General features: G+C 63.0%; 46 protein-coding genes (2 of these 46 running past the window's edge). 14 read left to right on the top strand and 32 right to left on the bottom strand.

Annotated elements, in window-relative coordinates; translation table 11 throughout:
• Together SINAR_RS0113225 and SINAR_RS0113220 are read left to right on the top strand one after the other, a co-directional pair.
• On the top strand, window positions 1-1,081 hold the end of the coding sequence (locus SINAR_RS0113225) for a PAS domain S-box protein (RefSeq protein WP_027999539.1). The gene continues 2,321 nt to the left of window position 1, outside the view; 1,081 of the gene's 3,402 nt are visible here — the last part of the coding sequence; its start codon lies off the left edge, out of view; it ends in the stop codon at window positions 1,079-1,081.
• A gap of 120 nt (window positions 1,082-1,201) precedes the next feature.
• On the top strand, window positions 1,202-2,884 hold the full coding sequence (locus tag SINAR_RS0113220; protein WP_027999538.1) for an ABC transporter permease: 1,683 nt from the start codon (window positions 1,202-1,204) through the stop codon (window positions 2,882-2,884).
• Between the two features lie 84 nt (window positions 2,885-2,968).
• On the opposite strand, the gene SINAR_RS0113215 is transcribed toward SINAR_RS0113220, so the two are convergent.
• Complete coding sequence (locus tag SINAR_RS0113215; RefSeq protein WP_027999537.1) at window positions 2,969-4,921, bottom strand: acetoacetate--CoA ligase; 1,953 nt, start codon at window positions 4,919-4,921, stop codon at window positions 2,969-2,971.
• Window positions 4,922-5,094: 173 nt separating this feature from the next.
• Between SINAR_RS0113215 and SINAR_RS0113210 the strand changes: the two genes are divergently transcribed.
• Window positions 5,095-6,921, top strand: a complete 1,827-nt coding sequence (locus tag SINAR_RS0113210) for an AsmA family protein (RefSeq protein WP_027999536.1) — start codon at window positions 5,095-5,097, stop codon at window positions 6,919-6,921.
• 70 nt (window positions 6,922-6,991) lie between these two features.
• Here the strand turns inward: SINAR_RS0113210 and SINAR_RS0113205 are convergent, their stop codons facing one another.
• The 5 genes from SINAR_RS0113205 to SINAR_RS0113180 form a co-directional block, all read right to left on the bottom strand.
• Window positions 6,992-7,813, bottom strand: a complete 822-nt coding sequence (locus SINAR_RS0113205) for an ABC transporter permease subunit (RefSeq protein ID WP_027999535.1) — start codon at window positions 7,811-7,813, stop codon at window positions 6,992-6,994.
• A 3-nt stretch (window positions 7,814-7,816) separates the two neighbouring features.
• Entirely contained in the window at window positions 7,817-8,728 is a 912-nt protein-coding gene (locus SINAR_RS0113200; protein ID WP_027999534.1) for an ABC transporter permease subunit, read from the bottom strand.
• Window positions 8,729-8,732: 4 nt separating this feature from the next.
• Window positions 8,733-9,875 (bottom strand): ABC transporter ATP-binding protein, encoded by a 1,143-nt coding sequence (locus SINAR_RS0113195; protein ID WP_027999533.1) that lies wholly within the window; start codon window positions 9,873-9,875, stop codon window positions 8,733-8,735.
• A 120-nt stretch (window positions 9,876-9,995) separates the two neighbouring features.
• Window positions 9,996-11,090 carry a polyamine ABC transporter substrate-binding protein gene (locus SINAR_RS0113190; protein ID WP_027999532.1) on the bottom strand — a complete coding sequence of 365 codons (1,095 nt, stop codon included), beginning with the start codon at window positions 11,088-11,090 and terminating at the stop codon, window positions 9,996-9,998.
• A gap of 351 nt (window positions 11,091-11,441) precedes the next feature.
• Complete coding sequence (locus tag SINAR_RS0113180) at window positions 11,442-12,854, bottom strand: helix-turn-helix domain-containing protein (RefSeq protein ID WP_027999531.1); 1,413 nt, start codon at window positions 12,852-12,854, stop codon at window positions 11,442-11,444.
• Window positions 12,855-13,082: 228 nt separating this feature from the next.
• Here SINAR_RS0113180 and aceA point away from each other — a divergent pair, with 228 nt between their 5' ends.
• Together aceA and SINAR_RS0113170 are read left to right on the top strand one after the other, a co-directional pair.
• On the top strand, window positions 13,083-14,372 hold the full coding sequence (gene aceA, locus SINAR_RS0113175; protein ID WP_027999530.1) for an isocitrate lyase: 1,290 nt from the start codon (window positions 13,083-13,085) through the stop codon (window positions 14,370-14,372).
• Window positions 14,373-14,481: 109 nt separating this feature from the next.
• A complete protein-coding gene (locus SINAR_RS0113170) occupies window positions 14,482-14,721 on the top strand; it encodes an SMc00767 family acetate metabolism repressor (protein ID WP_003527087.1) in 240 nt (79 codons plus the stop codon).
• 265 nt (window positions 14,722-14,986) lie between these two features.
• On the opposite strand, the gene SINAR_RS0113165 is transcribed toward SINAR_RS0113170, so the two are convergent.
• The 5 genes from SINAR_RS0113165 to SINAR_RS01000000133510 all read right to left on the bottom strand — a co-directional run bounded on the left by SINAR_RS0113165 (window position 14,987) and on the right by SINAR_RS01000000133510 (window position 24,728).
• Complete coding sequence (locus SINAR_RS0113165; protein WP_150823929.1) at window positions 14,987-15,388, bottom strand: hypothetical protein; 402 nt, start codon at window positions 15,386-15,388, stop codon at window positions 14,987-14,989.
• A 17-nt stretch (window positions 15,389-15,405) separates the two neighbouring features.
• Window positions 15,406-15,882: a hypothetical protein gene (locus tag SINAR_RS1000000136660; RefSeq protein ID WP_150823928.1), complete on the bottom strand. Its 477-nt coding sequence runs from the start codon at window positions 15,880-15,882 to the stop codon at window positions 15,406-15,408.
• Window positions 15,879-16,787, bottom strand: a complete 909-nt coding sequence (locus SINAR_RS0113150) for a hypothetical protein (RefSeq protein WP_027999528.1) — start codon at window positions 16,785-16,787, stop codon at window positions 15,879-15,881. The genes SINAR_RS1000000136660 and SINAR_RS0113150 overlap by 4 nt, the downstream gene beginning before the upstream one ends.
• 248 nt (window positions 16,788-17,035) lie before the next feature.
• The gene (locus SINAR_RS0113145) at window positions 17,036-17,950 is read right to left on the bottom strand and encodes a hypothetical protein (RefSeq protein ID WP_033057400.1); all 915 of its coding nucleotides are present in this window, start codon (window positions 17,948-17,950) and stop codon (window positions 17,036-17,038) included.
• A gap of 1 nt (window position 17,951) precedes the next feature.
• Window positions 17,952-24,728: a hemagglutinin repeat-containing protein gene (locus SINAR_RS01000000133510; protein ID WP_234710613.1), complete on the bottom strand. Its 6,777-nt coding sequence runs from the start codon at window positions 24,726-24,728 to the stop codon at window positions 17,952-17,954.
• On the opposite strand from SINAR_RS01000000133510, the gene SINAR_RS1000000137815 reads away from it, so the two are divergent.
• Window positions 24,709-25,122 carry a hypothetical protein gene (locus SINAR_RS1000000137815; protein WP_234710612.1) on the top strand — a complete coding sequence of 138 codons (414 nt, stop codon included), beginning with the start codon at window positions 24,709-24,711 and terminating at the stop codon, window positions 25,120-25,122. The genes SINAR_RS01000000133510 and SINAR_RS1000000137815 overlap by 20 nt on opposite strands.
• Window positions 25,123-25,349: 227 nt before the next feature.
• Here SINAR_RS1000000137815 and SINAR_RS1000000137810 read toward each other — a convergent pair whose 3' ends face one another.
• From SINAR_RS1000000137810 to SINAR_RS0113120, 5 genes are all read right to left on the bottom strand, one after another.
• Complete coding sequence (locus SINAR_RS1000000137810; protein WP_234710611.1) at window positions 25,350-26,540, bottom strand: filamentous hemagglutinin N-terminal domain-containing protein; 1,191 nt, start codon at window positions 26,538-26,540, stop codon at window positions 25,350-25,352.
• 101 nt (window positions 26,541-26,641) lie between these two features.
• Entirely contained in the window at window positions 26,642-28,345 is a 1,704-nt protein-coding gene (locus SINAR_RS1000000134700; protein WP_050577502.1) for a ShlB/FhaC/HecB family hemolysin secretion/activation protein, read from the bottom strand.
• The gene (locus SINAR_RS0113130) at window positions 28,342-28,836 is read right to left on the bottom strand and encodes an invasion associated locus B family protein (RefSeq protein WP_027999525.1); all 495 of its coding nucleotides are present in this window, start codon (window positions 28,834-28,836) and stop codon (window positions 28,342-28,344) included. The genes SINAR_RS1000000134700 and SINAR_RS0113130 overlap by 4 nt, the downstream gene beginning before the upstream one ends.
• 6 nt (window positions 28,837-28,842) lie before the next feature.
• On the bottom strand, window positions 28,843-29,655 hold the full coding sequence (locus tag SINAR_RS0113125; protein ID WP_027999524.1) for a tetratricopeptide repeat protein: 813 nt from the start codon (window positions 29,653-29,655) through the stop codon (window positions 28,843-28,845).
• Window positions 29,656-29,934: 279 nt separating this feature from the next.
• Window positions 29,935-30,807: a LysR family transcriptional regulator gene (locus SINAR_RS0113120; RefSeq protein WP_027999523.1), complete on the bottom strand. Its 873-nt coding sequence runs from the start codon at window positions 30,805-30,807 to the stop codon at window positions 29,935-29,937.
• Between the two features lie 89 nt (window positions 30,808-30,896).
• Here SINAR_RS0113120 and SINAR_RS1000000138290 point away from each other — a divergent pair, with 89 nt between their 5' ends.
• Window positions 30,897-31,097 (top strand): hypothetical protein, encoded by a 201-nt coding sequence (locus SINAR_RS1000000138290; protein WP_027999522.1) that lies wholly within the window; start codon window positions 30,897-30,899, stop codon window positions 31,095-31,097.
• Between the two features lie 51 nt (window positions 31,098-31,148).
• Here SINAR_RS1000000138290 and SINAR_RS0113110 read toward each other — a convergent pair whose 3' ends face one another.
• From SINAR_RS0113110 to SINAR_RS0113100, 3 genes are all read right to left on the bottom strand, one after another.
• Entirely contained in the window at window positions 31,149-33,674 is a 2,526-nt protein-coding gene (locus SINAR_RS0113110; protein WP_027999521.1) for a methyl-accepting chemotaxis protein, read from the bottom strand.
• A gap of 326 nt (window positions 33,675-34,000) precedes the next feature.
• The gene (locus SINAR_RS1000000135325; protein ID WP_084617388.1) at window positions 34,001-34,141 is read right to left on the bottom strand and encodes a hypothetical protein; all 141 of its coding nucleotides are present in this window, start codon (window positions 34,139-34,141) and stop codon (window positions 34,001-34,003) included.
• Window positions 34,142-34,421: 280 nt separating this feature from the next.
• Window positions 34,422-35,606: a BaiN/RdsA family NAD(P)/FAD-dependent oxidoreductase gene (locus SINAR_RS0113100; RefSeq protein ID WP_027999520.1), complete on the bottom strand. Its 1,185-nt coding sequence runs from the start codon at window positions 35,604-35,606 to the stop codon at window positions 34,422-34,424.
• A 124-nt stretch (window positions 35,607-35,730) separates the two neighbouring features.
• Between SINAR_RS0113100 and SINAR_RS0113095 the strand changes: the two genes are divergently transcribed.
• From SINAR_RS0113095 to edd, 5 genes are all read left to right on the top strand, one after another.
• The gene (locus SINAR_RS0113095) at window positions 35,731-37,167 is read left to right on the top strand and encodes a glutamine synthetase family protein (RefSeq protein ID WP_027999519.1); all 1,437 of its coding nucleotides are present in this window, start codon (window positions 35,731-35,733) and stop codon (window positions 37,165-37,167) included.
• A 12-nt stretch (window positions 37,168-37,179) separates the two neighbouring features.
• On the top strand, window positions 37,180-38,466 hold the full coding sequence (locus SINAR_RS0113090) for an NAD(P)/FAD-dependent oxidoreductase (protein WP_027999518.1): 1,287 nt from the start codon (window positions 37,180-37,182) through the stop codon (window positions 38,464-38,466).
• A 194-nt stretch (window positions 38,467-38,660) separates the two neighbouring features.
• Window positions 38,661-40,136 carry a glucose-6-phosphate dehydrogenase gene (zwf, locus tag SINAR_RS0113085; RefSeq protein WP_027999517.1) on the top strand — a complete coding sequence of 492 codons (1,476 nt, stop codon included), beginning with the start codon at window positions 38,661-38,663 and terminating at the stop codon, window positions 40,134-40,136.
• A 7-nt stretch (window positions 40,137-40,143) separates the two neighbouring features.
• The gene (gene pgl, locus SINAR_RS0113080; RefSeq protein WP_027999516.1) at window positions 40,144-40,842 is read left to right on the top strand and encodes a 6-phosphogluconolactonase; all 699 of its coding nucleotides are present in this window, start codon (window positions 40,144-40,146) and stop codon (window positions 40,840-40,842) included.
• A 102-nt stretch (window positions 40,843-40,944) separates the two neighbouring features.
• Entirely contained in the window at window positions 40,945-42,765 is a 1,821-nt protein-coding gene (edd, locus tag SINAR_RS0113075; RefSeq protein ID WP_027999515.1) for a phosphogluconate dehydratase, read from the top strand.
• A 36-nt stretch (window positions 42,766-42,801) separates the two neighbouring features.
• Here edd and SINAR_RS0113070 read toward each other — a convergent pair whose 3' ends face one another.
• The 6 genes from SINAR_RS0113070 to SINAR_RS0113045 all read right to left on the bottom strand — a co-directional run bounded on the left by SINAR_RS0113070 (window position 42,802) and on the right by SINAR_RS0113045 (window position 49,948).
• Window positions 42,802-43,212 (bottom strand): hypothetical protein, encoded by a 411-nt coding sequence (locus tag SINAR_RS0113070; RefSeq protein ID WP_027999514.1) that lies wholly within the window; start codon window positions 43,210-43,212, stop codon window positions 42,802-42,804.
• Window positions 43,213-43,450: 238 nt separating this feature from the next.
• A complete protein-coding gene (locus SINAR_RS0113065; protein ID WP_027999513.1) occupies window positions 43,451-44,539 on the bottom strand; it encodes an ABC transporter ATP-binding protein in 1,089 nt (362 codons plus the stop codon).
• A gap of 19 nt (window positions 44,540-44,558) precedes the next feature.
• Window positions 44,559-46,247 (bottom strand): beta-galactosidase BglA, encoded by a 1,689-nt coding sequence (bglA, locus tag SINAR_RS0113060; protein WP_027999512.1) that lies wholly within the window; start codon window positions 46,245-46,247, stop codon window positions 44,559-44,561.
• A gap of 29 nt (window positions 46,248-46,276) precedes the next feature.
• Window positions 46,277-47,422 (bottom strand): carbohydrate ABC transporter permease, encoded by a 1,146-nt coding sequence (locus SINAR_RS0113055; protein ID WP_027999511.1) that lies wholly within the window; start codon window positions 47,420-47,422, stop codon window positions 46,277-46,279.
• 1 nt (window position 47,423) lies between these two features.
• Complete coding sequence (locus tag SINAR_RS0113050) at window positions 47,424-48,434, bottom strand: carbohydrate ABC transporter permease (protein ID WP_027999510.1); 1,011 nt, start codon at window positions 48,432-48,434, stop codon at window positions 47,424-47,426.
• 155 nt (window positions 48,435-48,589) lie between these two features.
• Complete coding sequence (locus SINAR_RS0113045) at window positions 48,590-49,948, bottom strand: ABC transporter substrate-binding protein (RefSeq protein ID WP_027999509.1); 1,359 nt, start codon at window positions 49,946-49,948, stop codon at window positions 48,590-48,592.
• Between the two features lie 320 nt (window positions 49,949-50,268).
• Between SINAR_RS0113045 and SINAR_RS0113035 the strand changes: the two genes are divergently transcribed.
• Entirely contained in the window at window positions 50,269-51,300 is a 1,032-nt protein-coding gene (locus tag SINAR_RS0113035; protein WP_027999508.1) for a substrate-binding domain-containing protein, read from the top strand.
• A 161-nt stretch (window positions 51,301-51,461) separates the two neighbouring features.
• On the opposite strand, the gene folD is transcribed toward SINAR_RS0113035, so the two are convergent.
• Entirely contained in the window at window positions 51,462-52,361 is a 900-nt protein-coding gene (folD, locus tag SINAR_RS0113030; protein ID WP_027999507.1) for a bifunctional methylenetetrahydrofolate dehydrogenase/methenyltetrahydrofolate cyclohydrolase FolD, read from the bottom strand.
• Window positions 52,362-52,673: 312 nt separating this feature from the next.
• Between folD and SINAR_RS0113025 the strand changes: the two genes are divergently transcribed.
• Window positions 52,674-53,657, top strand: a complete 984-nt coding sequence (locus tag SINAR_RS0113025; RefSeq protein ID WP_027999506.1) for a glycosyltransferase family 2 protein — start codon at window positions 52,674-52,676, stop codon at window positions 53,655-53,657.
• 136 nt (window positions 53,658-53,793) lie between these two features.
• Here the strand turns inward: SINAR_RS0113025 and SINAR_RS0113020 are convergent, their stop codons facing one another.
• The 6 genes from SINAR_RS0113020 to flhA form a co-directional block, all read right to left on the bottom strand.
• Window positions 53,794-54,360: a hypothetical protein gene (locus tag SINAR_RS0113020; RefSeq protein WP_027999505.1), complete on the bottom strand. Its 567-nt coding sequence runs from the start codon at window positions 54,358-54,360 to the stop codon at window positions 53,794-53,796.
• Entirely contained in the window at window positions 54,360-54,728 is a 369-nt protein-coding gene (locus tag SINAR_RS0113015) for a hypothetical protein (RefSeq protein ID WP_027999504.1), read from the bottom strand. Before SINAR_RS0113015 ends, SINAR_RS0113020 begins: the two co-directional genes overlap by 1 nt.
• A 176-nt stretch (window positions 54,729-54,904) precedes the next feature.
• Complete coding sequence (locus tag SINAR_RS0113010) at window positions 54,905-55,456, bottom strand: rod-binding protein (protein ID WP_027999503.1); 552 nt, start codon at window positions 55,454-55,456, stop codon at window positions 54,905-54,907.
• A 98-nt stretch (window positions 55,457-55,554) separates the two neighbouring features.
• Window positions 55,555-55,968: a hypothetical protein gene (locus SINAR_RS0113005; protein WP_027999502.1), complete on the bottom strand. Its 414-nt coding sequence runs from the start codon at window positions 55,966-55,968 to the stop codon at window positions 55,555-55,557.
• Between the two features lie 4 nt (window positions 55,969-55,972).
• Window positions 55,973-56,725, bottom strand: a complete 753-nt coding sequence (gene fliR / locus SINAR_RS0113000) for a flagellar biosynthetic protein FliR (protein WP_027999501.1) — start codon at window positions 56,723-56,725, stop codon at window positions 55,973-55,975.
• Window positions 56,722-57,671, bottom strand: partial view of a flagellar biosynthesis protein FlhA gene (gene flhA / locus SINAR_RS0112995; protein ID WP_027999500.1) — the end only. Its footprint extends 1,138 nt past the window's final position; 950 of the gene's 2,088 nt are visible here — the last part of the coding sequence; its start codon lies off the right edge, out of view — the gene reads right to left on this strand; it ends in the stop codon at window positions 56,722-56,724. Before flhA ends, fliR begins: the two co-directional genes overlap by 4 nt.

Below are 57,671 nucleotides of genomic sequence, written 5' to 3'. Positions count from 1 at the left end.
AACCGCGACCGACGGCGTCGTGGTCCTCGGGCAGGACGGCGACATCCGGACGATGAACCGCTCCGCAAGCGCGCTCTTCGACTATGACGAAGCCGAGATGCGCGGAAAGCCGTTCGCCGCGCTCTTCGCCCATGAGAGCCAAAAGGCCGTGATCGACTACCTCCAGGGCCTTTCCGGCCACGGCGTCGCAAGCGTACTCAATGATGGCCGCGAAGTGATCGGCCGCGAAGCTGCCGGAGGGTTCATTCCGCTGTTCATGACCATCGGCCGGCTCTCCTCTTCCAACGGCTACTGCGCCGTCATCCGCGACATCACCCAGTGGAAGCGGACCGAAGAGGAACTGCGCAACGCCAAGCGTGCCGCCGAGACGGCAAATGCTCACAAGACGGAATTCCTAGCCCGGGTCAGCCACGAAATCCGCACGCCGCTCAACGCCATCATCGGCTTTTCCGACATGATGGCGAGCGAGCATTTCGGCCCGATCGGCCATCCGCGCTATATCGAATATGCCGGCGACATCGGCCGGTCCGGTCGGCACGTCCTCGACATCGTCAACGATCTGCTCGACATCTCGAAGATCGAGGCCGGCGAGATGGATCTCGACTTCGGCTCCGTGGACCTCAACGAGGCCGTCTCCGAGGCCGTGTCGCTGGTGCAGCCGCAAGCCAACAGCCAGCGCGTGATCATCCGCACCTCGCTGTCGGGTTCCGTGCCCGAGGTCGTCGCCGACGACCGATCGATCAAGCAGATCGCCCTGAACATTCTGGCAAATGCCATCCGCTTCACGCCGTCCGGCGGTCAAATCGTCGTGTCGACGTCCTATGAGGCCAATGGCAGCGTCATCCTGCGCATCCGCGACACGGGCGTCGGAATGACCCGCAACGAGCTCGACCAGGCGATGAAGCCCTTCCGTCAGGTCACGACCGGCGGCCGCAAGCGCGGCGACGGCACCGGCCTTGGCCTGCCGTTGACGAAAGCGATGACGGAAGCGAATCGCGCGCAGTTCGCCATCAGCTCGGCCCCGAACGAGGGTACGCTGGTGGAAATATCCTTTCCTCCGCAACGCGTCTTGGCCAATTGAGGACAAAGCTGTAAGGAAATGTTGACCTGCGGGAACCAGTTTGCCGGTTCTTGAAGGTCGGGGAAATGCGAGCCGTTTCCTCACTCGTCATTTCGATCGGCTTTGCTTCGGACGGATCGCTTGCACTTCACCGCCAAAAGCCTCAAGCGGCGCTACGCCAGCTCCGGAACCGGCCTTCACCATCCGCTGCTCACAGGCTGGGCCGGCCTTGCCTCCGCCGTCGTGCTCATGCCGATCGTTGCCATTGCGTGGCTCGCCGTTTCCGGCGGCAGCGCAGACTGGCCGCATCTCATCGAAAACGTGATCCCGCGCGCGACCGGACGCACGCTTCTCCTGGTTCTGTTCACGGGCATCGCCACCGCCGTGATCGGCATTCTCACAGCCTGGCTGGTGGCGACCTATGAATTTCCGTTGCGCCGTTTCCTTTCGGCCGCCCTGGTGCTGCCGCTGGCCATACCGGCCTATCTTTCGGCCTATGCCTTCGGGGAATTGCTCACTTTCACCGGCCCTGTGCAAGGGCTGACCCGAGCACTCTTCGGATTTCAGACGAGCCGCGATTACTGGTTTCCGGACGTGCGCTCGCTCGGCGGCGCCGTGCTGGTACTGAGTTCGGTCCTTTATCCTTATATATATCTCGCCTGCCGTTCCATGTTCCTGATGCAAGGGCGCGCCGCCGCGGACGTGGCGCGGACGCTCGGCGCCGGACCGCTGAAGGTCTTCTTCCGCGTCCAGCTTCCGATGGCACGGCCGGCGATCATGATCGGCCTCACCCTCGTTGCCATGGAGACGCTGAACGATATCGGCGCGGTCGAATTCCTCGGGGTTCAGACCCTGACCTTTTCCATCTTCGATACCTGGCTCAACCGCGGCAGCCTTGCCGGCGCGGCGCAGATCGCCTGCATCATGCTGGTTTTCGTCATCGGACTGATGATGGTCGAGCGGGCCGCGCGCCGCAGACAGCGCTTTGCGAGCCAGAAGACCACGGCGGCGGTTCACGATGTCGCGAGGCTGAGACTTTTCGGCTGGAAGGGATGGGCTGCGACGGCCGCCTGCCTTCTGCCGATTGGGTCGGGCTTTGCCGTTCCCTTCCTCGTTCTGGGCGATTATGCCTTGAAACGCCTCGACCAGTTCCTGGCGCCGCGCCTCCTGAGCGCGCTTCTGCACAGCATTCTCGTGTCGGGTCTGACGGCCTTCGCGACCGTGCTCCTGGGGTTCGTGCTCGCCTATGCCGCCCGTACCGGGCGCTCGCGCATCACCGACATCGCCGGGCGGCTCGCCTCCTTCGGCTATGGTGTACCCGGTACGGTACTGGCAATCGGCGTGCTCTTTCCGCTCGCGGCCCTCGACAACACCATCGACGCCGAAATGCGGGACCTTTTCGGGATTTCCACCGGCCTCCTCATGAGTGGCACCGGCTTTGCCATCATCTATGCCTGCACGGTCCGGTTCCTGACCATGGCGGAAGGGACGCTGGAGGCCGGTTTCCAGAAATTGTCGCCGCATCTGGACATGGCCGCACGCGCCCTGGGGCGTACGAGCGGGCAGACGCTGCGCACGGTGCTGCTGCCGATGATGCGCCCGGCGGTGCTGACGGCCGCGCTCCTCGTCTTCATAGAAACGATGAAAGAGCTTTCGGCGACCATCATGCTGCGTCCGTTCAATTTCAATACGCTCGCAACGCTCGTCTACGAGGATGCCTCGCGGGCGAAGGTCGAGGACGCCTCCGTCGCCGCGATGATCATCGTCCTCGCCGGGATGGTGCCCGTCATTCTGGTGTCCCGCTCGCTCGAGCGGCGGCCATAATGCACGTCGTTCCCCTGCCCTTCGCTGGGATGTGGCGGTCGGGAAGAGGAACGCGGCGCAACAGGAACGGATGCCAGCCCGAACTCAGCTCTTGAGTTCCTCCAAACCTGCAAAGAGATCGAGAGCTTCGGGGTTGGCCAGCGCTTCCTTGTTCTTGACTGGACGGCCGTGGACGACGTCGCGGACCGCGAGTTCGACGATCTTGCCGGACTTGGTGCGCGGGATGTCGGCGACGGCGATGATCTTTGCCGGCACGTGCCGCGGCGACGCGCCCGTCCGGATGCGGGCTTTGATCTCCCTGGCCAGTTCTTCGGTCAGCTCGACGCCGGGAGCCAGCCGCACGAACAGGACGACGCGGACATCGTCCTCCCAATCCTGGCCGATGCAGAGCGCTTCGGTGACCTCGTCCATCTGTTCGACCTGATTGTAGATCTCCGCCGTGCCGATGCGCACGCCGCCGGGATTCAGGGTGGCGTCGGAGCGGCCGTGGATGACGATGCCGCCATGCGGCGTCCATTCGGCAAAATCACCGTGGCACCACACATTGTCGAAGCGGTCGAAATAGGCGGCCCGATATTTCGCCCCGTCCGGATCGTTCCAGAACATGACAGGCATCGACGGAAATGCCCTGGTGCAGACGAGTTCGCCCTTTTCACCGCGCACCGGCTTGCCTTCGTCGTTCCAGACGTCGACCGCAAGGCCGAGACCGGGGCCTTGGATCTCTCCGCGCCACACGGGCTTCAGGGGATTGCCGAGCACGAAGCAGGAGACGATATCGGTGCCGCCGGAAATCGAGGCGAGCTGGACATCGGGCTTGATACCCTCGTAGACGAAGGAGAAGCCCTCGGGCGAGAGCGGCGAGCCGGTGGAGGTCATAAGCCGCAGGGGCGACAGGTCGTGCGTCTTTGCCGGGGTGAATCCACCCTTGCGCACCGCGTCGATATACTTCGCCGACGTGCCGAACACGGCGAAGCGTTCGGCGGCGGCATAATCGAAGAGGACGTTGCCGTCCGGGTAAAAGGGTGAGCCGTCATAGAGGCACAGCGTTGCACCGACCGCAAGGCCAGACGCCAGCCAGTTCCACATCATCCAGCCGCAGGTGGTGAAATAGAAGAGCCGCTCGCCGTCCCCGAGCCCGCAATGGAAGCGGTGTTCCTTGAGGTGCTGCAACAGCGTCCCGCCGGCCGAGTGGACGATGCATTTCGGTACGCCCGTCGTTCCCGAGGAGAACAGAATATAGAGCGGGTGATTGAACGGCTGGCGCTCGAAGACAAGCGGTCCGGCCTCGAAATCGGCGGTGAAATCGGCAAGCGTCACGCCACCCTCAACCGTCGGCGCGAGCGCGGCACTGTCTCCGGCATAGGGAACGATGACGGTGGGCACACCGAGCGCCTTCGCCACGGCGCGCACCTTCGCGTCCACGTCCTGCCGCTTGCCGTTATACCAGTAGCCGTCGCATGCGATGAAGAGCTTGGGGGCGATCTGGCCGAAGCGGTCGAGGACGCCCTGCTCGCCGAAGTCGGGCGAACAGGACGACCAGATCGCGCCCACGGAAGCGGTCGCGAGCATGAGGGCGACCGTTTCCGGCATGTTCGGCATCATCGCGGCGACGCGGTCGCCGACACCGATCCCCTGCGCCTTCAGCGCCAGTTGCAGGCGCGATACCAGAGCGCGCAGTTCGTCCCAGGTCAGCCGATAGCTCACCTTGTCCTCGCCGCGGAAGATCAGGGCATCGCCGCCTCCCGTCTTGCGCAACAGGTTCTCGGCGAAGTTGAGACTCGCATCCGGAAAGAAGCGGGCGTCGAGCATCCGGTCGCCGTCGACGAGCGCCCTCTCTCCGCGCTCGCCGATGACCTTGCAATGCTCCCATACGGCGGTCCAGAAATCGCCCCGCTCGCTCACGGACCAGCCATGAAAGTCATCATAGTCGCCGAAGCTGCGTCCAAAGCGCTCCCCGCACCAGGTAATGAACTCAGCCATCGGGCTGCCTTCGAGAGTCTTCCTGTCCGGAACCCATAACGGTCGATCTGCTTGCATGCTCTCCTCCACTCTTCGGCCTTTTCTATATCATGCTGCAACGCAAAACAAACAGCGCGGATGCGGCTCCGCATCGTCGCGACGGCGACATTTCCATGTCGGCGACATTTGCTTTATGCAAGCCGAAGCCCTATCCAAGCGGCTCACCCGAGGCGATGGCAAGTCCGACCGAAATGACGAGGAAGATGTTCCAGATATTGCGCGATTCGCACCTATGGGTGCGGCTTCGTCCGCGCCACCTCGTTTGGTCGGCCGCCATAGGCGTGGTGCTTGCCGCCGCCTATAATGCCGCACTGCCGCTTGTCGTCTCGACGACCGATGCGCGCGCGACGATGGAACGGATGCTCGACGACTGGTCGGGCGGAAAGAGCAGGATCAGCGGCGAACCGGAAGTCCGGTTCTGGCCGGAACCCCTGGTGACGATCCCGGCAACGACGATCGTCTCCGCCGGATCCGAACCGCGCCCGCTCGCCGAAATCGGCCGCATCACCGCTTCGTTCAGCCTGCTCTCGGCCCTTCGCGGCGAGCAGGCGCTCGACGAGATCACGCTTGTCGACCCGGTCTTCACCTTCGAGCGTGAAGCAGACGGCACCATGAACTGGCGAAAGCCGCACTGGCTGGTGCAGCCGGGCACTGTCGTGCCGCAGGACAAGGCTCGCTTCGGCGACATCACGATCGAGAATGGCCGCCTCCGCGTCGTCGACCATATGGCAACGGATGGCGCGGGCGTCGACGTCGCCGGGATCTCCGGCACGTTCAAATGGCCTTCCTTCGCCGGACGGCTGAGCGCGCAATTCTCCGCCACCATCGGCGGCGAAAAGGTCGGCTGGGCCTTCGTGTGCGAAGAGCCGCTCGCCCTTTTCGCCAGGCGCGACGCTTCCTTCAAGACGTCGCTGACGTCGAGTCCCCTGACATTTTCCTTCGAGGGCCGCGGCAATTTTTCGACGCAGCCCTTTGCCTCGGGCCATCTGCAAATGTCCGCAGCTTCGCTGGCAACGCTCGCCGCCTGGTACCGCGGAACGCCGGAGACGGGATTTCCCGCCGGCGGTTTCAGCATCGACACGAAGGTGACCACCGGTGAGCAGGCGTTGAAGCTCGAGGACCTCCAGCTGGCGATCGGCGGAGCTACGGCGACGGGCGTACTGGACGTGCAACTGAGACCCGGCGAAAGGCCGCGCGTGGAGGGGACGCTCGCCTTCGACCGCATCGACCTCAACGGTTTGCCATTGGCTACGCTGAAGCCGGCGCAGGAGGACGACCGCGCATGGCGGATCGCGCAAGCCCTTGTCGGCGGCTGGCGCCTTGATGTCAGGCTCTCGTCGCAGGAAGTGCTGGCCGGTCCGCTGCATCTGACCGATGTCGCAGCCGGGGTGATAATCGACGGCCGCCGGGTCTCGCTCGACATCGGCGACAGCAGCTACGCGAACGGCACGCTGAGCGGGCGGGCAGTGCTGTCGGAGAACGGACTGGAACAGGGTGGCAAGCTGCAGGCGAACCTGAAAGATGCCGATTTCGCCGCCGTCCTCGAGAGCTTCGGTTTGAAGGGCCCCATCCCAACGGGCAGGGGCGTTCTCAGCCTCGATCTTGCCACCGGCCGCCCGCTGTGGGCGACGGGCATCACCGACGTCTTCGGCCGTCTCGATTATTCCCTCACGAATGGCAGCCTTGCCGATTTCGACATTCACGCCTTCACCGATCTTGTCCGCAAGGGTGAATTCTTCTCCCTGTCGCAGGCAAGCGACGGCACGCTCGACTTCCGGACGGCAGACATCGAGGCGAGCTTCGTCGGCGGTACCGCGCGGCTGGATCGGGCCGCTTTCGTCGGCCCCGCCGGGAATATCTCCGTGACCGGGGTCGTCCCCTATCGCACCGGCAGCCTGGCCCTGGCGGGAACGCTCGCGGGCCCGGAGGCCGGCAAGGAGCCGCTGCAGTTCTTCATCGGCGGCTCCTGGCCGAACGCAGTAATCTCACCGCTTTCGGTTCTCCTCAGCCCAAAGTGACATCTTTGCAATAACGCACTTCCGGACGGAAAACCCTTACATACCTTTCCTGGAAGTGCTTTGCCTTCGCTCACCCGATCGCCGCGAAGGCCGCTCGCTCGTCCTTCTCGCGCTGGGCCTCGCGGCGCTTCGTGACGATCGATGCGACGATCACGCCCAGCGCGACGATGCCGATCAGGATCGTGCAGATGGCATTGATTTCCGGCGTCACCCCTAAACGAACCTGGCTATAGATCTTCATCGGCAGCGTCGTGGCGCCTGGCCCGGTCGTAAAACTTGCAATCACGAGATCGTCCAGCGACAGCGTGAACGCGAGAACCCAGCCCGAAAAGACGGCCGGCGCAATCACCGGCAGGGTGATCGCGAAGAAGGTCCCGACCGGCGTCGCGCCGAGGTCGAGCGCTGCCTCCTCGATCGACTGATCGAAACTCAGAAGACGCGACTGAACCACGACCGCGACGAAACACATGGTGAAGGTGATGTGGGCGAGCGTGATCGTCCAGAAACCGCGATCGAACCCGATCGCCACGAAGAGCAAAAGAAGCGACAGGCCGGTGATCACCTCCGGCATTACCAGAGGCGCATAGACCATGCCGGAAAAGAGAACACGGCCGCGAAAGCGGGTGTAGCGCACCAGCGCGAGCGCCGCCAGCGTTCCGAGAACCGTCGCGCAGGTCGCCGAAAGCAGCGCCACCCGGATCGTCACCCAGGCCGCGTCCAAGAGGCCCTGGTTATGCCAGAGTTGGCCGTACCATTTGGTGGAGAAACCGGCCCAGACGGTGACCAGTTTCGACTCGTTGAAGGAGAAGATCACCAGGAGCACGATCGGCAGATAGAGAAAGCCGAAGCCCAGAACGACGGAGGCGATGTTGAAACGGGACCACTTCTCCATGGCTCACCTCCCCTCCCCGTCGGCTTTGGCCTGGATGTTCTGGAAATAGACGATGGGTATCACCAGAATCATGAGCAGGATGATCGCCACCGCCGACGAAACCGGCCAGTCGCGGTTGGAATTGAATTCGCTCCACAATGTCTTGCCGATCATCAGCGTTTCCGAGCCGCCGAGGAGGTCGGGTATCACGAATTCGCCGACAGCCGGAATGAAAACGAGAAGGCAGCCCGCCACGACGCCGGGGAGCGACAGGGGGAAGGTGACACGCCAGAACGAGGCGACGGGCGTGCAGCCGAGATCCTGGGCGGCCTCCGTCAGCGAATGGTCCATCTTCTCAAGCGCCGAGTAGATCGGCAGCACCATGAAGGGAAGATAGGAATAGACGATGCCTATATAGATCGCCCAGTTGGTGTTGAGAATGATGAGGGGCTGATCGATGAGGCCGACGGTCGACAGAAGCTGGTTGAGCAGGCCCTCCGGCTTCAGGATGGCGATCCAGGCATAAACACGGATCAGAAAGCTCGTCCAGAAGGGCAGGATTACCATCATCAGCAGCGTGGGCCGCAGCGAACGCGGCGCCTTTGCCATGCCATAGGCGATAGGATAACCGATCAGGAGCGTCAGGAAGGTCGACACGGCGGCGATGACGACACTCGACACATAGGCGTTGAAATAGAGGACGTCCTCCGTCAGCCAGACGTAATTGTCGAGCGAAAAATCCCGCAGCTTTTCCAGAATGCCGGAAAGACCGCCCGCCAGATCGAAGACCGGCGTATAGGGCGGCATCGCGACGGCCGTCTGCGACAGCGAAATGCGGAAGACGATGAAGAAGGGGATGAGGAAGAAGAACAGGAGCCAGGCATAGGGAATGATTATGACCAGGCGACTGACGAAGGCTGAGGCAAGTTTCGCCATGGCTTCAATCCTTCAAGACGACGCCGGCATCTTCGCCGAAGGAGATCCAGACCTGTTGGTCGTAGCCGAGCGGATCTTCGACCGCCCGCACCGCATTCAGCGACGACGCCTTGACGACCTTGCCGTCCTTCAGCCGGATATGGAAAACCGTCATGTCGCCGAGATACCCGATGTCCCATATCTCGCCTTCAGCGGCGTTGAGCGGTGCATGCTCCGGCGGCTGCCGGCTGATTCTGATCTTCTCGGGCCGGATCGCAACGGCCGCCTTCGCTCCGCTCCCGGGTTTTTCCGGCGATGCCATGCGGACGGGGATGCCGCCCGTCGTCTCGACACGGATATAGCCGTCTTCGGCCGAGGTCACCTTACCGTCGAATATGTTCACGTCGCCGATGAAGTCGGCGACGAAGCGCGAATTCGGCGCCTCGTAGATCTCCGCCGGCGTCGCCACCTGGACGACCTTGCCGTGGCTCATGACGGCGATGCGGTCCGCCATGGTCATCGCCTCCTCCTGGTCGTGGGTGACGACGACGAAGGTGAGGCCGAGTTCCTGCTGCAGGTCCATGAGTTCGAATTGCGTTTCCTCGCGCAGCTTCTTGTCGAGCGCTCCGAGCGGCTCGTCGAGCAGCAGCACCTTCGGCCGCTTTGCCAGCGAACGGGCAAGGGCGACGCGCTGCCGCTGGCCGCCGGAAAGCTGATGCGGCTTGCGCTTGGCGAACTTCTCGAGCTTGACGAGCTTCAGCATCTGCGCGACGCGTTCGGCGATGTCCGCTTTCGGCATTGCGTCCTGCTTCAGGCCGAAGGCGACATTGTTCTCGACGGTCATGTGCGGAAACAGCGCATAGGACTGGAACATCATATTGACCGGGCGGCGGTAGGGCGGGATGCCCGCCAGGCTCTGGCCATCGAGAATTATTTCGCCCGATGTCGGCTGCTCGAAACCGGCCAGCATCCGCAGGAGGGTGGATTTGCCGCAGCCCGAAGCGCCGAGCAGGGCGAAGAATTCGCGCGTGTAGATGTTCAGCGAAAGATCGTCCACGGCGGTGAAGTCACCGAATTTCTTGGTGACGTTCTTGACGGAAATGAAAGGCTTGGAGGCGGGGTCCGCCCAGGGCGCGAAAGAACGCCGGATACTTCCGAGAGACTTCATCATCTATCCTCGAACGGCACCGCCCATACGCAATGACCAGCGCCGACACGTCGAGAGTTGAGCGCAGAAACATGCAAGAAAATTGCCCGGATTTGAGGTCCGGGCAATTCGTTTTCGCTCCTACTGACCAGTGACTATCTTGGTCCAGAGCCGGGTCAATACCCTCTGCTCCTTGGCCTCGAAGGGCGTCGTGGTGAAGAGTTTCTGCATCACGGCATCGGACGGATAGATGGCGGTGTCTTCGAGCACTTCCTTGTCGAGGAACTGCTGCGAAGCCTTGTTGCCATTGGCGTAAAACACGTAATTCGAGGCCTTGGCGATGACTTCCGGCTTCATCATGTAGTTGATGAACTCGTGCGCCTCGGCGACATGCGGCGCATCGGCGGGGATAGCCAGCATGTCGAACCACATCTGTGCGCCCTGCTCCGGGATCGAGTAGTCGACCGTCACGCCGGCCTGTGCCTCGGCCGCACGGTCGCGCGCCTGAAAGACGTCGCCGGAGAAGCCGACGGCAAGGCAGATGTCGCCGTTTGCGAGCGCGTTGATATATTCCGACGAATGGAACTTGCGGATATTGGGCCGGACCTTCATCAGCAGGTCGGCTGCCTTTTCGAGATCCGCCTGGTCGTGGCTGTCGGGATTGAGCCCCAGATAGGCAAGCGCCGAGGGCATGATGTCGGTGGGCGAATCGAGGAGATGGATGCCGCAGTCCTTGAATTTCGCCGCAATCTCGGGGTCGAAAACGACATCCCAGTTCGGCTTCTCGTCGGTGCCGAGAATCTCCTTCATCTTCTCGACATTGTAGCCGATGCCGGTCGTGCCCCACATGTAGTCGACGGCGTATTCGTTGCCGGGATCGTACTGCGCGGTACGCTCCATGACCATGTCCCACATGTTGGAAATGTTCGGCAGTTTCGACTTGTCGAGCTTCTGGAACACCCCGGCAGCGATCTGGCGCTGCAGGAAATAGGCGGTCGGAACGACGACGTCGTAACCGGAACCGCCGGCGAGCAGCTTCGTTTCCAGGATCTCGTTCGAGTCGAAGACATCATAGACGACCTTGATGCCGGTTTCCTTGGTGAAATCCTCAAGGATACTGTCGTCGATATAGTCGGACCAGTTATAGACGTTGACGACCCGCTCCTGGGCGGAAGCCAGCATGGTCGATCCCGCAAGCACCGCGGTGGTCAAGGTTGCGACGATGAGTTTGGACATACAACTCCCCTCTTGATTATCGGCTCGGGACAGTAATCTTCTTCTCAGTGCCGTTACGCCCCGTCTGTTGATCGTGCCGATGCGGAGGTTAGGCATCTTTCTCGATAAGCTCAAGGAGTTAGAGCGGCTCCAGGAAAAAAGTGGCGCGCGGTTTTCCGCCCGAAAATCCCCTCCTCTCACCTCATCCCCTGTGCTTGTCGCGGGGATCGGGCAGCGCCGCGTCTGCGGCGCGGAAGAGTTCAATCGGCCCAAGGACTTGGGCCGGCCGGATTCCTGTGACAAGCGGAGGAATGAGGGCGTTTCGGGGAGTAACGGCGTCCGCTTGCGGATGGCGCGCCATTTCGCGCCGGCTTACTGAAAGTCGAAGACGCTGAGCCCGGTGGCCATTTCGTCGAGACCGAGCGGCCGGGTGACGGGCGGTTCGGCGCGCGCCAGACATCCCTGCCGCTCGCAGAGCCGGCAGGCCGGACCGATTGCGATCGCCGGCATGACCGCGGCGGCGCCGTAGACTATCTCATTCCCGAAGGCGGCCTCGCAGCCGACGAGGATTGCGGTGCGCCGCACCCGCTCATGGAAGCCGGCCTTCGGACCGTCGACAGTGCGGGCCACGGTCAGGAAGTCGGTGCCGTCAGGCATCTCGACGCGGTCGACGAGAAGCTGGCCGGGCACGGCAAAGGCGGCCTGGACGTTGAGCTTGGGACAGCCGCCGCCGAAACGGGCATGGGGAAAGGCTTGCGCTCCGGCACGACGCAGCCGGTTGCCGGCACTGTCGATCTCCATGAGAAAGAACGGAACCCCGGCCGCACCCGGCCGCTGCAGCATCGTCAGACGATTGGCGACCTGCTCGTACGAGACCTGGAAACGCGCGGCGAGGACGGCGATATCGTACTTGATGCGCTGCGCGGCGGCGAGAAACGCCGCATAGGGCATCATCAGCGCGTGGGCGGCATAGCGCGCGAGTTCGAAGCGGCCGATGCGCCGCGCTTCGGCGGTGGAAAAGCGTAACTGTTCGAGCTCGGCGGCAATCGCCTCGTGGCAGGCGATCGAGGCCACCTCGATCGCGATCTCGCGCAGCTGATCGAAGGGCGACAGGCGTTCGGAGATGAAGAGGCGCATCGAGTGGCGGTCGAAGCGGCGGCGCAGGGTGGGCATGACATGCACCGGCAGCGTCCGCACCGCAAGTCCGTGCTCCCTTCTCAGCCAAGCCTTCATTGCGCCCGAAAGATCGTCGCCGGGCGAGAGGCTTGCATGCAGGGCCTCCGCCGCCTCCTCTATGCGGGCGAAGTGATTGGGCCGCGCCTCGAACGCCTCGCGGACTTCGTCCATCGGCAGGCGCGTATCGGCAAGTGCCGCCATGTGCCCCTCGCCCGCCAGCAGGGCGGCGAGATCCCTCAGTCGCGACGCCTGTTCGCGGTAGGCGCGATAAAGTTTGACGATGCCGCCGGAGACGTTCGGCGCCGCTTCGGCGACCTCCACCAGCTCCTGGTCCCCCGGCAGTTCGCCGGCAAGCAGCGGATCGGCAAAGACCTCGCGCAGCTGCGCAAGGCCGCTGCCCGCCTCGCCCTGGAGCTCTTCGAGGTCGACCTTGTAGACGGAGGCGAGTTTCAGAAGCAGCTGCACCGTCAGCGGCCGCTGGTTGCGCTCGATGAGGTTCAGATAGGAAGGTGATATGCCGAGCGCCTCGGCCATCGCCGTCTGCGTCAGCTGGAGGCCGTTGCGGATTCGCCTGACCCGCGGCCCGGCAAAGATCTTGTTCTCGGCCATTTGTAATTCCTTTTACAAGCCAGGCAAACGATCCGCTTTGACATCTTTTACAACTTTACTCGCGCATATTGTCAAAGGCAAGACAAGCTAACCCGTTTCCACCGGCTAGTAACGGGAATTCGGTAGCGGGTTTATGCAGCGCAATGTAAAAACTGTCACATGATCTTCCGGCCTAGAGGCGCCGCAAGACGAAAGTCGAAGATGAAGCGATTTCATGAGGAGGCAAGTATGACTGATTTTTACAAGCTCGTTCCAAATGCGCCGGAGGGGCGCTTCGACGGAATCGAGCGGCCCTATTCCGCGGAGGACGTGAAGCGGCTCAGGGGCTCGGTGGAGATCCGCTATTCGCTTGCCGAAATGGGTGCGAACCGCCTCTGGAAGCTCATTCACGAAGAAGACTTCGTCAATGCACTCGGCGCGCTCTCCGGCAACCAGGCGATGCAGATGGTGCGCGCGGGCTTGAAGGCGATCTATCTCTCCGGATGGCAGGTTGCAGCCGACGCCAACACGGCTTCCGCCATGTATCCGGACCAGTCGCTCTATCCGGCCAACGCGGCCCCGGAACTGGCAAAGCGCATCAACCGCACGCTCCAGCGCGCCGACCAGATCGAGACTGCCGAAGGCAACGGCCTCTCGGTCGAGACCTGGTTCGCTCCGATCGTGGCCGATGCGGAAGCCGGCTTCGGCGGGCCGCTCAACGCCTTCGAGATCATGAAGGCCTTCATCGAAGCGGGTGCGGCCGGTGTCCACTACGAGGACCAGCTCGCATCCGAAAAGAAGTGCGGCCATCTCGGCGGCAAGGTGCTGATCCCGACCGCGGCGCATATCCGCAATCTGAACGCGGCACGGCTTGCCGCCGACGTGATGGGCACGCCGACGCTGGTCATCGCCCGCACGGACGCGGAAGCGGCGAAGCTGCTCACCTCTGATATCGACGAGCGCGACCGCCCCTTCGTCGACTATGATGCCGGCCGCACCGTCGAGGGCTTCTACCAGGTAAAGAACGGAATCGAGCCCTGCATTGCCCGCGCGATCGCCTATGCGCCGCATTGCGACCTGATCTGGTGCGAGACCTCCAAGCCCGACCTGGAGCAGGCGCGCAAATTCGCCGAAGGCGTGCACAGGGCACATCCGGGCAAGCTGCTCGCCTATAATTGCTCGCCGTCCTTCAACTGGAAGAAGAACCTCGACGACGCGACGATCGCCAGGTTCCAGCGCGAATTGGGCGCCATGGGCTACAAGTTCCAGTTCATCACGCTCGCCGGCTTCCACCAGCTGAACTACGGCATGTTCGAACTGGCGCGCGGCTACAGGGACCGTCAGATGGCGGCCTATTCGGAGCTGCAGGAAGCGGAATTCGCAGCCGAAGCCAACGGCTATACGGCGACCAAGCACCAGCGCGAAGTGGGCACCGGCTACTTCGATGCCGTGTCGGTCGCGATCAGCGGCGGCCAGTCGTCGACCACTGCCATGAAGGAATCCACCGAGCACGATCAGTTCCGCCCGGCAGCAGAATGAACGAGCGGGACGCGCGGCACCCTGCCCCGCCGCGCGTCCCCAACCAGACCTCGAAACCGAAGCGGGATCAACGAAGTCCCCCGCGACCATCGCCCAAAGGAGCACTCCGATGACTGTACAGACACGCGTCAAGGAACGGGCCGAGGAACAATCGTCGGCCATGACACCGGAACAGCAGGCGGCCATCCGCATGGTCGCCAACGACCTGCACCGCCTCAACCAGGCGGTCATGAAGGCCGTGGACGCCGGCGTTTCCGTCGAACTGGTACGTTCGGCCCGCCATCACGGCGGCGACGGCAACTGGGGCGATCTGCTGATCCCGGTCATCGTCACGCAGGGGCGGCATTGATTGTTGTCGTGCAGCGCCGTGCGTCTTGTCAGACGTGCTGCGCTGCAAGACTTTGTGCTGCTGCATGTTTTTGTCCTTCGATCGATTACGATTGAAGGAAACATGTGGCCCGACGTCGCCGAGGCCGGGCGACCGACAGATCACTGGCGACAGCGGAGTCCGAACCACCGGCTGAGTGGCTATCACAATAGCACTTTTTATGCCGCTAATTACAGGCTACAGCATCGCCGGGCCAACTGGCTGCGGTCGATCGAAATGACATCGGTCATTGCGGAAGCCGCGAAACCCGCTCTGCTTTCTTAGTTTCGCTGGAAAGATCGCCGGGCTGCCGCTCACAGACCATCGTCACCCGGTCTGTAAGATAAACCTGGCGCACCACGACATTGCCGATCGGTGCAAGCGAATCGAAACGATTGACCGTCTCGACATCTGTGATCCTGGCAGGCCCCTCGCAGTACTTGTTCGAGAACTTGCCGATGATGTGCTGCTTGATGCGCTGCGGCAGGTTCGAATTGCGATCGTACTGCCACGTATAGATGGGCTTCCCCTTCTCGTCGCCGATCCGGGTCAGCTTGTGCATCTCGGCCGTAGTGCAGCCCGCCAAAACGGAAAGGAAAACAAAGGCCGTAGCGCGCATATAAGCCAGACCGCAGCGTTCCATGCGCATCCAGCTTGCACTCTGCATCAGTTATTCCGTTCCCGCGCCAGCGTCACATAGACACAGTCAATTCGGCAGTGCAGATCATTTTCAAAGTCGCTACAAAAATACGACAGTCCTAAATCTGGAACATCAATCCCATAGTCGTTGTAAGCGAAATTCATGTTGCGCTCTCGAATCTCATTCGCCACGATCTGCATCGTATCTGGAAGTAAATCTATATCTCCCCAGGAAAAATTTGTTCTATTCCCGTCAGAATCTCTCAAGAATACCTCCACTCCAATAACTTCTCCATTTTTATTGTAGTATACATGAATGGATTCTTTCATAATGCTGCTATTTGGAAATTTGCTTGATTTTACAAAAACTGAATGCCCATGAAAATCCCGAGCGACGTCGATGAATTTTTCGCCTTTTGCGATATCGACAAATCCTTTGTAAGGGTTGCCAGTATCGACTCCAGAAATTTTGTCGAATGGGTGGAGAATCATCTTTGAGCTCACTTAGAGATGAAATCCTGCGGATCAAGAGTACGTGCATAGTCTAACATTTCGGCGATGGCTTTATCATACTTAGAACCGGCTATGCTTCTGATGTCATCAATGTCCATCTGGATCGCTTCCATAAGCTTTCCTTCAAGCAGAAGAGCCTTCTGCCTTGCCCGAAACTCCTGCGCCTCTTCGCCGCTGCCATAGCTCCTGGTCCTCTTATGATCGTTGGCGTCCATTTTGATTGCTGGACCGTCAGCCGTGCTTATCGGAGCTCCTTCATAGCATTTCTTCGCGGGGCAGTGGTGACTGTCGAGACCGTCTCCAGCCGGCCTGCTGGTATCGCGGTGCGGGCCTTCCGGGTATTGCTCTGCTGCGCGATCAACAGCATCGATGACCTCGTCATTGCCGCTCTTGCGCAGCGCACCCATGATCTTCATGCCGATCTTGGTGCCGGGCACGAAGGCCCCTCCAGTCAGGGTCACGCCGGTCTCGAGGGCGAAGTCCTTGACCATCTGGGCGGCTTCGGCGCAGGCGGTCGTATCGCCTGCGTCGCAGGCAAGCCCCGCCTTTGTCAGCTGGTAGGCGTCGTAGCCGCTGAGCGCGTAGTCGGCCGCCGTCAGGCCGATGACGAAGACGGCGATGAGCGCTGGACGGATGTTGTTGTCGACGTCGCGCATCGCCGCGTCGACGGTGGCGTTCAGGTTGTCGGGATCCCCGCCGGAGGCGACCCAGCCGGCGACCGCAGCGATCAACGTCAGCTTGGCGCGGAACTCCTCCGGCGTCTCGGCCGTGACGCCGCTTGCCACGGCGATTTCGGTGACGAGCGTGCCGAGGGCGGCAGAGGCGCAATTGCTGCCAATTGCCTCGGCTGCCGCGCAATTGATCAGCGCCTTGGCAACGGTCTTTTCCAGTGACACCGTCAGATGCCCGCCGGCGTCGGCAACCTCCGAGATTGCCGCCCCGGCAACGGCGTTGACGGCGGCGGACAGGACCGCCTGCGAAAAGCCGGATCGCCGAGTTCAGCTCCGGCGAGCCACGGTGAGCCTTGCGCCGTTAAACCTTTGGCCTCGCGCAGTTTCGAGCCTCACCTGCTTCGGCTCGTTCAGAGGTAAGCAGCGGGCCTGCTCCGGTACCGAGCCATTTCGGTCTGCCGCGAAAGCCGGTCTTACGCCTCGAAGGGCGAGGTGTAGGGGAGAAAGTCGAATCGTCCCTCCTTGCCAAGGAGGACGTACTCGCAGTAGCGATCGAAGGCTTCAGCCGGCTCCGAAAGGATGCGCATGTCATCGATGACGTCATCCTTGATATGGTAGATGACCCCGTCCTGGATCGTGTTCTTGACGAAGAAGATGTCGCCCTCCCGCAGCTTCCGGCGGGTATCGAGGAACGCCATCAATGGGATGTCCTTCCGGTCTTCCAGTCGTTTGATCGGCAGACGCTCCTCGAACCACGGCAGGTATTTCTTATAGGCGCGCAATCCCTTGAGATAGCCCTCGAGGCTCTCCCAAGGCCGAGTGACCCCCCAAGGCAATATGCGTTGCGGATATGCAATGACGTTTTCGGGCAGGTTCAGGCCGTCGAAGCGGGTGTAATAGGCTTCGCGCAGCGGCAGCGGCAGGCTCAACTGACGCTGGTTCAACTTTCGGGGTCGTCCATCGCGCCGGCTCAGGTTGGTCTCGATGGCGGCGATCCACGAGTCATATCCTGGATCTGATAAATTCTTGTTCCAAAAGTCGCGTTCGACAACAACGGCCTTGTTTTGAACCTCAAGAACGAGATTTACGCGTAAATTCTGTCCGAGCGAACTTGGAGATGTCTCAACGACCTTCACCAATAGCTCACCACCGCCCAAGAGAAGTTCGCCAGTGCGTGGCTGATGACGCGCCGTCAATTCAAAGAGCCATTCCTTGCCCTTTTGGAGCGGGGTCAAAACGTCAAATAGCCTCCCCTCACCCGGCTTTGCGTCGTACACGGCATGCTTGACTTCTGGCGTCGCTTGCAGGCTGCTGTTCCAGCATGCCAAGACCCTATTGTATTCTCCAATTTCGAAGAATTCCGCCATCGTCAAGCATGGGATTGCCATGTCACCTCCTTTGAGCGTTGAAATAGTCGACCTTATCTTGTAGAGACGTTCGCATCTTTTGCTGTTCTTCGAACAGCCACTGCCTGTATTCGGTGCTTACGGGCTGTCCTTTGTAGGTTGGCCAAGGCCTGTCCGTGCCTTCGACAGTACATCCTTTCGAGCAGTTCATGGAAGCATCCAGCGGCTGGATATTGCGCGGTTCGTTCAAGACGAGTTTCTGCTCCGCCGGCGTCAATTGGTCGAACCCTGGCAACTTTTGAACCGCATCCTTCGGCAGGATGTGATCCCTGTGCAGGTTCATTCCGGTAGGGATGTCCTCGACCTCGTTCGTCAACGGGTTGCGCCATTTGATCGGATTTCCGGCGTCGTCATAGAACTCCGTGCGGTAGCCGTTGCCGTAAAAATCACCCTTCGCCGATTGTATCGGCGGATCGGGTTTGTCTTTCCCGGTCGGCAGCTTCCAGACTCTGATCGCGCCGAGACCGATCGATGCAGCCTCGATGAGCTTCGACCAGGGCGTCAGCCTGAACTCGTCGAGGCGGGCCTGTTCGGACGGTGCGAGCGGTCCCCGCTCGACCATGATCTCGAGCATGGTCCATTCGAGCGAGAGGAGTCCGCGAATATCGGCATTGATGTAGGTGGCGCCGACACCGTAGGAATCCGCGTTCGAAACGAGGAGAACAAGGTCGCCGCGCATTTGATCGATGAGTGCCCGGCACGCGCCGGTGTCGCTCAGGCAGGTGTCCGTGAACTCGTCCTGCCGTGCCGACCAGGTGGCGATACGCTCGGCTTCGACGCGGCTCTGGCACTCCTCATCGTTGCCGCATTGGGCGAGCTTTTGTTCGTATTCACGCAGTTCCTGGTGGGTGAGGTAATTGTTCTCGAGCCCTGAAAGGGCGATGTTTCCGGCCGCAAAGACGTTGTCCGCCTCGCCCCCCGAGAAAGCATAACCTGCGAGCGCGCCGATGAGTTGCACCGCCTTAAGGCTGCCATCGCGCCAGGAAATCAGGGCAGCGGCGTAAGCGTCGGCGGTGGGATAATCCCCGGGCTGCGGCTCGCTGGCGGAGAGACCGCCGGCGAAAAGGCTCTGCGCGACGGCTCCCGCAGCACCCGCGGCGCAATTGCCGCCCTGAGCCTCGGCGGCGGCGCAGCCGGCGACCCCGTGCAGCAGCGCGCTCGACAGGGTGCCTTCGCCGAGCCCGAGATCGCCGATGCCGCCCTGGACATCGGCGAGCGTCAGATTGACCACGGTGTTGAGCAGCGCCTGCGAGAAGCCGGACCCGAAATCGGTGCCGTAGACGAGCGACGACAGGCCGGAACCGATGGCGCCGTCAAGCGCTCCGTCGAGAATGCCGCCGAGCGTCAGCTGCCCGTTGCCGAAGCCGCCGAGCAGGCTTTGGTCGAGGAGGCCCGCCGTGTCGATGCCGAGGGTCGAAAGATTGACGGCCCCCTTCAATCCCGCGGTGGCACCGGAGAAGGCGGCGCCCTTGAGGATCTCGCCGATGTCGTAATTGCCCGAGACGATGCCGTCGAGGCTCTCGACGATGAAGGAGGTAGTGAAGGCTTCGGCTGCGGCCGCGACCCAGCCGCTGACACCCGGCAGGACCGCTCCGACGATGGCCGGCGCAGCGAAGTTGGCGACCACGACGGCGACGAGCGCCTTGAAGGCGGGCGAGAGGGCGACCTGCTTGTCGTAGAAATATTCGTTGGCAAGGCCGGCCTCGATAAAGGCGAGGCCGGCGATGGCAAGCAGCTCCTCCGGATAGAGGTCGTCCGGATTGGCGGGATCGACGCCGGCCTGATTATAGAGGCTGAGGCTCGCCTGGCCGCCGACCGAGAAGTCGGTCGCGCCGCCTGCCTCTAAGGAGGAGAGCCTGGCCGTCTCGCGAAAACTTCTCTCGGTGATCGTCGTCATGGTGACGAGGCCGAGATTGCTGGAGAAGAAGGCCTTGCGCTCGCTGTCGATCGCGGCCTCGACCGAGAAGTCGCCGCCGGTGTCGATCGAAAGATTGCCGCCGGCGGCAAGATGCGCCCCGACCAGCGTGGTGTCGGCGCCGGAGACGAGCGTCAGATCCAGCGCGGCGAGCGCATCGGTGCCGGTGCTGAAGCGGCTCTCGGTGCTGGAACTCCTGGTCGAGCCGAAGAGGCCGAAGAAATAGCTCTTCTTCGTCGTGCGGCTTTCCTGGAAGATGTCGGTATAGGCGCCGGCATAGATGTCGCCCTCCGTCGCCGAAAGCGCGATGTCGCCGCCGGCCGAGACGAAGCGGGAGCCGGCGGTGACGAGATCGCCGGTCCCGGCGACGACGTCGACGTCTCCGGCCGCTGCGATCGAGACGCCCTCGTTTGTGACGCGGGCCCTGGAGACGGAGGTCGACTTCTTCTTGAAGAGGCTCTTCTTCTCGGTCTTCGCCTCGTAGGAATAGATATCCTGCGCCGCGGCGAGCACGACCTCGTCCTTCGCCGCGAGCCGGACGGAGCCGCCGCTGTCGAGCGCCGTGCCGACGAGCACCGCACTGCCGCCGGCAAGCGCCGTCAGGTCGCCGCCGGCGGAAAGCTTCGTCGCCGAGCTGGTGACGGTGGAGATGTCGAGGCTGGATCTGCGGCGGCTCCTTTGAAACTCGGTGGTGGACTCGGCCGCCGACAGCACCAGGTCGCCGGCCGCCGCCAGGCTGAGATTGCCTCCCGCGTTGCCGGTGACGCCGGCGAGCGTGAGCGCGCCGCCGCTGACGATCGCAAGATCGCCGCCGGCTTCGATACTCGAGAGCTGCTGATCGACGGTCTCGAAGGTGCCGCCGGCCCAACTGCCGGCGAAGCGCCGCTCGAGCCCGGTCAGGGTCACGCCGGCTCCGTAGATCGAAAGATCGCTCGCGGAAGCGATCGAGGTGCCGGCCGCGAGCAGTTCGCCGCCGGCCGCAAGCGCTACGCTGCCGCCGCTGATCGTCGCGTTCTCGAAGGAGGCCGCATCGAGGGCGGAGAGGGTCAGTGCGCCGCTTCCGGCGGTGAGGCTGCCGTCAACGATCGAAACCGTGCCGGCGCTGACCGTCAGGCTGCGGCTTGCGCTGATCGCGCCGTTGCTGGCAAGCGCGCGGGAGGCGATCGCCACGTCCCTGCCCTGGATCAGGGCGCCGGCCGTATTGAGCGACAGCGGAACGGCCTTCGGATAGACGGTGCGCAAGCCCGACCCGTCGGGCGCCGGCACCTGGACCGGCGTGTCGAGATAATCGAAAGCCGGGACGGACACGCGCTCACTTGCGCGCTTCAGCTTGGCGAGGATCGTCTCGCGGCCGTTGTTGACCAGGTCGTCGCGATAGGCGAGCCGCCCCTCGGACATCAGGTAATCCGAGGTGACGAAGTTCGCGTATTGCGTGAACTCCGGATCAGTTTCCGCAAGCGTGGTGAGGCCGGCGACGAGCAGCGCATCGACGGAAGCGGTGGGTGAAAGCGAAGGCCGAAGCGGGACGACCGGCTGCAACTTTTCGGAGAGCACCGCCGTATCGACGGGAATGACCACAGGCGTGCCGGGAAGCTCGACGGAGGCCGGCGCGGGCTTGTCCACCGCGACGGGCGCCAGGGCCTCGATGAGGACCTCCCCGATCCGGCTGACGGATATGGGGGACAGCGGATCGAGCGCTGCAGGCGCGCCGGTATCGACCTTCGTCTCGGAACCCAGATCGGCGGCTTCGACTTTGCGGATGTCGTCACCGTTGCCGGCCACGGGCGCCGTATAGTCGTCTGCCCGGGTTTCCGTAAGCTCGAAGTTCTTGTCGCTGGCGGGCGGGACGCCGGCCATGTCCGGATCGCCTGCGGCCTGCCGCTCGGCGATATAGGCGTTGAGCTTGTCGAGCACGTCCTTCGTGGAGAGCTCGGAGGAGGGCAGCGTGACGTTTTCGAGATTGCCGGAGATCGCAACCGTGCCGTTCGCCTCGATTCGGCCGCCGAAAGTGTCGTAGAACTCGACCTTGCCTTCGTGGCAGGTGAAGCAATCCGGGCGCTTGTGCACCTCGACGAGGAACTGGCTGGCGCCGAGCGCCTGGTTCTTCACGTCGTCGGCGGTGATCACGACGTCGTCGGCAGCCGAGATATTGCCGTAGATGTTCTCGACCTTGCCGGCTTTGATGTCGATGCTGCCGCCGGCGACCAGCTCCGCAAGCACGCCGTCGTCGTTGAAGCGGTCCTGATAGAGGATCTTGACGATGTCGTAAGGCGCACCGGAGCCGGCGGTCATCGCACTCCAGGGCGCGGTTGCAGCGGCCACGAGCCGGTTCGAGTAGATGGTTACGGTCTCCCCCGTCGCGGGATCGGTGCCGGTGCTTTCGACCTCGAGCGAGGCCGGCTTGAGAATTGCCTTGACATCCTCGGCGACGGTGGTGCCGCCGGAGGCGAGCGTGTCCCAGAGCGCCGCATAAGCCGCGGCATATTGCGGCAGGATCTCGCCGTTGGGGGCGAAGGCGGCCTCGTCGACAAGTTCCCTCATCGCGGCCGCCGGATCGGGGGTGCCGGCGGCGTTCGCCTTGGCGAGCATGTCCGACCAGACGCCGGCAAAGGGGGCGGCGAGCGCCGTGCCGCTTGGCGTCTTCAGGCTTGACTTGACGATCGAGCGGCTTTTGGCCGAGAGCAGCGAGCCGCCCCGCACCAGGTCGGCCCAGAGCGCGGCATAGGCATCGGCATTTGCCGGCTTGATGTTGCCGTCGGCATCGAGATAGGCGGGATCGATCAGCTTGAGGATCTCTTCGGCCGGCCTGACCGAGCCGGCCTTGCCTTTTTCCAGCCACTTGATGATCTGGCTCGAGGCGATGGTCGGCGCGGTGCCGACGTTGAAGACCTCCTTCGCGCGGATCGTCAGATCGCCCTGGAGGGCCTCGATGCGGCCATCGGTGTTCTGGACGATCTCGGCCGGATCGAGACCGGCATTTGCGGCGAGCGTGATCGAGCCGTTTGCCCAGATGACGCCGCCATTGTTCAGGATCCGGTCGTTGTAGATCGCGAGATCGCGGCCGGAGAAAAGCGCCGCCGTGTTGACGAATGGGGCGTCGGTCGCAATCGTCAGGGTATCTCCGCCCGTGACGAGACCGGTATTGGCGAAGGTGCCGGCGGAGACGAAGTCGATCGCGCCGCCGCTGAGCGTGCCGCCGTTCTTCAGACCGCCGGAGCCGGCATCCACGGCGAGCAGGCCGGTGGCGGCAAGCGTCCCGGTGTTGTCGAAGGCCTCGGCCGAAATCGCCGCTTTGCCGGCGCGGATGGCCGAATCGGCCGAGGTCGAGAAAGCCGTGGCGGCGGCGACCGTCAGCGCCGTCGCGCCCTCGATGGCGCCGAAATTGTCGATCGCCGCCCCGGAAGCGAGTCTCGTGCTGTCGCCGAGGAGGCTGCCGCTATTGAGCAGGCCGCCGGCGCCCGCCGAAACGTTCAGCCCGCCGGCGGCGCGGGCCGCGCCGGCCAAGGAAATCGCCGCGGCGGCGAGCTCTACCGTGCCGCCATCGATGCGGGAACCCGCCGTGGTGATCAGCCTTTTGCCGGCGCCGAGCCGGATCAGCCCGTCGCCCGCAAGAACGCCATCGTTGGTGATGGTCTCGGCGATGGCGAACAGGTGCCGGTTGCCGACGATGCGGCCGTCGTTGCGGAAGGCCGCCGTGGTTTCGAACGATGCTGTATCGCCGATCAGCGTGCCGCTGTTGCCGATGCCGCCGATGCCCGCGACGATCTCCAGCGTCCGGTCGGCCATGATCGTGCCGGCGGTTGCGACGCCTTCGGCGTCGATCGCGACCGCGCCGGCCTGGATGCCGGAGCCACGGCCCGTAGCGACGGTTCGATCGGCGTCGATCGCAACGCGACCGCGGCTGAGCAGCGTGCCGTCGTTGGTGACCGCCGCGGCGTCGATGGCGATCGTATCGGTCCCCTCGACGACGCCGGCATTGCCGACCTCGCCCATTGATACGAGCTCGGCAGTCGCGGCTCGGATCGTTGCCGAACTGGCGGTTCCGCCTCTGCCCGAAGCGAGCCGAAGCGTCTTGCCCGCAAGGATGACGCCGCCGGTTGCAAGGCTCTCCCCGGAGACATCCACGGCACCGCCGGCGACCCTGGAGCCGTCATCGGTGACGACCGAACGTGTGGCCTTCAGCAGAACGAGGCCATTGCTGGAAAGCACGTCGCTGTTGCGGATATCGGTCGCCGCGATGAGCAGCTGGCTACCGCCCGCGACCGCGCCCTCGTTGCGGAAAAAGCCTGTCGTCCCGGCGACCGCCCGGGCGCCGACGAGAGTGCCGCTGTTGACGATACCGCCGCTTGCCGAGGCGATTTCGAGCGCGGCGTCGGCGACCACCGTGCCGGCCGAACGGACCGAAGCACCCGTGAGCGTGACCGAATCTCCGCCAATTTTGGCGGCGGCCATCGTTGACAGCGTCTGCTCCGCCGAGAGGCCGATCGTGCCTTCGCTGGTGATCGAACCGCTCACCAGAAGACTGGAGGCGGCGTCGAGGGAGACGGCGCTGCCTCCGCTGATCGCGCCGCTATTTGCGAGCTGACCCTTTGCCGTTGCCGTAACGGTCTCTCCGGCCAAGACCCCGCTGTTGCCGATGCCGCCTTCTCCGGCCGCGATGGTCAGGGCGGCGTCTGCGATCACCGTGCCGGCGGAACGAAGCGCTGCCGCCGAGAGGGCGACATTCCCGCCGGCTGTCTCGGAGTCCCTGCCGAGCACCATTGTCGCGCCCGACTGCAGCCGCATTGTCCCGAGGCTCGAAATCACGCCTTCGTTGGCGAGATCGGTGGCGGCGGCGATTGCCACCTCGTCCTTGCCGCCGATCTGCCCCTCATTGAGGAGGGCGGCCGCCGAGCGGATGCCGGTCGTCGCTGCCTGGACCGTTCCCCTGTTGGACAGACCTCCCGCCGCCGCTTCGATCGTCAGTGCAGCACTGGCGACGATCGTTCCTGACGTCTCGACCGATCCGCCGCTGAGTGCGACGGTTCCGCCTGATATCTTCGAGCCGGCCGTGGCCGAAAACCTGAGTCCAGCGGATATATCGAGGGCACCCTCGGCCGCGATGGTGCCGCTGTTGGCCGCCTCGCGCGTGGCAACGAACGTCGCCGAGGCCCCCGCGAGCGAACCGCTATTGTCGATCGAATCGCGCCGGAATTGCTTGCATTGCCGGTGCTGGCAACAGCCACCGATTCGCCGCTGAATTCGCCACGGTTCACCAGACCGCCGGAGCCGGCCGTCACGGCCAGATCGCCGGCGGCCTTGAGCAAGCCCGCGGTCGCGACCGCCGTGCCGCCGAGGCGCAGGCTGGCGGCCGACACCTTCGCTCCCGCGCCCGCTTCGAGCGTCTCGCCGGCAACGATTTCTGCGGCCCTGCCGGCGTTCAGACTGCCCTGGACTGTAAGATTCCGGCCGGCCGTGAGCACGGCGCTACTCGACGAGAGCGCCGCATCGGCCCCGACGGCGAGGGAACTGCCCGTCGAGCGCAATGTGAGCTTGCCGCGCGCCGCGACGGCGGCTGCGACATTGGCGGCGCCGGCGCTTTCCAGCAGGATGTCGCCGCCGGAGACCTGGCCGGTGAGGGGTCAGCGCATCCCCGCTGCGGATTTCGACGAGGTCGCCCTGTTCGGAAGTTACCGATCCTTCGAGAAGGAGCGGACCGTCGCTGCGCACCCTGACCTTCTGACTGGCCTTGAGCCCGGCGCCGGAGGATGATCCGAGGCTCAGGCGCCCGGCATTCGAGAGTGACAGGTTGGATCCGGAGGCCATTTCTCCATCGATGCGCACGCCGACGCCGCGCTCCGTGGCGATCATCTGGATGGCGTCGGCATACATGCCGCCGAGCGCCGAGACGTCGACGGCGAGCGCCGGCGCGGCCCCGGCTCCGTCCTGGGGCGTGATGCCGGTTACCTTTCCGGTTGCCGGATCGTAGGACCAATCGTATTTGACGGCATTGGCGCCGGTAACGACGTTCAGGCCTTTGGCACGCATACGGCCGTAGATCGCGGCCGCCCGCGCGATGACGTCGACACGTCCGGTGTCCGAAGCGCCGACCCGGCTTTCCGGGTTGAGGCCCGCCCCGGTGATCGTCACCGTGCCCCGGCGCACGTCGAATCCGCCGAGGCCGCCTGCCGCGTTCAGCGCCGGAACTCCGGTCGTAAGGGTCGCGCGACCCGTGTTGATGAAGCCGCAGCCGTTGCAGGTGATGCCGTACTCGTTGGCGAGCACGACATCCACCGCAGCTCCGCCGACCTCGAGCATGCCGTTGAGTTCGGCCGCATTGCCGCCGACGACCTCGCCGATCCAGAGTTTTGCCGGATTCGAGGGCGTCAGGTTCGGATTGCCCTCGATCCATCCGCCGAGCTGGGTCGTGACGTTCGTCGGCGAGTTGTTGAGGATCAGGTCCCCGGCGGAGAACTTCTCGTATTGATCCTGCGAGACGCCGGCGGCATTCGGCGTGTCTATATTGAGGATCGTCGTTCCGTTATAGGCGCGGTCGACACGCGGGCGGGCGGTATCGGGTTTGACGTGAACGATTTCTCCGGCATGTGCGAGCACGGGCTGGAATGCCAATACGGCTGCAAGCAGCCCGCTGATCGAACGGTTGAACGCGTTCTTCATTCCCGAACCTCATGGTTCACGGCCTGCCTTGCAGACCGTAGCCGTCGGCGATGCCTCAAATGCCGATTGGCCGGCCCGCTCGCACGGGCCGGCCATATTCCTCAAAACCGCACGTCAAGGCTTGCGAAGCCGATGGTCCGCGCCGCATCGAAATCCGACGGCCGGTCAAGCGCGTGCGCCAGGACGAAGGCCATGAACATGCGTTGACGGATGATGACGTCGGCCGACAGGCTGACGCCGATCAGATGACGCTGGTCCCATTGCCGCAGCGGCGAGGGCTTCAGCCAGCCGACGTCCAGTCCGGCGCCAAGCCGCGCTTCCAGACCCGGGCGGCTGAAGGCCAGCCACTCAAGCGTGTTGCGGAAGTAGATGCCGCTTGCGCCATACATGTTGTCGTCGTGGAACCCGCGGACGCTCGACCAGCCGCCGATCGAGAATTGCTCGGATGCCGGGAGAATGTCGCTGGCGAGCTGCGCCGCGATCACACCCTTGTAGGTCAGCGGACTGGAGCCGAGCGGCTGTTCGCTGGTCAGCCGCAGGGTCCAATTCTTGAAGTCGGGATCGACGGCGCTCTTGGCGGGTACCTCGCTGCCGAGCGCTTCGATCCCGAAACGCGCGGTCGCGTCGAACCCGAACTTGCCGGCGCCGGCGAATGTTTCGCCGCGCAGGCCGAGGCTGCCGATGGCGAGGCGCTGACGCTGGCTCTGGATCTCGTAGCTGTCGATGAAGCTTAAGGAACGGCTGAACTTGAGTCCGCCATAGGCATGGAGCTTGCTGATGCTGTCGCGCGAGATCAGGCGCTCGAGGGTGAGCGACACGTGCTGCGAACGGCCGGAGACCGGATAGGCCTGGTTGATGCCGTCGAGCGTGAAGGCGTAGCGGCTGGTGCCCGCGTCGAGCCCCAGGGACCAATTGCCGTAAGGGACGAGGGCGCTCACCGACAGGGCGTCGGAATAGCGGCGGCCACGCGGGTCGAACGGCGTGGAACTCAGGCTGAAGCTCAGCTGGTCGTTGATGCCGATCAGGTTGTCGATGCCGACCGTGGCATTGCCCTTGTAGACACCGGTCGACTTGAAGCCGGTATTTTCGGTCGAAAGATTGGCCTGGAACCGCCGTTCATCCTCCGACAGCACCTGAACGAAGGAACCGCCGACGGTCTGGCCCGGGACCAGCTGGAACTTCGCCGAGGCCGAACGTGGCGCATTGAAGTTGTCGAGGCCCTGCTCGATTTCGCGAAGATTGAGGAGATCGCCGCGGGCGGCCGGGAATGCGGCGGCGAGCCGCCGGTCCGCCTGCCGGCCGTCGCCATAGGCATAGCCCTCGATTCGTCCGGGAATGACGGATATCTCCAAGGACCCGTCGGAGACGTCCTGTTCGGGCAGATAGGCGCGCGTGGTTATGAAGCCTTCCTCCTGGTAGAAGGCGTTGATGCGGCCGAGCGCACGGGCGATGTCGGCCGCGGTGGCGCACGTGCCGATGAGTTGTTCGTGGCCCGACGGGGGCTTGCCGAATGGCTCGTGGCCGGTAATCCGGATCTCGCGGATAGTGAAACAGGGCCCGCCCTCCGCAGGTGCCGAACCGCTCTCTGCCGAGGGGAGGTCGGAAGCGCGCTCTGCGCGGGCGCGCGCCGCATCGCGCCGAGCCCGCTCGGCTTCGGCATTGGTGTTTGCCTCGTTCTGCAGGGTGTCGCGCAGCGCATCGATCGCCTGGGCAAAGGCTGGCGCGCTGAAAAGGAGCCACAGCAGGCTTGCCAGGAGGCGATAGCGCAAGGGTCGAAACGATGAGAGGCGCTGCCTTGCGGTCATGGCTTGCCTCCACGCTTCAGCCCATCGAGCGCTTTCGAAAAGCCCTTGAGGGAGACGGCGAACTCGACCGCCTTGTCTTTCGCAGTCCATATGCGGACCTTCGCCGCCGCGCCGCGTCGAAAGGCGTCGAGGACGGGACCGGAGAGCTTGAAGCCGGCATGGCAGCCGGCACCATCGCAGAGTTCGAACAGCGCCTTGAACGGCCGGCGCTTGTCGACTCGGATCTCGATGCCCGGCACGAGATACACCCGCTGCGGCGCGGTAATGACCGCGAACTCCCCCGACCCGTCCGAAGCTGGCGTGACCGTCAGCAGGAAGGCCGGCGGGGCTCCATTGCGGGTCTCAGGTGCGGCGAACATCTGGCAAAAGGCCGGGGCATCCCCGCGGCACTCGACCTTCCAGGCGGGCGAGCCCGATGCTGCCGCAGCCGGCGACCAGGGAAGCGTTGCGGCAAGAAGCGCCAGAGCGATCAGGAACGTTGTAACCGACATGCTGGGCTACTCGCCGGTTCGGTCGATCGGAAGCGCTTTCCAATCCCGCGCGGTGGCGTGCGCCTTCCTGAGTTCCTCCGGTCGCAACCGCGCGCCAAGCTCGTCGCGCAGGGATGCGGCCTCTGCGTTGCCGCGGGCGGCCGCGAGATTCGCGTAGGCGTGCGCCATTATCGGATCAGCGTCGACGCCCGAACCTTCGGAATAGGCCTTTGCGAGTTCGTAGAGCCCCATCGGATTGCCGGCGGCGGCGGTTCGGCGGAAATACGACAGCGCCTTGTTGCGATCGGCATCGACGCCGTTTCCCTCCCGGTGAGCGAGTCCGAGATAGTTGAGAGCGGCGACACTGTGCTGCGCGGCAGCCTTTTGCCAGTAATCGATGGCCTTCGCCCAATCCTGACCGACAGCTCTGCCTTCCGAGTAGATCAGGCCGCAATTGAACTGACCGTTCGGATCGCCCGCCGCGGCCGCGGCACAGATCAGTTCGGTGGCGCGGGCGTAATCCTGAATGACAAGCTCACCCTTCAGATACATCAGGCCGAGGCGGTTCTCGGCCTTGGCGCTCTTTTTGCTTGCCGCAGCGGCGTAAAGCTCCGCGGCGCGCCTCATGTCCTTGTCCGTCCCGAGCCCCATTTCGAAGAGCCGCCCGATATAGAAGGCTCCATCGGCGTCACCGGCCTCGTAAGCCTCCTGGAATTCCTTGACCGCTCCGGCGATGTCGCCGCCTTCGAGCGTTTTGATCCCCTCGGCGACGCCCGCCTGGGCCGTCGTTGCGAACACCAGAAAGAGCAGGCTCAGCGAAGCGTAGAAGGATGCGGTCATGAGGGCCTCGATACGGGTGCAGGAATTGCCTGGGAACAATCGTGCGATCCGTCGGTGCCAGCCCGAAAAGGGACGTCAGCGGTGCGAACGCGCAAAATACTTTTTCGCGCAGCGCAGTTCGTTTCACGCCACCTCATCGCGTGGAGACCGAGCGAATCCTAAGAATGAGAGCGCGAACAGTTGATTATATGCAAATAAGGGTTGCACTACAGGAAGACGAATTCAGCCCGGCAAGACGAGGATCGACCGGCCCAGCGCCCGCTGGTCAAGGCTGAAGGTTCATGCCGAGTTCCGCGGCGGACGCTTGCCGGCAAAGAGGTCCGTATGGCTGCGCAGGAAACGTGTCATCCGGTCTACGACGGTGCGGATGTCGCGTCTGTGCCGGTCCTCGTTGTTCATGACGATCCACTGCCGGTGCCTGAGCGGCTCGATCTCTTCGCCAGCGCGCTCGAGCAAGGGATCGAGGTCGCCGACGAAACAGGGCAGTACCGCTCGTCCCGCGCCGGCCCGCGCGAGATCGAGCAGCGAGCGGGGACGCGTGACCGTTGCAACGATCCGCCCCGAAGCATGCTCGTGCGGCCATCGCAGATAGGCCGAGATCGCATCCTCTTCAGCAACAGCCACCCAACGCTGCGATTCGGACGCATTCCTCTGCCGGTAGGCGGCATAGGCGACTTCGCCCACCGGCCGCGCGGCAAGATAGGTTTCCTCCGGTTCGAAGGCACGGATGCCGATATCGCTTTCCCGATAGGCGAGATTCGCCCGTGTCTCGCCGATCGTCAGCGAAAGGCCGAAGGCGTCCCGTTCCGTGCAGATCGCAGGGAAATTCTCGGCGATCAGCCAGGAGACCCATGTGCCGGCCGCGATGCGGACGACGGTCGCGCCCTCGCCCTCCTTCCGCCAGCTTTCGACCTTGCGGGCCGCCGCTTCCATTTCCTGCAACTGTTCGAACAGGAAGCGGCCGTCGCCCGTCAGCGTATAGCCCGTCTGGCTGCGGATGAAGAGCGAACGGCCGGTGCGCTCCTCGAGCTCCAGCATCCGGCGGCCCACCGTGGCGGGACTGAGCCCCGTCGCCTGCGCGGCACCGGTCAGGCCGCCGGAGCGCGCCACGGTCATGAAACAGCGGTAGATGTCCCAGTCGGTGTTTTTCATGATTGAAAATCATACGGGGAAATCGGCTGTATGTAAAACAATTCCGGATGCATAAAAAAGGGGATGCCCAAGAATGAAGGAGCATCACCATGGATATGATGGCAATGGCACTGCTATTCGATATGGCTTCGAGGAACCGTCACTGGGACGAGAGGTTCGAGCCCCGGCCGCCGAGCCGCCGGCGGCGCTTGGCGAAACGCCTGCTTGCGGCAATGTTCCGCAATCGGCAACCGGCGGAGAAAAGTGCTGTCTGCGCCGGCACCGCTTCCTGCGCTGGCGGCGGCAATTGAAGGCGCCGCGCATCCAGGATGCGCGGCCCGTCCGCAGCGTTCGAGATCCGGCTATGCCGCCCGATAGGTCTGCTCGGCTGGGACCGCCGGTTCGAGCCGGAACTGCTCGACCAGCATCATCAGCGTATCGGCCTGACGGGCGAGGGCCCGGCTGGTACCGGTCACTTCTTCGACCATCGAAGCGTTCTGCTGCGTCATCTGGTCCATCTGGTTGACGGAACCGTTGACCTCGTTCAGGGCCGCTGCCTGATCGCGGCTGGCCGTGGCGATCGTTTCGACATGCTGGCTGATCGTAACGATCTCAGCGCTGATCGAGGCGAGCACTGCGCCCGTTTCCTTGACGAGGCGTGAGCCGGAACTCACTTCTTCGGTCGATTTGTCGATCAGCCCCTTGATCTCGCGCGCCGCCCCGGCCGAGCGTTGCGCCAGTTCGCGCACTTCCTGCGCCACGACGGCAAAGCCCTTGCCCGCCTCGCCGGCGCGCGCCGCTTCGATCCCCGCATTGAGCGCCAGAAGGTTGGTCTGGAAGGCAATGTCGTCGATCACCTCGATGATCTGCTCGATCTGGCGCGAAGCATCCTCGATGCGCGCCATAGCGGCCACCGCGTTGGTGACGACGACTGCCGAGCTGTCGGCGCTCCTCTTGGTCTCGGACACGGCCTGGTTCGCCTCATGCGCGCGCTCCGCCGAAGAGCGCACCGTGACGGTGATCTGGTCGACGGCGGCTGCGGTCTCCTCGAGGGAGGCGGCCTGGGCCTCGGTCCGCTTGGACAGCGCGTCGGCGGACCGATGCATGTCGGCGCCGCTTTGCTGGATCGCCTGGGCGTTGGCGCGAATCTGTGACAGCGTGTCCTGGAGACGGAAGAGCGAACCGTTGAAATCCAGCCGCAACTGCTCGAGGCGACCGGCGAACGGCACTTCGATTTGCCGCGACAGGTCGCCCTGCGCCAGGCGTCCGAGGCCGGCTGCGAGCTCGCTGACCGCAAGATCGATCTGTCTGTCGAGCTCACGCTTCTCCGCATCGTTGCGGCTGCGCTCGGCTTCCGCGCGGGCGCGCTCCTCAGCGCTTTCCGCTTCGATGCGTACCTTGGAGAGCGCATTTTCCTTGAAGACGCCGAGGGCGCGCGCCATGTCGCCGATCTCGTCGCCGCGCATGCCTCCGTCGATCGATGTGTCCAGCGCGCCGTCCGCCAGCCGCCGCATTGCGGCCGTGATCTGGCCGATCGGTTTTTTCAGCGTGAGCGTGAGCGCGATTCCGGCCAGAAGCGCGATCGCGACGCCGGCGACCGTCGCCGCAAGGGAGATCTGATTGGCTTCCGCACGTTCAGTGCCGGCGGCGACCTTCTGCTGCTCGGCAAAACCGGTGAGATCGCTCCATATCTCGTTGATTGCGGCGCCCGCTGCCTCGAATTCGGCAGTGCGCTTGTCCGTGATCTCGACAAGCGCAAGGCCATCCTTCTTCATCACGTCGATAACCGGCAGAAGTGCGCCCGCGGTCCGGTCGAAGAAGCTCATGCCTTTTGCGACGCCGCGCAGGGTTGTCAGATTGGACTGGACTGCAAGGAATTTGTCGAGGAGCTTCTGGCGATTTTCCTCGCTCGTCGTTCCGAGGAATGCCGCGGCGGCAATCTGGATGTCGGTCAGGGATGCGGAGAGCCTGCGGGTCGCGGTCAGCACCGACTCGGTGCCCGCGATCTTGCCGTCAAGCTCGCTGAATATCTGCGTCGCCTCGCGCATCTTGCCGACCGAAGCTGCCTCCAACCGGAAGCTGGCGGTGCGAAAACGGTCGACATATCTGGAAAGGCCCGCGAGCGTTTCGGGGCCGGGCGGCGTCTTGATAAGGGCGCCGATCGCCCCGGAAGCGGAGTTGACGGTTTCGGCAAGAGATTTCTCGCCCTTCGGCAAGAGCACGAAAATATCCCGTTGCGTGCGGCCTATGGTCGGGTAACGATCCTCTGCGACCTTCAGCTTCTCCTCGACGGTTATCGCCTCGCTGACCTCCGTCGCGAATTCCGCATAGAAGCGGCTGGCGCGCATGAGCTTTTCGGCGTTACGAAGCATCGTCTTCGCCGCATTCTCGTCCTTGCGCACGGCGTATTGCAGCCGGTTCGCCTCCTCGCTGATCTTCGACTGTTCGGCCGCAAGCCTCTCCAGATTGGCCCTGGTCCCCGCCCGGAGCTTCTGCTCGCCTTCATGCAGCGTCCAGAGCCCGCCGATGCGCGTCTCGATGTCGCTGGTCGCGGCAATGGCGGCGGCCAGTTCGTCTTCGCCGTTTCCGCCCGCAACCTGCACCGCAGTTTCGGCCAGCACCTCCTTCTGGGCAACGATCGCATCCTTGAGCATCCGGCGACTTTCGTCGGTCGTTCGCTGGAGGAAGTTGTTCATCTGGGCATAGACGTTCTTGAAGCCGCTCAACGTCTGGAGGACGCTGTTCGAGATTTCCATGCGGCCCTGTAACAGACCCGAGGCGTAAAGACCGGTTACGCCGACGGCCGAGATGCTGACGACGAAGGGCAGGATGAAGAACAGAACCTTCGTCTGAATCTTGAAGCGGGCAAGTATCCTGTCGATGAACATGGAAAACACCTTGGCGAACAGCGCGCGTTTCGCCTCCCCCAATGGCTCGGAGCACCCCGGATCGCGTCAGGTGAACGACCGAAGGCGCCCGGCCGCCACCCGATGCGCAAACAGGCTGATGTCTTTCGGAAGTCATGCGGCGCGCGCCGCCAGTCCGCCAGCAGTCATTGCGGGGCCGCGCAGCCGAATGGCGGCGAGGACCTGGCGGGGCTCAATTGCCCGCCATCATCATTTCAAACGATTAAGAATTCCATAAGCGGATTTGCCCTTCGGGAGCGAAACACCGGTCTCCCGGTCCACCGCCGTGGTCCTTCGGAAGCGACGCGTCAGAGCGAGGAAAAGAGAGCAAAGGCCGTAAGGGCAAACAGGCCGAGCGTGGCGAGATAAGCCATCCACTCGTTCTGCCCGCGGCTCTTTTCTGCGCGGGCGATGGCTATGGCACGGGGACGGCGGCGTTGCTGGTTCATGGCCTCTTGTCCTTGTCGCTACAGCAACCGAGCGTCTTGGGCGCGCAAAGTCGCTGCAGCACTTCGAGTTCTGGCAAAGACCGGTCCGCCTTTGCCTTGCCGATCATGGTGCCTCCATCCTGCGGCTGAAGAAAGTCCCCGAAATGGAAACAATGTGGTTTCCGTTTGTTGACTTCCGCAGCCCTCGCGGCTGTTGCGCCATGAAAAACAGGTTCAATTATTTCCCTTATATTTCACTTAACAGTGCCAGAAGAAGCAAATCACCAATTTTGCCACATGGTTACACGTCTTGACCGGCGACGAAGCCGGACGCCCAGGCCCATTGGAAATTGTAGCCTCCGAGCCAACCGGTCACGTCGACACATTCCCCGACGAAGTAGAGGCCGGGAACATCCCTTGCCCGCATGGTCCGGGAGTCGAGTGCATGCGTGTCGACGCCGCCGAGCGTAACCTCGGCAGTCCGGTAGCCTTCCGATCCCGCCGGTCGGATCGTCCAGGCCTGGATGGAGTTGGCAAGCGTGTCGATCGCCTTGTCGGAAAGGTCGGCAAGCATCCGCCCCGTAAGCTTTGCCTCGTCGGCGAAGAACTGCGCGAGCCGGCGCGGAAGGATGTCGGCGAGTGCCGTCTGGGCTGCCTGGCGGCCGTTCGTCCGGCGCATCCCCCTGAGGATCGAGCCTATATCGATGTCCGGCATCAGCCGAAGGAGGATCTCGTCGCCCTCACGCCAATAGGATGAAATCTGCAGGATCGCCGGTCCGCTCAAGCCGCGGTGAGTGATGAGGACGGCTTCGCGGAAGGCGGCTTTCCCCAACCGCGCCTCGGCATCTGCGGCAACGCCGGCCAGCGCGCCGAGCTTTGCGAGCTGAAGCTGATCGAGTGTCAGGGGAACCAGCGCCGGCCGGGTTTCGACGACCGGCAAGCCGAACTGCTCGGCGATGCGATAGGCAAGGCCCGTCGCTCCCATCTTCGGGATGGACTTGCCGCCGCTCGCCACCACCAGCGACGCCGCATCGACGGCGCCGCCACTCGTCGTGACACGGAAGCCCGATGCGGTTCTTTCTATCGCCTCGACCGTGGTCTCGAGCGCCAGTCGCGCTCCCGCCTCCCTCATCTCCGCCGTCAGCATGCGGATGATGTCCCTGGCCGAATGATCGCAGAAGAGCTGGCCGAGCGTTTTCTCGTGCCAGCTGATGCCGTGGCGCTCGACGAGAGCGACGAAGTCCTGGGGCCGGTAGCGGGCAAGTGCGGACTTGCAGAAGTGCGCGTTGCCGGAGAGGAAGTTCCTGGGGCTCGCATGTATGTTGGTGAAATTGCAGCGGCCGCCGCCGGAGATGCGGATCTTCTCACCGGGCGCCCCGGCGTGATCGATGACGAGCACGCGGCGTCCGCGCTTGCCCGCCTCGATGGCGCACATCATGCCGGCGGCGCCCGCTCCGATGATCAGCACGTCCTGCTTGTCCGCCACGAAAGCTCCCTTCTGTTTCCCCGTCCTCCTTTCCGGCCGAGAAGGCGAAAGTCAATCGCGTGCATCTAGCTAATTGCCAAACTGCGGCTATGATTGCGGCATCCGAAGCCAAACCCGGTGATTTATGTCTTCCAAGAGAAGTGTTGCCCAAGAGACAGCAAAGGTCAGCAAGAGTTCGAAGATACCCCTCGCCCTGCATGCCGCCCGTGGCGTGAAGACCTGGACCGAAGCGGTCGATTGGCTCAAGATTCGCGGCATCGAAGATATCGAATGCATCACGCCGGACCTTGCGGGCGTTCCGCGCGGCAAGATGATGCCGACGTCCAAATTCACGTCCAACACGTCGCTTGCCCTGCCATCGGCGATCTACCGGCACACGATCTCCGGCGAATATCCGGAGGAGACCGGGCAGTTCCGCTACGATTCGCGCGACAGCGACATCAAGCTCGTTCCGGACCTGTCCACCCTTTCCATCGTTCCGTGGGAAAGCGACCCGACGGCACAGGTCATCTGCGACATCGTCGGCTCGCAGGGCGAGCAGATCAGCTACACCCCGCGCAATGTGCTTAAGCGCGTCATCGAGCTCTACCGTCAGAAGGGCTGGAAGCCGGTGGTCGCACCGGAGATCGAATTCTATCTCGTTGCCCAGAACGACGATCCGGACTATCCGCTGCGACCGCCGAAGGGCCGGTCCGGCCGTTCGATCCTCGGCGGCCAGGGCTATTCGATCGCCGGCATCAACGAGTTCGACGAACTCATCGACGACATCTACCATTTTTCCGAAAAACAGGGCCTCGAAATCGATACGCTGATCCACGAAGAGGGACCGGCGCAGCTCGAGATCAACCTCAGGCACGGCGATCCGATCGAGCTTGCCGATCAGGTCTTCCTGTTCAAGCGCACGATCCGCGAAGCGGCGTTGAAGCACGGAATCTATGCGACATTCATGGCCAAGCCGATGCAGGGCCAGCCCGGCTCCGCCATGCACATCCACCAATCGGTGGTCGACATCGAGAGCGGCCGCAACATCTTCTCAAATCCCGACGGGTCGCCGTCCCAGGCGTTCTTCTCCTTCATCGGCGGCATGCAGCGCTACGTGCCGCGGACGTTGTCGATGATGGCGCCCTATGTGAATTCCTATCGGCGCCTCACGCCGGACATGTCCGCACCGGTCAATACCGCCTGGGGCTATGACAATCGGACCACGGCGTTCCGTATCCCCGTCTCCGACCCGGTCGCACGGCGCATCGAGAACCGTCTGCCGAGCTCGGACGCGAATCCCTATCTGGCGCTTGCGGCCTCGCTCGGCTGCGGCTATCTCGGCATCGTCGAGGGCCTGCAGGCGACCCCGCCGACGGAACACACGGCCAACGAAGGCGAGATCGAGCTGCCGCGAGGACTGCTCGAGGCGGTTTCGCTGCTCGAATCGGCGCCCTCGCTGGCTGAGGTCTTCAGCGCCGAATTCATCGCCATTTATGCCGGCGTCAAACGCGGCGAGTTCGAAACCTTCATGCAGGTCATCAGCCCATGGGAACGCGAGTTCCTGCTCCTGAATGTCTGATCCGGAAGTTCCATGACCTGGCAAAGCCCGATCTCGCCCGGATATTCCTGGTATGAGGCCACCCTTCCCGAGCGGCCCGCCTTCCCGGTAATGCCCGGCTCCCGCAAAGCCGACGTCGCCATCATCGGCGGCGGCTATACCGGGCTGCAGGCGGCCTACAATCTCGCCCGGAACGGGACCGACGTGACGCTGATCGATGGCTGCCGCTTCGGCGATGGCGCCTCCGGGCGCAATGGCGGCCAGTTCGGCACCGGTCAACGTGTGTGGGCGGAGGAGACGGAGCAAGTGCTCGGCCGCGAATGGGCGCAACGGCTCTTCGACATGGCCGAAAACGCCAAGCGCTATGTCCTGGGATTTTCGGAAGAGCACGCGATCGACATCGAATTCATGCCGGGCCAGCTCTCGGTCAGCCACAAGGCAGGCCTCGAAAGGGACTATCGCAACCATGTCGAGGCGATGACCGAGCGGTACGGTTACCCGCATCTTAGATTCATGGATCGCGAGGAGACCGTCGGCCGGCTCGGCTCCAGCCATTACCACTTCGGCATCCGCGACGCCGGAACCGGCCACATCCACCCGATGAAGCTGGTTGTAGGGCTCGCCAGACAGGCGGCGCTCGCCGGCGCCAATCTCTACGAAGCGACGAAGGCGCTCAAGATCGAGAAGAAGGAAGGCTCGGTCGTCATCGAGACGACAAGCGGCACGATCACGGCCGACCGGGCGCTGATCGCCTGCAATGCCTATATCGGCAATCTCGAGCCGGTGACCGCCAGCCACGTCATGCCGATCCGTTCCTTCATCGGCGCGACGACGGTGCTGGCCGAGCATCCCGGGATTCTGCCAGGCGGCGAATCCGTCGACGATTCGCGCTTCGTCGTGCGCTATTTCCGCAAATCGAAAGACGGGCGGCTGCTCTTCGGCGGGCGGGAGGCCTACACTGCCGACAATCCACGCGACATTTCGGCGCACATCCGCCGACAGATCTGCGAAATCTACCCTGATCTCGCCGACATCGAGATCACCCACGCCTGGGGCGGCTCGGTCGGCATCACCATGCCGCGCCAACCCTTCTGTCGCGAGGTCATGCCGGGGGTCACCACGATCGGCGGCTATTCCGGCCATGGCATCATGCTCGCCAATTATTGCGGCAAGCTCTATGCCGAGCTCGCGCTCGGGCGGTCCACCGAGCTCGATCTGCTGAAGGACCTTAAGATACAAGCTTTCCCCGGCGGAACGCGATTCCGCTCGGCGCTTCTGTTCCTGGCGCTCAGCTGGTACGCGCTGCGCGACCGGTTTTAAGGGAAAGGCGCCCCCTGATTCGGACGGTCGCGCAAAGCCTTGAATTGCTGCATAATTCCATCCACAGAGCGGTGATAATACCAGGGACGATGCGTCACGAGCCGCATCACCGCCCATTTTGTTGCGGCGCACCCTAGCCATTTTAAATCGATTAGATTATACCAGCCCTGACCTCAACGAGATCGAGACATCCCATGAGCAGCCAGATCATTCCCGTCGAACCGTTTGACTATGTGGTGTTCGGGGGCACCGGCGATCTTGCAGAGCGCAAGCTCCTGCCGGCACTCTACCACCGCCAGATGGAAGGTCAGTTCACGGAGCCGACGCGAATCATCGGCGCCTCGCGCGCGAGCCTTTCCCATGACGAGTACCGCAAGTTCGCGAGCGACGCCCTGAAGGAACATCTGACGTCCGGGGAGTTCAACGAGGCCGAAGTCGAGAAATTCACTTCCCGGCTCTATTACGTCTCCGTCGACGCCAAGTCCGAGCAGGGCTGGGACGATCTGAAGAAACTCCTGGAAGAAGGCAAGGATCGCACCCGCGCCTTCTATCTTGCCGTCGGGCCGGCGATCTTCGGCGACATTTCCGAAAAGATCCGCGATCACAAGCTGATCACCAAGAATACGCGCATCGTCGTCGAGAAGCCGATCGGCCGCGACCTCGCTTCCGCGACGGAGCTCAACGACACGATCGGCAAGGTCTTCCGCGAAGAGCAGATTTTCCGCATCGACCACTATCTCGGCAAGGAGACGGTTCAGAACCTGATGGCGCTGCGCTTTGCCAATGCGCTCTACGAGCCGCTGTGGAACTCGGCCCATATCGATCACGTGCAGATCACCGTTTCCGAAGCCGTCGGGCTCGAGAATCGCGCGGGCTACTACGACAAGGCCGGTGCGCTGCGCGACATGGTGCAGAACCATATCCTCCAGCTCGTCTGTTTCGTGGCGATGGAGGCACCGACGTCGATGGATGCGGAGGCCGTGCGCGACGAGAAGCTCAAGGTGCTTCGGGCGCTGAAGCCTATCACCGCCTCCAATGTCGAGCAGGTCACGGTCCGCGGCCAGTACCGCGCGGGCGCATCGTCCGGCGGCCCGGTCAAGGGCTATCTCGAAGAGCTCGAGGGAGGCGTTTCCAACACGGAGACCTTCGTCGCGATCAAGGCGGAGATCAGCAACTGGCGCTGGGCGGGCGTGCCCTTCTATCTTCGCACCGGAAAGCGCATGGCGGGCCGCATGTCGGAGATCGTCATCACCTTCAAGCAGATCCCGCACTCGATCTTCGATCAGAGCGCCGGGCGCATATCGGCCAATCAGTTGATGATCCGCCTGCAGCCGAACGAGGGCGTCAAGCAGTCTCTGATGATCAAGGACCCAGGACCGGGCGGCATGCGCCTGAGAAACGTGCCCCTCGACATGAGCTTCGCCGAAGCCTTCGCCGTGCGCAATGCCGACGCCTATGAACGCCTGCTGCTCGACGTGATCCGCAACAACCAGACCCTGTTCGTCCGCCGCGACGAGGTGGAAGCCGCCTGGCAGTGGATCGACCCGATCCTCAAGGCGTGGGAAGCAACCGGGCAACAGGTGCAGGGCTATACCGCCGGCACCTGGGGGCCGAGCCAGTCGATCGCGCTGATCGAGCGCGACGGCCGTACTTGGAACGATGCGATCTAGGCCGATCATGAGCGCGAACATGCACATATTCGAAAATGCGTCCGCACTGGCGCAGGCCCTCGCGGACGAAGTCGCCACAAGGCTCGCCGCGGCGATCGCGGCGAAGGGCGCAGCAACACTTGCGGTATCGGGCGGCTCCACCCCGAAAGCCTTTTTCCAGTCGCTCTCACGACATGAGCTCGATTGGGCAAGGGTGTCGGTCACGCTGGTCGATGAGCGGTTCGTGCCGCCCGAAAACGAGCGGTCCAACCACCGCCTGGTCGCCGACAATCTGCTTCAGGACAAGGCTGCAGAGGCGCGCTTCGTTCCGCTCTACCATGCTGCCGCAACGGCGGAAGCCGCCGCGGAGACCGCGAGCGAGAGGACGGCAAGCCTCGGCGTGCCTTTCGATGTCGTGGTGCTCGGAATGGGAACGGACGGGCATACCGCCTCGTTCTTTCCCGGAGGGACGCGCCTTGCCGAGGCGCTCGATCCGGCGACGCCGCGCGGCGTGATCACCATGGAAGCGGAGGGCGCGGGCGAACCCCGCCTCACCTTCACCTTCTCCAGTCTGCAGGATGCCGGCTGTCTGGTGCTGCATATCGAAGGCAACGCCAAGAAAGAGGTGCTTGCCCGGGCCGAGGCGCCCGGCAACGAGGCAGAGATGCCCGTCCGGGCCGTGCTTCGGCGGGCCGCATCGCCGCTGCAGATATACTGGGCGCCCTGAAGGCGGCCCGCAAAGCGCTGCAACGCGACCCGCACGCTGTGGCGCCAAAGCCGATGATCGATGAAAAAGAGGAGCCGCAAGGCTCCGGAAGAGGATGTGCCCATGTCCGCCGATTCCCGCATAGCAGCCATTACTGCCCGCATCGTCGAACGCTCGAAGCCCCATCGGGAGCCCTATCTCGATCGCGTCCGCCGCGCTGCGACGAACGGACCGCACCGGACCGTGCTCGGCTGCGGCAACCTCGCGCATGGATTTGCGGTCTGTTCCCCCGCGGAGAAGGTGGCGCTCGCCGGCGACCGCGTTCCCAATCTCGGTATCATCACATCCTACAACGACATGCTTTCGGCGCATCAGCCGTTCGAAACCTATCCGGCGCTGATCCGGGAGGCCGCGCATGAGGCGGGCGGTGTCGCTCAGGTCGCCGGCGGCGTTCCGGCGATGTGCGACGGCGTCACCCAGGGACAGCCCGGCATGGAGCTGTCGCTCTTCTCGCGCGATGTCATCGCCATGGCGGCCGGCATCGGCCTCTCGCACAACATGTTCGACGCGGCCGTCTATCTCGGCGTCTGCGACAAGATCGTGCCCGGGCTCGCGATCGCCGCACTCACCTTCGGCCATCTGCCGGCGGTTTTCATCCCCGCCGGACCGATGACCTCGGGCCTGCCAAACGACGAGAAGGCCAAGATCCGGCAACTCTTCGCCGAGGGCAAGGTCGGCCGCGACGAGTTGCTCGAGGCCGAGTCCAAGTCCTATCACGGGCCCGGCACCTGTACCTTCTACGGAACCGCCAATTCCAACCAGATGCTGATGGAGATCATGGGCTTCCACCTGCCTGGCGCATCCTTCATCAATCCCGGCACCCCCCTTCGCGACGCGCTGACCAAGGAAGCGACGAAGCGGGCGCTGGCGATCACCGCGCTCGGCAACGAATTCACGCCCGCCGGCGAGATGATCGACGAGCGGTCGATCGTCAACGGCGTCGTCGGCCTGCATGCGACCGGCGGCTCCACGAATCACACGATGCATCTCGTCGCAATGGCACGCGCGGCCGGAATCGTGCTTACTTGGCAGGACATTTCGGAGCTTTCCGATCTCGTGCCGCTGCTCGCGCGCGTCTACCCGAACGGGCTGGCCGACGTGAACCATTTCCACGCGGCAGGCGGCATGGGCTTCCTGATCGCTCAACTCCTCAAGAAGGGCTTGCTGCACGACGACGTCCGCACCGTCTATGGTCAGGGGCTCAGCGCCTATGCGATCGACGTGAAGCTCGGCGAGAACGGCGGCGTCAGGCGTGAGCCTGCACCGGAGACGAGCGCCGACCCGAAGGTGCTCGCAACGGTCGACCGCCCGTTCCAGCACACCGGCGGCCTCAAGATGCTGAGCGGCAATATCGGCAAGGCGGTCATCAAGATCTCCGCCGTCAAGCCGGAGAGCCACGTTATCGAAGCGCCGGCCAAGATCTTCAACGATCAAGCCGAACTCAACGCCGCCTTCAAGGCGGGCAAGCTCGAAGGCGATTTCGTGGCCGTCGTGCGCTTTCAAGGGCCGAAGGCCAACGGCATGCCCGAACTGCACAAGATGACCACGGTGCTCGGTATCCTGCAGGATCGCGGCCAGAAAGTCGCGATCCTTACCGACGGGCGCATGTCGGGCGCCTCCGGCAAGGTTCCGGCAGCGATCCATGTGACGCCGGAAGCGAAAGAAGGCGGCCCGATCGCCCGCATCCAGGAAGGCGACATTGTCCGAATCGACGCGATCAACTGCAAGATCGAGGTGCTTGTCGAGGATATCGCGTTGAAGACGCGCGTGCCGGCACATATCGACCTCTCCGATAACGAGTTCGGCATGGGCCGCGAGCTCTTCGCTCCGTTCAGACAGATCGCCGGTGCCGCCGACCGAGGCGGAAGCGTGCTGTTCCACTAGACTATCAAAGATCGCCGGCGGACGGCCGCGTCATTCTCATCGATAGATGTCGAGCGTGCGGTTCCGATGGTTCGGATGCGTGCTGTAGACGAAGATCCGGTTGATATCCCGGTCGCTCAGGAGCCGCAGGAAGCGCGCCTCGATGATGTTGTTGGCGTGGACGCGCTTCAACAGGCAGCCGATCAGGGGGATGCGGGCGCTCGGTATGTCGAGATAGAAGTTCTGCGGCAGCTGGAACTGGGTCAGGATGCCGATCAGGGCGCTGCTCTTTGAAAGCTTGATGATCTCGCAGCGGCGCGACGAGAGATGCTGCATTCCCTTTTCGGTGAACTCGATCCGCGCCTCGTTCCGCGTATCCTCCATCGGGAAATTCGCCTCCCGATCGTACATGAATGACTCTTCCTTGTTGAGAAAGTGCCGGTTGGCTACGGGGGCTGCACTGCTCATCGAACTCGCCTTTCGCATTCCACTGCGACGAGGCTAACCCATGAAATTTAACAGAGAGTTTGAAGAGGCGCCGAAGAGTGTCCCTCCTCCGCCTGCCGGGCGCCCTTTCCATTTTGATGGGGAGAAGAGACTTGCCGGTGCCAGGAGAGGGGCAAACCTTCGCGACGCACGCCTGGAGCGGAACGGGGAAACATCACCTTCATGATTCTGGGTCGACTCGACCCAGAATCATCGTGATCTATGCCCGGTAGCTGTGCCCCGCGGCGTCGAAGAGATGCAGTTTCGCCCCGTCGGCCGTGAACCGCACCCTCTCGCCGCGATGCACCCGGGCGATGCCCGGCATCTTGGCGATGATCGGTTCGTTCTCCACGAGCCCCTCGATATAGAGCAGCGTCACCTCGCCCAGAGCCTCGACTATGGAGACCGTTCCCTCGAACAGGAAATCGTCCGACGCCGTTACCTGCAGGTCTTCCGGGCGGACGCCGAAGCTTGCCGTCTTTCCATTTTCCGAGCCATTCGTCGGGATATCGAGCGTCACCGATTTTCCGCCCGCGAGGGTGACGGCGGTCTGTTGCCCCGTCGCGGTGATCGCCGCCGGGATGATGTTCATGGCCGGCGAGCCGATGAAGCGGGCAACGAAGAGATTTGCCGGCCGCTCGTAAAGTTCGAGGGGCGCTCCGACCTGCTCGATGTGACCTGCGGAAAGAACCACGATCCGGTCGGCCAGCGTCATCGCCTCCACCTGGTCATGGGTTACGTAGATCATCGTCGTGTCCGACATCCGCTCGCTGAGCTTGGCGATCTCTATGCGGGTCGCCACGCGCAGCGCCGCGTCGAGGTTGGAAAGTGGTTCGTCAAAGAGGAAGACCTTGGGATTGCGGCAGATCGCCCGGCCAATGGCCACGCGCTGCCGCTGACCGCCGGAAAGCGCCTTCGGAAGCCGGTCGAGATATGGGGTGAGCTGAAGCATATCTGCCGCTCCGCGCACACGCCGATCGATCTCCTCCTTCGACTCCCTGGCGATCCGCATGCCGAAGGCCATGTTGTCGTAAACGGTCATATGCGGATAGAGCGCGTAGGACTGAAAGACCATGGCGATGCCGCGCTTCGAGGGCGGCACGTCGTTGACCCGCTCGCCGTCGATGAACATGTCGCCGCCGGTTATCTCCTCAAGCCCAGCGATCATGCGCAATAGCGTCGATTTCCCGCATCCGGAAGGCCCGACGAAGACGACGAACTCGCCCTCCTTGATGTCGAGGTCGATGCCGTGAATAACGTCGACGGCCCCGTAGGACTTGCGGATATCTTTCAGCAGCAGGCCTGTCATGGCACCCTCCCCTCGGTTCTCAGGCCAGGCGCGCGAAAAACGCGCCCCAGGCCGGTAGCTTGACCTCGTGATCCAGTATCTCAGAAACGAAACCGTGGCCCTCGAGCGGCTCCAGCCGCTTTATCGGCAGTTCCTTTGTCGCAGGCTGGTCGCTCATATTGAACAGGCAGAACAGTTTTTCGCTGCCATAGCTGCGCAGGAATCCGAGCAGGGAGCCCCTGGTCTCGACGAATTCGATATCTCCCTTGGCCAGGGCCGGATGCGCTTTTCTGAAGGCGAGGAAACGGCGGTAGTGATGCAGCACCGAGGTCGGATCGCCCTCCTGCACGGCGACCGCCTGCGGAAGGTGGCTCTCGGAAATCGGCAGCCACGGCCTCGCGCTGCTGAAACCGCCATCAGGCAGGCTCTCCCACGCCATCGGCGTGCGGCAGCCGTCGCGGCCCTTGAAGTCGGGCCAGAACTGGATGCCGTAGGGATCCTGGAGATCCTCATAGGCGAGCTCCGCTTCGGCAAGCGCGAGTTCCTCGCCCTGATAGATGCAGACGGTACCGCGCAGCGCCATCAACAGGCTCGCGAGCAGCTTCGCATGGGCGGCATGGTCGGTGACGCCATCAGCCCAGCGGCTGACGTGGCGAACGACGTCATGGTTCGAGAACGCCCAGCAGGCCCAGCCTTCGGGAGCCGCCCTCTGGAAGTCTCGCAGGACCTCGGCCACGCGCTGCGGCGTCAGTTGTTCGGGCGCCAGGAACTCGAAGGCGTAGCACATATGCACCTTGTCGCCGCCGGACGTATATTCGCCGGCGATCTCGAGGCCGCGCTGGCTGTCGCCGACTTCGCCGACGGCGGCGACAGCCGGGAACTCGTCCATCACCGCACGGAAACGCTTCAGGAATTCGAGATTCTCCGGCCGGTTCTTGTCGTAGATATGCTCCTGGTAGTTATAGGGATTGACTGCCGGCGCGGTCGAGGCGTTTCGCCGCTCCGGCGCCAGGGCCGGGTTGTCCCGCAGCTCGCGGTCGTGGAAATAGAAGTTGATCGTGTCGAGCCGGAAACCGTCGACGCCGCGCTCCAGCCAGAAGCGCTCGACGGCGAGCAGGGCTTCTTGAACCTCAGGATTGTGCAGATTGAGGTCGGGCTGCGAGGTGAGAAAATTGTGGAGGTAGTACTGCTGGCGCGTTGGATCCCACTGCCAGGCGGAGCCGCCGAAAATCGACAGCCAGTTGTTGGGCGGCGTGCCGTCCGGTTTCGAATCCGCCCAGACGTACCAGCCCGCTTTCGGATTGCTGCGGCTGGAGCGGCTTTCGACGAACCAGGGATGCCGGTCGGAGGTATGCGACAGCACAAGGTCGATCATCACCCGGAGGCCGAGCCGATGGGCCTCGGCGATCAGCGCGTCGAAGTCTCCGAGCGTCCCGAAGATCGGGTCGACATCCACATAGTTCGAGACGTCGTAGCCGAAGTCCCGCATCGGCGACGTGAAGAACGGCGATATCCAGATCGCATCCGCGCCGAGTCCGGCGATGTGGGGCAGCCGGGCCGTGATGCCCTGCAGATCGCCGATGCCATCGCCATTGGTGTCCTGAAAGGAACGCGGATAGATCTGGTAGATCACCGCGCCCCGCCACCAGTCCCTATCGGGCCCAAGGAGGGAGACGGGCTCGAGAAGGGAGCCCGCCGTTTCGGTCCCGATCGTTTCGTTCATTGTCATGCTGTTCAGGGTTCCTTGTCTGAAATGGATCAGCCGCCCTTGACCGACCCAGCCAGCAGGCCGCGCACGAGGTAGCGTTGCAGGGTGAAGAAGACGATCAGCGGAACGACGATGGTGATGAAGGCGGAGGCGGTGAGGATTTCCCAGTTGCCGCCGCGAGAGCCGAGGAGATTGACGAGGCGCCCGGTCAGCACCAGCTTGTCGTCGCCTGCGCCGAGGAAGACGATGGCGACGAGGAGATCGTTCCAGGTCCACAGGAACTGGAAGATGGCAAAGGAGGCGAGCGCCGGAAACGACAGAGGTAGAATGATCTTGACGAAGATGTCGAAATCGCTGGCGCCGTCGACGCGTGCGGATTCCATGATCTCGCGCGGCAGCCCGGCCATGTAGTTGCGCAGGAGATAGATCGCGAGCGGCAGCCCGAAGCCGGTATGGGCGAGCCAGATGCCCATATAGGTCTTGGCGGACACGCCGAAAAAGGCGCCGACCCCGTTGTAAAGCTGCAGCAGCGGGATGAGCGACATCTGCAGCGGCACGACCAGAAGGCCGACCACGACGGCGAGCAGGACCGCGCGGCCGGGAAAAGGCATCCATGCGAGTGCGTAAGCCGCGAAGGCCGCAATCAGGATGGGAATGACGGTCGAGGGAACGGCGACGGTCAGCGAATTCAGGAAGGATCTGCCGATGCCCGCCGCACTCAGAACCTCGGCATAATTGTCGAGCGTGAAACGCGGCGGCGTGGTGGCCGTGTAGAATATCCGCTGGCCGCGCGCCCCCTCCATCCGCTGATCCGAAACGATTTCGAAACTGCCGTCGGTCTGGACCGTCAGCCTCTCGCCGTCGTTGAGCTCGGCCGTTTCGCCGGGCTTGAACTCGGTGGGTTCGCGACTCGAAAAGCCGAAGGCGGAGACCTTGCCGCCCTGGCCTTCGAGCAGGTTGCCGGAAATCACGAACTTGCCGTCGCGCTCGACTTGGCTCTCGGCCGAGGGCGCGCGCGCGACGGCATTGCGCGACGAGCTGGAAAGAGCCGTCCACCAGCCGGAAACGGCGAGCTGGTCCTTGTCGCGCAAGGACGAAATCAGGAGGCCGGCCGTCGGCAGGGTCCAAAGCAGGACCAGAAGCAGGACGGAAAGATGCACGACCCAGGTGAGCGGAGAACGCCTTGATGGATTCATCTCAGTGGCCCCCCGTTTCCCTGGTCGCGTTGCGGATGTTCCAGATCATGATCGGTATGACCAGGATCATGATGACAACCGCGATTGCCGCGCCCCGGCCGAAGTCACCGCCGCCGCGGAACATCCAGTCGAACATAAGGTTGGCGAGCACCTGGCTCTGCCATTGCCCGTTCGTCATCGCGAGCACGATGTCGAAGACCTTCAGGACCAGAATGGTGATGGTCGTCCAGACGACGGCGATCGTGCCCCAGATCTGCGGCACCATGATCTTGAAGAAAATCTGCCAGCCATTGGCGCCGTCGATGACCGCCGCCTCGATCGTTTCCTCCGGAATGCCGCGCAACGCCGCCGAAAGGATGACCATGGCAAAGCCGGTCTGGATCCAGATGAGAATGACCATCAGGAAGAAGTTGTTCCAGAAGGGCAGCGTGATCCACGCCTGCGGCTCGCCGCCAAGCGCGACGACGATCGCGTTCAGGAGGCCGATCTGCTCGGAGCCTGCGGCCCGGTAATCATAGATGAATTTCCAGATGACGGCTGCGCCGACGAACGAAATCGCCATCGGCATGAAAATCAGCGTCTTGGCTATATTGCCCCACCAGATGCGGTCGGTCAGCGCTGCGATGATGAGGCCGAAGAAGGTCGAAAGTGCCGGCACGACCAGGAGCCAGAGGAAATTGTTGAAGATAGACTGGCGGAATTCGCCGTCATTGATCATCCAGAGGTAGTTGCGCAGGCCGACGAAATTCTGGCCTCCCCGTCCGTGCAGGCTCAACCAGACCGATTGGACGACGGGGTAGACGAGATAGAGCGTCAGCGCCAGCAGGGCCGGAGCGAGAAACAGCCAGGGACGAATGCCGTTCGCGATGCGCAGGTTCCGCGAGGCAACGGCACCGAATTTCCCCTTGGAGGGGAAGATCCAGTCGAGAACGAGATTCGTACTCCAGAAATAGGCTGCGCAGACCAGAACACCGGCCACCATCGTAAGAATGGCAGCAATCAACTGCTCCATGACACATTCCTCCCCTCTCACGCCTTCGGAGGCGTCTGCTTCCAGGCGCTTTGCACACGGTCGCTGCCGCTTTGGTCAGGCGGGCCCCCTTGCCGGAGGGCCGCCCGCAATAAGGAACAGGCAGGCGATGCCCCCACCCTCTGCCTGACCTGATGTTACTTGATGGCCTCCCAGGCCTTCTGTACGCCGGCTGCAACGTCGGCCGAAGACTTGCCACCGACGAAGTCGACCATGCCGGTCCAGAAGGCGCCGGCACCGATTTTGCCCGGCATCAGGTCGGAGCCGTCGAAACGGAACGTCGTCGCGTTCAGCAGGATTTCACCCTGCTTCTTCAGCGGCGGATTTCCATAGACATCGACATTCACGCTCTTGTAAGGCGTGAGGAAGCTCGTCTGCGCCATCCAGACCTCGTGGGCGATCGGGGTCTTCAGGAACTCGATGAAGGCGCGCGCAGCCGGCGTGTCTCTGGTGATCATTGCAAGCGTGCCTGCACCGAGCACCGGATTGCCCAGCTCCTTCTTGCTTTCATAGGGCGGCATGTAGAAGAAATCCGCATCCTCTCCCACGACCTTGCCCTCCGGGAAGAAAGACGGAATGAACGAAGCCTGGTGATGCAGGTAGCACTTCGGCGGTGAACTGAAGAGACCCTTCGGGCTGTCGCGGAAGTCCGTCGATGCGACCGCCGCTGCACCGCCGTCGACGAAGGCGTCATTGCGAGCGAACCAGCCGAACTCTTCCAGCGCTCCCGTAACTGCCGCATCGGTGAAGGGTATCTCGTTCTTCACCCACTTGTCGTAGACCTCGGCGGTTTGGGTGCGCAGCATCAGGTCCTCGACCCAGTCGGTCGCCGGCCAGCCGGTCGCGCCGCCCGAGCCTAATCCGATGCACCATGGCTTTTCGCCATCTTCGGCGATCTTCTCCGTCAGCGCCTTCAGTTCTTCCATGGTCTTCGGCACTTCGTAGCCGGCATCCTCGAAGTTTTCGGGCACGTACCAGACGAGCGACTTCACGTCGATCTTGTATGGGAAGGCGTAAAGCGCCGGCGTTCCGTCCTTGCCGTTATAGGTGGAGAGGTCGACCCAGGACTGGCCCGCAGCATAGTTGTCGAGGAGCCATTGCTTGGTTTCGTCGCCGAGCGGCGTCAGAAGGCCCTTGGCGGCCAGATCGGCGATGAGACCAGGCTGCGGCAGGATTGCAACGTCCGGCGGGCTTCCCGCCTGCGTATCGATGACGATCTGCTGCTCATAGTTTTCCGAGGAGGAATATTTCAGCTCCACGCCGGTCGCCTCGACGAAATAGGCATAGACGCTCTTGAACAGAGCCTCGTCCTCGCCGCGCCAGGGGCCGAAGATCGTGAGCGTCTGGCCCTTGAGGTCGTGCCCCTTCCTGAACTCCTCCAGGCTCGCCCAGTTGAATTTCGAATCCTCTCCCGGCTTGAACTTCAGGTCGGCAGCGCCGGCGGTCCCTGCCAGCAATGCGAGTGCGGCCACACCGATCTGCAATGATCTTTTCACCTCTGTTCCTCCCCAAAAAGAAGCCCGGGCGGACGCCTCGGGCAAATGTCAAAGCGCGAGTTCGCGGCACGCAATTCGGGGACGCGAATTCAAAGCGCTTTGAGTTCGCTAACACTCCATTGCCGCAAACAAAGAGTCAAGAGCTTTCCTCCGCGTTCAAAAACGTGCTGCCATTTTGCTCTGCGGCAACGTTTTGCGGCGCAAGATCCCGGTTTTTCGCTTTTTTGAGCGGGTTCTCGATGATACAGGACATGAGAGGTGCTTGCCGAAGCAAGAAAAATGAAAAAGATATTCAAAGCGCTTTGGAAGGAATTCTCGCCATGCCGGTCAATCTCAAGCAGTTGGCGGAACTGCTCGGCCTGTCCCAGACTACGGTCAGCCGGGCGCTGAACGGCTATCCGGAGGTCAATGCGGAGACGCGGGCGCGGGTGCTGGAGGCGGTGCGTGAGACGGGCTATAGGCCCAATCGCGCCGCACAACGCCTCGCGACCGGGAAAGCCTATTCGATCGGGCTCGTCATGCCGATCGCATCCGGCATCGATTCCGACATCCATTTCGGCGAATTCCTGGCCGGGCTTGCCGAGGAAGCGGTCGAGCACGATTTCCACTTCGTCTTGAACCCCAGTGCGCCGGAAGACGAGGAGGCGACCTTCCGCCGGCTTGCGGCAAGCGGCAATGTCGACGCGGTCTTCATCGCCTATATGCGCGCCAACGATCCCCGCATCGAGATGCTGAAGGCTCTTTCCATTCCCTTCGTCGTGCATGGCCGCTCGATCGGCGGGCCCCGGGACTATCCTTTTCTCGACGTGGACAATACCGGCGCCTTCTACGACGCGGCCAAGCTTCTCATTCAACTCGGCCATCACCGCATCGGCCTGATCAACGGGCCGGACCACCTGACCTTCTCCATCCGCCGGAAGAAGGGGCTGATGCGTGCGCTCGCGGAGAAGGGCCTCAGCCTCGACGATGCCCTCGTGCATCACTCGGCGATGACCGACGAACACGGCTACCTGAGCATGCAGCGCTTCCTCAAGCGGTCAGACCCGCCAACCGCCGTTCTCTGTTCCAGTACAGTGCTGGCGCTCGGCGCCGTACGCGCGATCAACCAGGCCGGCCTCGCCATCGGCACCGACATCTCCCTCATCGCCCATGACGACGTCCTGCCGATGCTGAAGCCCGAGAACTTCAGCGTACCGCTGACGACGACGCGCTCCTCCCTTCGCGGAGCCGGTGCACGCATCGCCAAGCGGCTGATCGGCGGCATCCTCAATCAGGGAAACTATCCCGAGCAGGAGCTGTGGCGCGCCGAACTGATCGTGCGCGCCTCGACGGGACCCGCCCCGGACAGGTAGAGCCGCGATCGATCGTTACGGAAGCCGCTTCCCCCCTCCCGTCCCGCCTTTCCGGACCGCTCCAGCAGAGTGGACGGCCGAAAAAGCATGCAGCGGGCGCAGCAATGAAGCCCCTCCCCCTTGGGAGGGGTTGGGGAGGGTCGTCTTAGACCCAAGCGGTGTCAGAACTTCGGAGGCCTCCGGCCGGCCATGCGGCAGGCGGTGATGATCGTGTTCGCCATCAGCATGGCTATCGTCATCGGCCCCACCCCTCCCGGCACCGGCGTGATCACGCCTGCAAGCTCCGCGCACTCCTCGAAGGCGACATCGCCGACGAGCTTCGTCTTGCCCTCGCCCCGCTCCGGCGCCGGGACGCGGTTGATACCGACATCGATCACCATCGCGCCGGGCTTGACCCAATCCGCCTTGACCATTTCGGGACGTCCGACCGCGGCGACCAGGATATCCGCGTTGCGGCAAACGGCCGGCAGGTCCTTGGTGCGCGAATGCGCCGTCGTGACTGTCGCATTGGCGGCGAGAAGCAGGGCGGACATCGGCTTGCCGAAGAGATTGGAGCGACCGATGACGACGGCGTTGAGCCCGGAAAGGTCCTCACCGTAGGTCCGGCGCACGAAGACCATGGCGCCGGCGGGGGTGCAGGAGACGAGCCCGCCTTCGAGGTCGCCGGTCGCGAGTTTTCCGGCATTGACGACATGCAGACCGTCGACGTCCTTTTCCGGAAGAATCGACTGGATGATCGGCTCCGAGCGAAGATGCTTCGGCAAAGGCAGTTGCACGAGAATGCCGTGTATGGACGAATCCGCATTGAGCTCGGCGACCAGTGCGGCGAGTTCCTCCTGCGAGGTTTCTTCCGGCAGCGTATGCTGGACCGAGACGAAGCCGCATTCCTTGGCCATCCTGCTTTTTGCCGATACGTAAGTATGGCTTGCGGGATCGTCCCCGACGATGACAACCGCGAGGCCCGCGCGCACGCCCGTTTCGCTTTCCAGAGTCCTGGTCGCGGATTTCACGGTTTCGATGACCGAAGCAGCAACATTCTTGCCATCAATCACAGTCGTCACGGCGTATCTCCCGATTTGTTCCGAACGCGGCACACTCTAAATAAAGCCGCATTCGGCGATTGCCTGCATGCGCCCTATGCTGTTCCAAACGCATAATTGCAAGTGCCTCGGGCGCATGGAAGCGCCTTCCTCTCCCCGACGCGACGATTTCGTTGCACGAATGAGAGGCCGATGTAGGAGCCATCGACGATTCCGACTTTTGCATCGCCGAGACCGGGCGTAAAATCCTCATTCGAAAGGCTGTTTCGGATTCAACCTCTGTTTAGGAAGATTTGCTGTAGTCATTCTATCGAACCGGCGCGAGCTTTGACGATGACGTCGAACGGCCAGGACAGTTTCATCCATTTTCAGACGAAGCTGGAAGATGCGTCGGACATCGAGCTCGTCGTGCTTGTGCCGACGTTCCGGCGTCCGGATCATCTCGTCAAGACGCTGAAAACCATCGTTTCGCAGCGACCCGACGTCCCCCTGGCGACGATCGTGGTCGATAACGACGCGGACGGGCTTGCCGGGGCGCAGGCGGCCAAGGGCTTTCTCAGCGGCCACTCCGTCGATTCCGCCGTCGTGGTCGCACGCCGCCACGGATACGCCCATGCCTGCAATACCGGGCTGGCAGCGGCTCTCGAACTTTTTCCGGGCCTCAGCGCCGTGGCCGTCATCTATGATGACGAGATAGCCGCTCCCGAATGGCTCGATTGCCTGATGACGGTGCAGGAAGCCCATGACGCGGACATCGTCGGCGGCCCGCAGCTTCCCGTCTTCGGGCATCCGCGGGAGCAGAAATGGAAGCGGCACCCCGTCTTCGCGCCTCCCTACCACGGGACCGGGCCTGTGCCTGTCCTTTACTCTGCAGGCAATGTCCTCATTACGCGGGGGGTGCTCGACGGCATGCCGCGACCGTTCATGGATCCGGCGCTCAATGTCGTCGGCATTGGCGACGCGGATTTCTTCGACCGGGCCCAGGCGAAAGGATTCTCCTTCGCCTGGGCTGCGGATGCCTGGGTAGCGGAATCGGTTCCGGCTCATCACACGACGGCCTCATGGACGCGTGCCCGCAGCCTGGAAAAAGGTGCCATCTCAACACTGATGGAGCACCAGCGCGATGGGACGCCCACCGGCCGACTGAAAACGCTCGGCAAGTCGCTTTGGCTGCTGGCCTCATCGCTGCCGATCGGGCTCAGGCTCTGGGCAGAGACCGGCCTTGCCGCGGCCAGCCTCTATCCTCTCCATGTCGCGATCGGACGGCTGAGCCCCAGAATAGGTCCGGCCCGCCTGCAGGGCGGCAAAGGTGACTAAAGCTGATACCGCCGCCGGCTGGACTACCCTGGAGCGGGAGGAGGAAAACGGTGTGCGGTTCTCCGCACGCGTCTCGACCTTTTAGAATCGATCACATCCACGATTTGTGGTGGACCGGAACCAAGGTCATCGTGACCTAGTGCGCGCCCGTCGCCTGCACCGCACCCTGCGGGAGCCGGTCCGAGGCCACCGTGCCGTTCCTGTCGACGATCGGCACGGGCTTCTGATAAGGCCGATTCTGGCTATTGGCCACGCGCTCGACGTCCTCTTTGGTCAGATATTCGAGCTGCTCGACCAGAACTTCGGAAATGACTTCGCTTCCGAGTTTCCTGTTGAGACCATCCTTGACCGCGACCTTGAAGCCCGGCAGATCGAAGGCAGCCATATCGGCGACATCGATGAACCGCGAGCCCACGAGCATGTCGTAGAGCTCGTCGGTGACGAGCTGGCGCAAAGGCGCATGCAGTTTGGCGATACCTTCCCGGGAGGCCGAGAAGGAGAGCTTCGCAAGGAAATAACCCTGCACCGCCCCGTCTTTGATTGACGGGATCGTTATCATCTCACCCGGGACATATTCCTGCGACGCGCGCCGGTCCGCCTCCGCATCCGAAACCACGGGTGCCGAGGCATATTGCATCGAAAAATATACCGAGCCGAGCGTAACGACGCAGACCCAGACCCCGGTGAGAACGAGTTTCAACATCAGAAATCGCTGTAGCGGAATTGCGCTTCGGTATAGATGCCGTCCGCATCCGCGTCCTGGGCGGCGGTCTTGAGAAGATCGACGACGGAGCGGACCGCTTCCAGGTGCGCCGCCACCTTCTGCGCGTTGACTTGCAGCTTGTTCCTGAGGTGGTTCGTCTGCGCAGTGAAGGCCGGTGAAATCTCACCCGGCCCGGCGTCCCGATGGAGCATCGTCAGCTCGTAGAGGCACCGGCTCTTGTGGGCGTTCGACGTCTTGAGGTCGAATTCGGGATCCACGCCGATACGGCTGTTCTCGTTGTCGATGATCATTTCCAACCGGCCGAGCACGTTTTGTATCCGCAGGTCGTTGGATGCCACAGCTTCCATAATCAATTCCCCATAAGCACTGTCGCCGGGCGCGGGCGGAACGGTGCCCAGGCATTTTCTCGCCCGTTTGTTTCAATTGGTATGAGATGCTGGCTGTGGAACTGCCTGAGCCGTTCCTCAACCCGCTTCCTGTGAATTGTAATCGCCAAGCCGCCACGCGTCCTGGACGACATGCATCAGGCCTGCTTCTTCTCTTCGTCGTTGGGCAGGAAGGACGAGAGCGCCTTGCGCTCATATTCCTGGACCATGCCGGCGGCCAGATTCCGGCTGTCGCCATCGAGCGAAGCATTCACCCGGTCGGTCGCATCGTCGCCCGCCATCTGATCGGCGATGCCGATCCCGCCGCCCTTGGCGAGCACGTCGCCGATCTGCTCGGCCATCATGCTCTTCCAGATGTCGCCCGAGGTACCTTTGCCGAAGACGTTCTCGCTTTCGCTCGGAAGCATGGACTTCACGAAATTCTGCAGGACCATCGCCTCGAATTTCCGATAGGTCTCGGGAATCTTCTTCGCCTCGGTCCGATTGCTGATGTCTCCGAGCCCTGTCGATCCCTCGGAGGAATTGAGCACTGAAACGTGAGCTGCGAATCCGTCGCCGTTTTCAGCGAGGCTGGTCGCCTGGAAGGCCGCGCGATTGGCCTTGAGCCGCGCCTGAGCTTCCTGAACCTCAGCCGGATCCGCCGCGCGGACGACATCCATCACCAGATCGCTGGGCGGAGAAATAGCCATGTCAGATCCTCTCACAGGCGAAGCCGGCGTCTCGTTTTGCCGGGCAACGCAATGTTCGTGAACCGGAAAGCCACCCTTGCTGGCTTCCGGCCGAGGCACTATCGCCCCTCAACCTTACGGGAAGCTGGCGCACCGACCGACACGTGCTGATCGATGAGATCGAGGATCGAATTATCGGCTGCCTCGCGGTCCTCCGATATCCGAGCGTCCTTCATGTTTTCCTCGAGCCTGTCGCCCTTGGCGCGTTCCTTCATCATGCGCGCTTCATGCACCTGCTGAATCCCGAGCAGCATCCGGTCCTTCTGCTCGAGGCGTCCGAGTTGGGAGGCATAATGCCCCGAGAACATGCGATGCATCGGGTGGGCCGACCCCATAGCGTCAACCACCGCGTCGATCGTTCCGGCAAGCTCGGTCCGCTGGCGGGCGGTCTCGGCGACTTCGCTTTCCGCCATCCGCTCCAGGTGCCGCTGGACGGCGACCAGGCGTTTCAGTTTTTCGGACCGCATCTTCATCGAGCTAGCCACCCTGCATGACAGGTCCGAAGCCCTCGGCAAAGAGACGCAGCATCGCTGCGATGCCGAGATAAAAAAGGAAGAGGCCGCCCATGATGAGATAGGGCTGGGAAATGAAGTAGACCGGAATCTGCGGCGCCAGCTTGTTCACCATGCCGATCGCGACGTTGAACAGCAGGCCGTAGATCACGAAGGGGCTGGCGAGCCGGAGCATGATCATGAATGTCTGCTCGAGCGAATTGGTGAGCGTGATCAGCATGCCCTGCGGGTCGAAGCCGGCGCCGATCGGCATGACCCGGTAGGACTGTGCGATCGCCTCGAAGATCACGTGATGGAAATCCAGCATGAAGAGAATCATCAACCCGGCAAAACCGATCAGGCTGGTGAGCTGGTTTTCCGCCGTATCCTCCAGCACGTCCGCCGTCGGCGGCGGGCTGAACCCCATCAGCATGGTCATCGCGGTGCCGGCAAACTGCAGGCCGAGCACATAGTAACGCGCAACGAGCCCGATCACGGCGCCGACGGCGGTCTCGGTCGCGACGAGGTAAAGGTAGTTGTGACCTTTGCCCGTCACTTGCGGATAGATATCCGTCCACATGATCGGCAGGATGGCCATTGAGATCGCCACGGCGATGAACAGCCTGATCTGCATGGGAACGCGCGCCGTCGAGAATCCCGGCATGATCATGATACAGCCGCCGATCCGGCAGAAGGCCGCAAACAGCGCCAGAACCGTGCCCTCGGGGTCGGTGATCATGAGATCGAGCCGATAATCTTTATTTCGAGGCCCTTGGCGAGTTCGACATGCGAGAGCACGGGCAATGTGGCGAAGAGGCGTTCGATGATCATCCGCACATAAGAGCGGGATTCGGGCGAACTTACCAGTACGAAGGGCATGCCGCGATCGAGATGTTCACGGATTACCTTTGTCGCCTGCTCGCTGAATTCCTCGAGATGCCGCGGGTCGATATCGAACTCGACGATCTCACCCTTGGCGTCCCGCTTCAGCGCCTGGTGGAAGACCATGTCCCACTTGTTGCCGAGCCTCAGCACGCGCAGCACGCCGTTTTCGGCGAGGTCGCCGCAGAGCTGCTGCGACATGCGCACCCGCACATGTTCGACGATCTGCTCGGTCTTGCGCACATGCGGGGCCAGTTCCGCCACCGCTTCGAGGATCAGATGCAGATTGCGGATCGACACCCGCTCGGCAAGCAGCAGTTTCAACACCGCCTGCAGGCCGGAATAGGACATGTGCGAGGTACAGATCTCGTCCGCGAGCTTGCGGTATTCCGGATCGAGCCGTTCGATCAGAACCTTCACGTCCTTATAGGAGAGAAGCTGCGGGAGATTGTTGCGGATCACTTCGCTCAAATGCGTCAGAACCACGGAGACGTTGTCGATCGGGTGGAAGCCCTCGCGCTTAAGGTCTTCGGTGAATGTCTCGAGGATCGATACCGCCGGCATGCCGAACGCCGGTTCCCGGATGTCGTCGCCCGGCACGCTCGGCCGCCGCCCGCCACCGGTAACGACCAGCACTTCGCCCACGCGGACCGTATTGGAGGCGATCGTGGTGCCGTGGATCCGGATATGATAGGCCTTATCGGGAATGGTGATGTCGTCGGAAACCTTGATCTCAGGAACGACGAGTCCGTATTGCAGGGCGAACTTTCGGCGCATCTTGCCGACACGGAAGGCAAGCTCCT

Source organism: Sinorhizobium arboris LMG 14919 (assembly GCF_000427465.1).
GTDB lineage: Bacteria > Pseudomonadota > Alphaproteobacteria > Rhizobiales > Rhizobiaceae > Sinorhizobium > Sinorhizobium arboris.
Note: the sequence above shows the minus strand (reverse complement) of the source record. Positions and strands in the feature narration are given on the sequence as shown.

What these genes read in the sequence shown, in the direction of transcription:
- SINAR_RS0113215 (WP_027999537.1), bottom strand. Translation starts at nt 4,921, where the DNA reads ATGCAAGCAGATCGACCGTTATGGGTTCCGGACAGGAAGACTCTCGAA.
- SINAR_RS0113210 (WP_027999536.1), top strand. Translation starts at nt 5,095, where the DNA reads ATGACGAGGAAGATGTTCCAGATATTGCGCGATTCGCACCTATGGGTG.
- SINAR_RS0113205 (WP_027999535.1), bottom strand. Translation starts at nt 7,813, where the DNA reads ATGGAGAAGTGGTCCCGTTTCAACATCGCCTCCGTCGTTCTGGGCTTC.
- SINAR_RS0113200 (WP_027999534.1), bottom strand. Translation starts at nt 8,728, where the DNA reads ATGGCGAAACTTGCCTCAGCCTTCGTCAGTCGCCTGGTCATAATCATT.
- SINAR_RS0113195 (WP_027999533.1), bottom strand. Translation starts at nt 9,875, where the DNA reads ATGAAGTCTCTCGGAAGTATCCGGCGTTCTTTCGCGCCCTGGGCGGAC.
- SINAR_RS0113190 (WP_027999532.1), bottom strand. Translation starts at nt 11,090, where the DNA reads ATGTCCAAACTCATCGTCGCAACCTTGACCACCGCGGTGCTTGCGGGA.
- SINAR_RS0113180 (WP_027999531.1), bottom strand. Translation starts at nt 12,854, where the DNA reads ATGGCCGAGAACAAGATCTTTGCCGGGCCGCGGGTCAGGCGAATCCGC.
- aceA (WP_027999530.1), top strand. Translation starts at nt 13,083, where the DNA reads ATGACTGATTTTTACAAGCTCGTTCCAAATGCGCCGGAGGGGCGCTTC.
- SINAR_RS0113170 (WP_003527087.1), top strand. Translation starts at nt 14,482, where the DNA reads ATGACTGTACAGACACGCGTCAAGGAACGGGCCGAGGAACAATCGTCG.
- SINAR_RS0113165 (WP_150823929.1), bottom strand. Translation starts at nt 15,388, where the DNA reads ATGCGCATGGAACGCTGCGGTCTGGCTTATATGCGCGCTACGGCCTTT.
- SINAR_RS0113145 (WP_033057400.1), bottom strand. Translation starts at nt 17,950, where the DNA reads ATGGCAATCCCATGCTTGACGATGGCGGAATTCTTCGAAATTGGAGAA.
- SINAR_RS1000000137810 (WP_234710611.1), bottom strand. Translation starts at nt 26,540, where the DNA reads ATGAAGAACGCGTTCAACCGTTCGATCAGCGGGCTGCTTGCAGCCGTA.
- SINAR_RS1000000134700 (WP_050577502.1), bottom strand. Translation starts at nt 28,345, where the DNA reads ATGACCGCAAGGCAGCGCCTCTCATCGTTTCGACCCTTGCGCTATCGC.
- SINAR_RS0113130 (WP_027999525.1), bottom strand. Translation starts at nt 28,836, where the DNA reads ATGTCGGTTACAACGTTCCTGATCGCTCTGGCGCTTCTTGCCGCAACG.
- SINAR_RS0113125 (WP_027999524.1), bottom strand. Translation starts at nt 29,655, where the DNA reads ATGACCGCATCCTTCTACGCTTCGCTGAGCCTGCTCTTTCTGGTGTTC.
- SINAR_RS0113120 (WP_027999523.1), bottom strand. Translation starts at nt 30,807, where the DNA reads ATGAAAAACACCGACTGGGACATCTACCGCTGTTTCATGACCGTGGCG.
- SINAR_RS1000000138290 (WP_027999522.1), top strand. Translation starts at nt 30,897, where the DNA reads ATGGATATGATGGCAATGGCACTGCTATTCGATATGGCTTCGAGGAAC.
- SINAR_RS0113110 (WP_027999521.1), bottom strand. Translation starts at nt 33,674, where the DNA reads ATGTTCATCGACAGGATACTTGCCCGCTTCAAGATTCAGACGAAGGTT.
- SINAR_RS1000000135325 (WP_084617388.1), bottom strand. Translation starts at nt 34,141, where the DNA reads ATGAACCAGCAACGCCGCCGTCCCCGTGCCATAGCCATCGCCCGCGCA.
- SINAR_RS0113095 (WP_027999519.1), top strand. Translation starts at nt 35,731, where the DNA reads ATGTCTTCCAAGAGAAGTGTTGCCCAAGAGACAGCAAAGGTCAGCAAG.
- SINAR_RS0113090 (WP_027999518.1), top strand. Translation starts at nt 37,180, where the DNA reads ATGACCTGGCAAAGCCCGATCTCGCCCGGATATTCCTGGTATGAGGCC.
- zwf (WP_027999517.1), top strand. Translation starts at nt 38,661, where the DNA reads ATGAGCAGCCAGATCATTCCCGTCGAACCGTTTGACTATGTGGTGTTC.
- pgl (WP_027999516.1), top strand. Translation starts at nt 40,144, where the DNA reads ATGAGCGCGAACATGCACATATTCGAAAATGCGTCCGCACTGGCGCAG.
- edd (WP_027999515.1), top strand. Translation starts at nt 40,945, where the DNA reads ATGTCCGCCGATTCCCGCATAGCAGCCATTACTGCCCGCATCGTCGAA.
- SINAR_RS0113070 (WP_027999514.1), bottom strand. Translation starts at nt 43,212, where the DNA reads ATGAGCAGTGCAGCCCCCGTAGCCAACCGGCACTTTCTCAACAAGGAA.
- SINAR_RS0113065 (WP_027999513.1), bottom strand. Translation starts at nt 44,539, where the DNA reads ATGACAGGCCTGCTGCTGAAAGATATCCGCAAGTCCTACGGGGCCGTC.
- bglA (WP_027999512.1), bottom strand. Translation starts at nt 46,247, where the DNA reads ATGACAATGAACGAAACGATCGGGACCGAAACGGCGGGCTCCCTTCTC.
- SINAR_RS0113055 (WP_027999511.1), bottom strand. Translation starts at nt 47,422, where the DNA reads ATGAATCCATCAAGGCGTTCTCCGCTCACCTGGGTCGTGCATCTTTCC.
- SINAR_RS0113050 (WP_027999510.1), bottom strand. Translation starts at nt 48,434, where the DNA reads ATGGAGCAGTTGATTGCTGCCATTCTTACGATGGTGGCCGGTGTTCTG.
- SINAR_RS0113035 (WP_027999508.1), top strand. Translation starts at nt 50,269, where the DNA reads ATGCCGGTCAATCTCAAGCAGTTGGCGGAACTGCTCGGCCTGTCCCAG.
- SINAR_RS0113025 (WP_027999506.1), top strand. Translation starts at nt 52,674, where the DNA reads ATGACGTCGAACGGCCAGGACAGTTTCATCCATTTTCAGACGAAGCTG.
- SINAR_RS0113020 (WP_027999505.1), bottom strand. Translation starts at nt 54,360, where the DNA reads ATGTTGAAACTCGTTCTCACCGGGGTCTGGGTCTGCGTCGTTACGCTC.
- SINAR_RS0113015 (WP_027999504.1), bottom strand. Translation starts at nt 54,728, where the DNA reads ATGGAAGCTGTGGCATCCAACGACCTGCGGATACAAAACGTGCTCGGC.
- SINAR_RS0113010 (WP_027999503.1), bottom strand. Translation starts at nt 55,456, where the DNA reads ATGGCTATTTCTCCGCCCAGCGATCTGGTGATGGATGTCGTCCGCGCG.
- SINAR_RS0113005 (WP_027999502.1), bottom strand. Translation starts at nt 55,968, where the DNA reads ATGAAGATGCGGTCCGAAAAACTGAAACGCCTGGTCGCCGTCCAGCGG.
- fliR (WP_027999501.1), bottom strand. Translation starts at nt 56,725, where the DNA reads ATGATCACCGACCCCGAGGGCACGGTTCTGGCGCTGTTTGCGGCCTTC.